The organism is Nonomuraea sp. NPDC005983, from assembly GCF_040614375.1.
Taxonomy (GTDB): domain Bacteria; phylum Actinomycetota; class Actinomycetes; order Streptosporangiales; family Streptosporangiaceae; genus Nonomuraea.
Genome location: NZ_JBEXUP010000072.1, coordinates 1 through 44,842, shown reverse-complemented (window position 1 = coordinate 44,842; position 44,842 = coordinate 1). Strand labels below are relative to the sequence as shown.

45 protein-coding genes are annotated in these 44,842 nt (G+C 71.5%); 21 read left to right on the top strand and 24 right to left on the bottom strand.

Annotation, left to right across the window (positions count from 1 at the left end; all coding sequences use genetic code 11):
* The first annotated feature begins 140 nt into the window (after window positions 1–140).
* Entirely contained in the window at window positions 141–437 is a 297-nt protein-coding gene (locus tag ABZ297_RS28010; RefSeq protein ID WP_355351696.1) for a chaperone modulator CbpM, read from the top strand.
* Window positions 438–447: 10 nt separating this feature from the next.
* Window positions 448–3,066 carry an ATP-dependent chaperone ClpB gene (gene clpB / locus ABZ297_RS28005; RefSeq protein WP_355351694.1) on the top strand — a complete coding sequence of 873 codons (2,619 nt, stop codon included), beginning with the start codon at window positions 448–450 and terminating at the stop codon, window positions 3,064–3,066.
* A gap of 130 nt (window positions 3,067–3,196) precedes the next feature.
* Here the strand turns inward: clpB and ABZ297_RS28000 are convergent, their stop codons facing one another.
* The 6 genes from ABZ297_RS28000 to ABZ297_RS27975 all read right to left on the bottom strand — a co-directional run bounded on the left by ABZ297_RS28000 (window position 3,197) and on the right by ABZ297_RS27975 (window position 8,646).
* Window positions 3,197–3,397, bottom strand: coding sequence for a ferredoxin (locus tag ABZ297_RS28000; protein ID WP_355351692.1), 201 nt, complete (start codon window positions 3,395–3,397; stop codon window positions 3,197–3,199).
* Between the two features lie 66 nt (window positions 3,398–3,463).
* The gene (locus ABZ297_RS27995; RefSeq protein WP_355351689.1) at window positions 3,464–4,114 is read right to left on the bottom strand and encodes a TetR family transcriptional regulator; all 651 of its coding nucleotides are present in this window, start codon (window positions 4,112–4,114) and stop codon (window positions 3,464–3,466) included.
* Window positions 4,115–4,116: 2 nt separating this feature from the next.
* Window positions 4,117–5,334, bottom strand: coding sequence for a cytochrome P450 (locus ABZ297_RS27990; protein ID WP_355351687.1), 1,218 nt, complete (start codon window positions 5,332–5,334; stop codon window positions 4,117–4,119).
* A gap of 316 nt (window positions 5,335–5,650) precedes the next feature.
* Window positions 5,651–6,976 carry an RNA polymerase sigma factor gene (locus ABZ297_RS27985; RefSeq protein WP_355351685.1) on the bottom strand — a complete coding sequence of 442 codons (1,326 nt, stop codon included), beginning with the start codon at window positions 6,974–6,976 and terminating at the stop codon, window positions 5,651–5,653.
* A 164-nt stretch (window positions 6,977–7,140) separates the two neighbouring features.
* The gene (locus tag ABZ297_RS27980; RefSeq protein ID WP_355351683.1) at window positions 7,141–7,452 is read right to left on the bottom strand and encodes a hypothetical protein; all 312 of its coding nucleotides are present in this window, start codon (window positions 7,450–7,452) and stop codon (window positions 7,141–7,143) included.
* Between the two features lie 45 nt (window positions 7,453–7,497).
* The gene (locus tag ABZ297_RS27975) at window positions 7,498–8,646 is read right to left on the bottom strand and encodes an AMP-binding protein (RefSeq protein ID WP_355351681.1); all 1,149 of its coding nucleotides are present in this window, start codon (window positions 8,644–8,646) and stop codon (window positions 7,498–7,500) included.
* A gap of 48 nt (window positions 8,647–8,694) precedes the next feature.
* Between ABZ297_RS27975 and ABZ297_RS27970 the strand changes: the two genes are divergently transcribed.
* The gene (locus ABZ297_RS27970; RefSeq protein WP_355351679.1) at window positions 8,695–9,621 is read left to right on the top strand and encodes an o-succinylbenzoate synthase; all 927 of its coding nucleotides are present in this window, start codon (window positions 8,695–8,697) and stop codon (window positions 9,619–9,621) included.
* On the top strand, window positions 9,618–11,282 hold the full coding sequence (menD, locus tag ABZ297_RS27965) for a 2-succinyl-5-enolpyruvyl-6-hydroxy-3-cyclohexene-1-carboxylic-acid synthase (RefSeq protein ID WP_355351677.1): 1,665 nt from the start codon (window positions 9,618–9,620) through the stop codon (window positions 11,280–11,282). The genes ABZ297_RS27970 and menD overlap by 4 nt, the downstream gene beginning before the upstream one ends.
* A gap of 4 nt (window positions 11,283–11,286) precedes the next feature.
* Here the strand turns inward: menD and ABZ297_RS27960 are convergent, their stop codons facing one another.
* Complete coding sequence (locus ABZ297_RS27960; RefSeq protein ID WP_355351675.1) at window positions 11,287–11,466, bottom strand: MFS transporter permease; 180 nt, start codon at window positions 11,464–11,466, stop codon at window positions 11,287–11,289.
* A 149-nt stretch (window positions 11,467–11,615) separates the two neighbouring features.
* Here ABZ297_RS27960 and ABZ297_RS27955 point away from each other — a divergent pair, with 149 nt between their 5' ends.
* A complete protein-coding gene (locus ABZ297_RS27955; protein ID WP_355351673.1) occupies window positions 11,616–12,419 on the top strand; it encodes an SDR family oxidoreductase in 804 nt (267 codons plus the stop codon).
* A 337-nt stretch (window positions 12,420–12,756) separates the two neighbouring features.
* Here the strand turns inward: ABZ297_RS27955 and ABZ297_RS27950 are convergent, their stop codons facing one another.
* Entirely contained in the window at window positions 12,757–12,894 is a 138-nt protein-coding gene (locus ABZ297_RS27950; protein ID WP_355351671.1) for a hypothetical protein, read from the bottom strand.
* Window positions 12,895–12,994: 100 nt separating this feature from the next.
* On the opposite strand from ABZ297_RS27950, the gene ABZ297_RS27945 reads away from it, so the two are divergent.
* Window positions 12,995–13,615 carry a DedA family protein gene (locus tag ABZ297_RS27945; protein ID WP_355351669.1) on the top strand — a complete coding sequence of 207 codons (621 nt, stop codon included), beginning with the start codon at window positions 12,995–12,997 and terminating at the stop codon, window positions 13,613–13,615.
* Here ABZ297_RS27945 and ABZ297_RS27940 read toward each other — a convergent pair.
* The gene (locus ABZ297_RS27940; RefSeq protein ID WP_355351667.1) at window positions 13,586–14,326 is read right to left on the bottom strand and encodes a GntR family transcriptional regulator; all 741 of its coding nucleotides are present in this window, start codon (window positions 14,324–14,326) and stop codon (window positions 13,586–13,588) included. The two genes, ABZ297_RS27945 and ABZ297_RS27940, sit on opposite strands and share 30 nt — an antisense overlap.
* A gap of 252 nt (window positions 14,327–14,578) precedes the next feature.
* Here ABZ297_RS27940 and ABZ297_RS27935 point away from each other — a divergent pair, with 252 nt between their 5' ends.
* On the top strand, window positions 14,579–15,361 hold the full coding sequence (locus ABZ297_RS27935; protein WP_355351665.1) for an inositol monophosphatase family protein: 783 nt from the start codon (window positions 14,579–14,581) through the stop codon (window positions 15,359–15,361).
* Window positions 15,362–15,447: 86 nt separating this feature from the next.
* Here the strand turns inward: ABZ297_RS27935 and ABZ297_RS27930 are convergent, their stop codons facing one another.
* Together ABZ297_RS27930 and ABZ297_RS27925 are read right to left on the bottom strand one after the other, a co-directional pair.
* The gene (locus ABZ297_RS27930) at window positions 15,448–16,137 is read right to left on the bottom strand and encodes an HAD family hydrolase (RefSeq protein WP_355351663.1); all 690 of its coding nucleotides are present in this window, start codon (window positions 16,135–16,137) and stop codon (window positions 15,448–15,450) included.
* A 200-nt stretch (window positions 16,138–16,337) separates the two neighbouring features.
* Entirely contained in the window at window positions 16,338–16,991 is a 654-nt protein-coding gene (locus ABZ297_RS27925; RefSeq protein ID WP_355351661.1) for a GntR family transcriptional regulator, read from the bottom strand.
* Between the two features lie 68 nt (window positions 16,992–17,059).
* Here ABZ297_RS27925 and ABZ297_RS27920 point away from each other — a divergent pair, with 68 nt between their 5' ends.
* Window positions 17,060–18,247, top strand: coding sequence for a CoA transferase (locus ABZ297_RS27920; protein ID WP_355351659.1), 1,188 nt, complete (start codon window positions 17,060–17,062; stop codon window positions 18,245–18,247).
* Window positions 18,244–19,080, top strand: a complete 837-nt coding sequence (locus ABZ297_RS27915; RefSeq protein ID WP_355351657.1) for a CoA ester lyase — start codon at window positions 18,244–18,246, stop codon at window positions 19,078–19,080. The genes ABZ297_RS27920 and ABZ297_RS27915 overlap by 4 nt, the downstream gene beginning before the upstream one ends.
* A gap of 18 nt (window positions 19,081–19,098) precedes the next feature.
* On the opposite strand, the gene ABZ297_RS27910 is transcribed toward ABZ297_RS27915, so the two are convergent.
* Complete coding sequence (locus ABZ297_RS27910; RefSeq protein ID WP_355351655.1) at window positions 19,099–19,731, bottom strand: TetR/AcrR family transcriptional regulator; 633 nt, start codon at window positions 19,729–19,731, stop codon at window positions 19,099–19,101.
* 133 nt (window positions 19,732–19,864) lie between these two features.
* Here ABZ297_RS27910 and ABZ297_RS27905 point away from each other — a divergent pair, with 133 nt between their 5' ends.
* Genes ABZ297_RS27905 through ABZ297_RS27895 form a run of 3 tightly spaced genes read left to right on the top strand, consistent with a single transcriptional unit; the run spans window position 19,865 to window position 22,666 of the window.
* The gene (locus ABZ297_RS27905; RefSeq protein ID WP_355351653.1) at window positions 19,865–20,848 is read left to right on the top strand and encodes a sugar ABC transporter substrate-binding protein; all 984 of its coding nucleotides are present in this window, start codon (window positions 19,865–19,867) and stop codon (window positions 20,846–20,848) included.
* A 31-nt stretch (window positions 20,849–20,879) separates the two neighbouring features.
* On the top strand, window positions 20,880–21,914 hold the full coding sequence (locus tag ABZ297_RS27900; RefSeq protein ID WP_355351651.1) for an ABC transporter permease: 1,035 nt from the start codon (window positions 20,880–20,882) through the stop codon (window positions 21,912–21,914).
* The gene (locus ABZ297_RS27895) at window positions 21,911–22,666 is read left to right on the top strand and encodes an ATP-binding cassette domain-containing protein (RefSeq protein ID WP_355351649.1); all 756 of its coding nucleotides are present in this window, start codon (window positions 21,911–21,913) and stop codon (window positions 22,664–22,666) included. The genes ABZ297_RS27900 and ABZ297_RS27895 overlap by 4 nt, the downstream gene beginning before the upstream one ends.
* Window positions 22,667–22,673: 7 nt before the next feature.
* Here ABZ297_RS27895 and ABZ297_RS27890 read toward each other — a convergent pair whose 3' ends face one another.
* Entirely contained in the window at window positions 22,674–23,252 is a 579-nt protein-coding gene (locus tag ABZ297_RS27890) for a TetR-like C-terminal domain-containing protein (protein ID WP_355351647.1), read from the bottom strand.
* A gap of 148 nt (window positions 23,253–23,400) precedes the next feature.
* On the opposite strand from ABZ297_RS27890, the gene ABZ297_RS27885 reads away from it, so the two are divergent.
* Complete coding sequence (locus ABZ297_RS27885; RefSeq protein WP_355351645.1) at window positions 23,401–23,835, top strand: MFS transporter; 435 nt, start codon at window positions 23,401–23,403, stop codon at window positions 23,833–23,835.
* Here the strand turns inward: ABZ297_RS27885 and ABZ297_RS27880 are convergent.
* Together ABZ297_RS27880 and ABZ297_RS27875 are read right to left on the bottom strand one after the other, a co-directional pair.
* Window positions 23,825–25,453: a hydantoinase B/oxoprolinase family protein gene (locus ABZ297_RS27880; protein WP_355351643.1), complete on the bottom strand. Its 1,629-nt coding sequence runs from the start codon at window positions 25,451–25,453 to the stop codon at window positions 23,825–23,827. The two genes, ABZ297_RS27885 and ABZ297_RS27880, sit on opposite strands and share 11 nt — an antisense overlap.
* Window positions 25,450–27,480 (bottom strand): hydantoinase/oxoprolinase family protein, encoded by a 2,031-nt coding sequence (locus tag ABZ297_RS27875; RefSeq protein ID WP_355351641.1) that lies wholly within the window; start codon window positions 27,478–27,480, stop codon window positions 25,450–25,452. The genes ABZ297_RS27880 and ABZ297_RS27875 overlap by 4 nt, the downstream gene beginning before the upstream one ends.
* A gap of 147 nt (window positions 27,481–27,627) precedes the next feature.
* Here ABZ297_RS27875 and ABZ297_RS27870 point away from each other — a divergent pair, with 147 nt between their 5' ends.
* Complete coding sequence (locus tag ABZ297_RS27870; protein ID WP_355351639.1) at window positions 27,628–28,257, top strand: YigZ family protein; 630 nt, start codon at window positions 27,628–27,630, stop codon at window positions 28,255–28,257.
* On the opposite strand, the gene ABZ297_RS27865 is transcribed toward ABZ297_RS27870, so the two are convergent.
* Window positions 28,258–29,487 (bottom strand): isochorismate synthase, encoded by a 1,230-nt coding sequence (locus ABZ297_RS27865; RefSeq protein WP_355351637.1) that lies wholly within the window; start codon window positions 29,485–29,487, stop codon window positions 28,258–28,260. It lies immediately after the preceding gene.
* 214 nt (window positions 29,488–29,701) lie between these two features.
* On the opposite strand from ABZ297_RS27865, the gene ABZ297_RS27860 reads away from it, so the two are divergent.
* On the top strand, window positions 29,702–30,535 hold the full coding sequence (locus ABZ297_RS27860; protein WP_355351635.1) for an SGNH/GDSL hydrolase family protein: 834 nt from the start codon (window positions 29,702–29,704) through the stop codon (window positions 30,533–30,535).
* Here the strand turns inward: ABZ297_RS27860 and ABZ297_RS27855 are convergent.
* The gene (locus ABZ297_RS27855; protein WP_355351633.1) at window positions 30,532–31,245 is read right to left on the bottom strand and encodes an HNH endonuclease family protein; all 714 of its coding nucleotides are present in this window, start codon (window positions 31,243–31,245) and stop codon (window positions 30,532–30,534) included. The two genes, ABZ297_RS27860 and ABZ297_RS27855, sit on opposite strands and share 4 nt — an antisense overlap.
* 208 nt (window positions 31,246–31,453) lie before the next feature.
* On the opposite strand from ABZ297_RS27855, the gene ABZ297_RS27850 reads away from it, so the two are divergent.
* Genes ABZ297_RS27850 through ABZ297_RS27840 form a run of 3 tightly spaced genes read left to right on the top strand, consistent with a single transcriptional unit; the run spans window position 31,454 to window position 33,265 of the window.
* Complete coding sequence (locus ABZ297_RS27850; protein WP_355351631.1) at window positions 31,454–31,918, top strand: CrcB family protein; 465 nt, start codon at window positions 31,454–31,456, stop codon at window positions 31,916–31,918.
* Window positions 31,915–32,286: a fluoride efflux transporter CrcB gene (gene crcB, locus ABZ297_RS27845; protein ID WP_355351629.1), complete on the top strand. Its 372-nt coding sequence runs from the start codon at window positions 31,915–31,917 to the stop codon at window positions 32,284–32,286. The genes ABZ297_RS27850 and crcB overlap by 4 nt, the downstream gene beginning before the upstream one ends.
* 58 nt (window positions 32,287–32,344) lie before the next feature.
* Complete coding sequence (locus ABZ297_RS27840) at window positions 32,345–33,265, top strand: trypsin-like peptidase domain-containing protein (protein WP_355351700.1); 921 nt, start codon at window positions 32,345–32,347, stop codon at window positions 33,263–33,265.
* On the opposite strand, the gene ABZ297_RS27835 is transcribed toward ABZ297_RS27840, so the two are convergent.
* The 3 genes from ABZ297_RS27835 to ABZ297_RS27825 form a co-directional block, all read right to left on the bottom strand.
* Entirely contained in the window at window positions 33,225–34,517 is a 1,293-nt protein-coding gene (locus tag ABZ297_RS27835) for a glycosyltransferase family 4 protein (protein WP_355351627.1), read from the bottom strand. The two genes, ABZ297_RS27840 and ABZ297_RS27835, sit on opposite strands and share 41 nt — an antisense overlap.
* A 481-nt stretch (window positions 34,518–34,998) precedes the next feature.
* Window positions 34,999–37,149, bottom strand: a complete 2,151-nt coding sequence (locus ABZ297_RS27830) for a translation factor GTPase family protein (RefSeq protein ID WP_355351625.1) — start codon at window positions 37,147–37,149, stop codon at window positions 34,999–35,001.
* 171 nt (window positions 37,150–37,320) lie between these two features.
* On the bottom strand, window positions 37,321–38,355 hold the full coding sequence (locus ABZ297_RS27825; RefSeq protein WP_355351623.1) for an Rv2578c family radical SAM protein: 1,035 nt from the start codon (window positions 38,353–38,355) through the stop codon (window positions 37,321–37,323).
* A gap of 133 nt (window positions 38,356–38,488) precedes the next feature.
* On the opposite strand from ABZ297_RS27825, the gene ABZ297_RS27820 reads away from it, so the two are divergent.
* The gene (locus ABZ297_RS27820; RefSeq protein WP_350805990.1) at window positions 38,489–38,764 is read left to right on the top strand and encodes a DUF3040 domain-containing protein; all 276 of its coding nucleotides are present in this window, start codon (window positions 38,489–38,491) and stop codon (window positions 38,762–38,764) included.
* Between the two features lie 175 nt (window positions 38,765–38,939).
* On the opposite strand, the gene ABZ297_RS27815 is transcribed toward ABZ297_RS27820, so the two are convergent.
* A complete protein-coding gene (locus ABZ297_RS27815) occupies window positions 38,940–39,257 on the bottom strand; it encodes a hypothetical protein (protein ID WP_355351620.1) in 318 nt (105 codons plus the stop codon).
* A 559-nt stretch (window positions 39,258–39,816) separates the two neighbouring features.
* Here ABZ297_RS27815 and ABZ297_RS27810 point away from each other — a divergent pair.
* Together ABZ297_RS27810 and ABZ297_RS27805 are read left to right on the top strand one after the other, a co-directional pair.
* A complete protein-coding gene (locus ABZ297_RS27810; protein WP_355351618.1) occupies window positions 39,817–40,458 on the top strand; it encodes a PadR family transcriptional regulator in 642 nt (213 codons plus the stop codon).
* 149 nt (window positions 40,459–40,607) lie between these two features.
* Complete coding sequence (locus tag ABZ297_RS27805) at window positions 40,608–41,531, top strand: alpha/beta hydrolase (RefSeq protein WP_355351617.1); 924 nt, start codon at window positions 40,608–40,610, stop codon at window positions 41,529–41,531.
* Window positions 41,532–41,645: 114 nt separating this feature from the next.
* Here ABZ297_RS27805 and ABZ297_RS27800 read toward each other — a convergent pair whose 3' ends face one another.
* The 3 genes from ABZ297_RS27800 to ABZ297_RS27790 form a co-directional block, all read right to left on the bottom strand.
* The gene (locus ABZ297_RS27800) at window positions 41,646–43,247 is read right to left on the bottom strand and encodes a penicillin-binding transpeptidase domain-containing protein (RefSeq protein ID WP_355351615.1); all 1,602 of its coding nucleotides are present in this window, start codon (window positions 43,245–43,247) and stop codon (window positions 41,646–41,648) included.
* A 47-nt stretch (window positions 43,248–43,294) separates the two neighbouring features.
* Window positions 43,295–43,954, bottom strand: a complete 660-nt coding sequence (locus ABZ297_RS27795) for a lysophospholipid acyltransferase family protein (protein ID WP_355351613.1) — start codon at window positions 43,952–43,954, stop codon at window positions 43,295–43,297.
* A 250-nt stretch (window positions 43,955–44,204) separates the two neighbouring features.
* The gene (locus ABZ297_RS27790) at window positions 44,205–44,756 is read right to left on the bottom strand and encodes a CoA pyrophosphatase (RefSeq protein ID WP_355351698.1); all 552 of its coding nucleotides are present in this window, start codon (window positions 44,754–44,756) and stop codon (window positions 44,205–44,207) included.
* Between the last annotated feature and the right edge of the window lie 86 nt (window positions 44,757–44,842).

The window sequence follows — 44,842 nt, the reverse complement described above, 5'->3', positions numbered from 1 at the left end:
GGCATGCCCAACCCGCGCGGCACCGCCGGCGACTTCCTGGCCGAGGTGCGGATCATGGTGCCGGCCCGGCTCACCGAAGCGGAGCGGCGCCTGTTCGAGCAGCTCGCCGCCGTGTCGCGCGTCGATCCGAGGGGGCGTTCATGACGACGTACGCACTCGTACGGCCGGCGCGGCTGGACCTGAACTCCTACGCGCGGGCCACCGGGCTGCATCCGGAGGTCGTCCGCCGGCTGGTGGCGCTCGGCCTGCTCGAACCGGCCAGGGACGCCAGGGGGGAGCTGTGCTTCCCTCCGTCGCAGGTGGCGGCGGCCGCCCGGATCCTGAGGCTGCGCGAAAGCCTGCCGATCAGCTACGCCGGGATCGGCCTGGTGACCGACCTGCTCGACCGGATCGAGGAGTTGGAGGCCATCCTGCGGAACCTGTCACGACGAGAGTAAGGGGACTGGAGTGGACCCGAACCGGATGACGCAGAAATCGCAGGAGGCCCTGCACGACGCCCAGACCAAGGCCCTGCGCCACGGGCACACCGAGGTCGACGGCGAGCACCTTCTGCTGGCCCTGCTCGAACAGTCGGAGGGGCTGGCACCCCGGCTGGTGGCGCAGGCGGGAGCCGACGGGAAACGCCTCCGCGCGGACCTGGAGGACGAGCTGTCGCGGCGTCCCAAGGTCAGCGGGCCGGGTGCCGGGCCCGGACAGGTCTTCATCACCCAGCGCCTGTCACGGCTGCTCGACGCCGCGGACCGGGAGGCGCGACGGCTCAAGGACGAGTACGTCTCGGTCGAGCACCTGCTGCTCGCCCTGATCGACCAGGGGACCGACACCGCCGCGGGACGGCTGCTGCACGGCGAGGGACTGACCAGGGACCGGTTCCTCCAGACGCTCACCTCCATCCGAGGCCACCAGCGGGTCACCTCGGCCATGCCCGAAGTGGCCTACGAGGCGCTGGAGAAGTACGGCCGCGACCTGGTCGCCGAGGCCCGCGCGGACAAACTGGACCCGGTGATCGGCCGCGACACGGAGATCCGCCGCGTGATCCAGATCCTTTCCCGCAAGACCAAGAACAACCCCGTGCTGATCGGCGACCCGGGCGTCGGCAAGACCGCCATCGTGGAAGGGCTCGCCCAGCGGATCACCCGCGGCGACGTCCCCGAGGGGCTGCGCGACAAGACCATCTTCAGCCTGGACATGGGCTCGCTCGTGGCGGGCGCCAAGTACCGCGGCGAGTTCGAGGAGCGCCTCAAGGCCGTGCTGAACGAGGTCAAGGCCGCGGAGGGGCGGATCCTGCTGTTCGTCGACGAGCTCCACACGGTCGTCGGAGCCGGGGCGACCGAGGGCGCCATGGACGCCGGAAACATGCTCAAGCCGATGCTCGCCCGCGGCGAGCTGCACATGATCGGCGCGACCACGGTCGAGGAGTACCGCCAGCACATCGAGAAGGACGCGGCTCTGGAGCGGAGGTTCCAGCCGGTCCTCATCGACGAGCCCTCCGTCGAGGACGCCGTGTCGATCCTGCGGGGGCTGCGCGAGCGGCTGGAGGTCTTCCACGGCGTGAAGATCCAGGACAGCGCCCTGGTCGCCGCCGTGAAACTGAGCCACCGCTACATCGCCGACCGGTTCCTGCCGGACAAGGCCATCGACCTGGTCGACGAGGCGTGCGCGATGATCCGCACCGAGATCGACTCCATGCCCGCCGAGCTGGACGAGCTGACCCGGCGCGTGATGCGGCTGGAGATCGAGGAGGCCGCGCTGGCCAAGGAGGAGGACCCCGCGAGCCAGGCCCGCCTCGGCGAGCTGCGCAGGGAGCTGGCCGACCTGCGGGCACAGGCCGACTCGATGCGGGCGCAGTGGGAGGCCGAGCGTGCGGCCCTGCGCAAGGTCCAGGCCCTGCGGCAGGAAATCGAGGCCGTGCGGCGGGAGGCGGAGCAGGCCGAACGCGACTACGACCTCAACCGGGCCGCCGAGCTCCGCCACGGCAAGCTGCCAGAACTTGACCGGCGGCTGCGTGCCGAGGAGGAGCGGCTGGGCACCCGGCAGAGCGGGCACCGGCTGCTGCGCGAGGTGGTCACCGAGGACGAGATCGCGTCCATCGTCTCGCGCTGGACCGGTATCCCCGTCGCCCGCCTGCAGGAAGCGGAGCGGGAGAAGCTGCTCCGGCTGGACGAGATCCTGCACGAGCGCGTCATCGGACAGGACGAGGCCGTGCGGCTCGTGGCCGACGCCGTGATCCGCGCCCGCTCCGGCGTCAAGGATCCCCGGCGCCCCATCGGGTCGTTCCTCTTCCTCGGACCGACCGGCGTGGGCAAGACCGAGCTCGCCAGGGCCCTCGCGGCCGCCCTGTTCGACACCGAGGACAACATGGTCCGCATCGACATGAGCGAGTACCAGGAACGCCACACGGTCAGCCGCCTGGTCGGCGCCCCTCCCGGCTACATCGGCTACGAGGAGGGCGGCCAGCTCACGGAGGCGGTGCGGCGCAAGCCGTACTCGGTGGTGCTGTTCGACGAGATCGAGAAGGCTCACGCGGACGTGTTCAACACGCTGCTGCAGGTCCTCGACGACGGGCGGCTGACCGACGCGCAGGGGCGCACCGTCGACTTCCGCAACACCGTGATCGTCATGACCTCGAACATCGGCTCGCAGTACCTGCTCGACGGTGTCACGGCCCACGGAGAGATCAAGCCGGAGGGACGCGCCCAGGTGATGGCGGAGCTGCGCCGGCACTTCAGGCCCGAGTTCCTCAACAGGGTCGACGACATCGTGCTGTTCAAGCCGCTGACCGAGGCCGAGATCGAGCAGATCGTCGACCTGATGTTCGCCGACATCAGGAAGCGGCTGGCCGACCGGCGGCTCACCCTGGAGGTCACCGAGGAGGCGCGCCAGCTCATCGCCACCGAGGGATACGACCCCATCTACGGGGCCCGGCCGCTGCGCCGTTTCATCGCCCGCGAGGTCGAGACGAGGATCGGGCGCGCCCTGCTCGCCGGCGACGTGCCGGAGGGCACGGTCATCACGGTCGACGCCAAGGAGGGCGAGCTGAACGTCACCTTCCACGAGCCCGGGAGCTGAGATGTCGTCATCAACGGTGAGCTGCCCGAACTGCGGGAAGAAGAACAGGGTCCCCGCCGCGTCCGGTGGCGTGCGGCTGGTCACCTGAAGGCCGGGTCGGCTCCGACCGCCAGTACGCCGGCGGGAGCGTTCACGCGTGCTCGCTGAGCTCGATCGCGGACGCAGGGCAGACACTGGCCGCCTCACGGACCGTCGCGTGCAGAGGCTCGGGCGGTTCCGCGTCGAGCAGGACCACGATCCCGTCCTCGTCGCGCTGGTCGAACACCTCCGGTGCGAGCAGCACGCACTGGCCGGCGCCGCAGCATTTGGCCTCGTCCACGCTGATTTTCATGATCGGTTCCTCTCTGCTTCAGATGGCCGCGCCGCGGCGATCCGTGGACGCGGTGCCGACGCCCGGTCACGGGTGGCGCGTGAAGGGGGCCAGCCACAGCGCGACGATCGCGTCGATCAGCCCGGTCGCGGCGTCGTGCCAGGTGGAGCGGGGGGTGGGAGTGCCTTCGGCGAGAGCGCGCTCGCGCTCGGCGCACATGTGCACGATCAGCTGACGCGCCATGTCGTCGCGCTCGGCGCGCACGTCGGCCGGGAGTTCGGGAAGGCAGCGGTTCAGCGCGTCGAGGATCTGCCGCAGGCTGGGCGAGGTGAGAGCCTCGTCGACCATGATGTCGCGGAGCGCGGGGTCGGTCATCACCTGGGCTCCGAACCGGGCGTACCAGGTGGGGCTGCCCAGGGCCGCCAGGTGCTCGGTGGTCGGGCGGACCAGGCAGGCCACCCAGTCGCGCACCTCGGCGGAGTCGCCGATCCCGGCCAGCATCCGCAGGCGTACCCCTTCGATCTGCTCGGCGTGCTTGCGCACGATCGCGCGCACCAGGTCCGCCTTCGTGCCGAAGTGGTAGCCGACCGCGGCGTTGTTGCCCTGCCCCGCGGCCTCGCTGACCTGACGGTTGGACACGGCGAACACCCCCTGCTCGGCGAAGAGCCGCTCCGCCGCCGTCAGGATCTGCTCGCGCGTGATGCTGACCCGCTCGGCGCGCACGGTCCTGGCGGCCATGGTCACCACCGCACCGGGACTTCGCGCAGCCCGCCGATGACGAGCCCCTCGACCCGGTGGAGGTCCTCCACCGCGACGGCGAGCTCCAGGGAGGGGAGCTTGCGCAGCAGCACCTCGAGCACGACCTGCAGCTCGGTGCGGGCCAGCGACTGACCCAGGCACGAGTGCGCCCCGGAGCCGAAGGCCAGATGAGGGTTCGGGCTGCGGCTCAGATCCATCTCGCCGGCGCCGTCGAAGGCGTCCTCGTCGCGGTTGGCGGCGGCCATGCTGCACACCACGGTCGTGCCGCGGGGGAGCAGGGTGCCGGCGATCTCGATCTCCTCGCCGATGTACCGCGGCATGCCGAACCCGGGGTTCGCGTCGAACCGCAGCGCCTCCTCCACCGCGGTGCGGACCAGCGACCGGTCCGCCAGGAGCTCCTCCCAGCGGCGCCGGTCGGCGAGCAGCATGCCCACCATCTTCCCGATCATGTTGGCCGTGGTCTCGTGCCCGGCGACCAGCAGACCCTGGCCGGTGGCCACCAGTGCCGCGTCGGGCAACCGCTCGCCGACGGAGTCGGTGGCCGTGATGAGCTCGCTGAGCAGGTCCTCGCCCGGTTCCTCCCGCTTGGCGGCGACGAGCGCGGTCATGTACTCGACGAACTCGGCCTGCGCCGCGTCGATCTCCGCCTGGCTGTAGCGCGTCAGGTTGAGCAGCGTGTCGGACCAGTGGGCGAACTTGTCCCGATGGGCGTCGGGGACCCCGAGCAGGTCGCAGATCACCCACACGGGCAGCGGGAAGCCGAGGCTCGCCTTGAGATCCGCCGGATGGCCGCTCTCCACCATGTCGTCGATGAGCTGCTCGGTCATCGCCTCGATCCCGGGCCGCAGCGCGGACATGCGCTTGGCCGTGAACCACCTGCTGACCATGCGCCGCCACCGCTGGTGCCCCTCGCCGGCCTGGGGGATCGCCGTCGAGAGCGAGGTGTTGAACACCCCGCCCGACTCGCTCGCCGAGATCCGGGCCGCGTCGCCCGCGTCCAGCTGCCGGGTGAACCGCGGGTCGGACAGCACCTGCTTGACATCCGCATAGCGGGTGAGCAGCGACGCCTCGTCGCCGCTGGGCAGCCGCACCCGCGCCACCGGACACTGCTGCCGCAGCCGCGCCCACTCGGCGGGCGGCTCCAGGGCGGCCTCGCTGGGAATCGGGTAGCTCAGCGTCTGCGCGTCGTCTTGGCTCACCAGGACCTCCTCCGAACCGGCTGTTGTGAGGTCAGTTAAGCCGGGGTGTCAACTTAAGTCAAGCGACTGATTTAATATTGCGCGCCGAGTCGCCCACGTCCGCAACCGCCAAGACGGAGGCTTCGCCATGCCTCATGTCCCCGCTGGATCCGCCGGCGCCGGCGCGGCCCCCGTCGCCCTCGGGTTCGCGGCCTTTCTGTCCCGCCGGGGCCAGGCTCCCGCCACGGCGGAACCGCACGCGGACATGACGACGCCCGCCAGGGCGCCCTCCGCCGGTTCGTGACCGGTCGGGCGGGGCCCGGGCGGGCGTCGCGGGTCAGCTGGCCCAGTCGAGCAGGGGACGGGTGTTGCTCGGGTGGCGCAGCTTGGAGAGCGACTCCTTCTCCAGCTGGCGGATGCGCTCCCGGGTCAGGCCGAGGTACTTGCCGATCTCGTCGAGCGTGTGCGGCTTGCCGTCCACCAGGCCGAACCGGAGAGCCATGATCTTCGACTCCCTCGGCGACAGGTTGTCGAGCACGCCGCGCAGCTGGTCGCCCAGCAGCTGGCGGTCGACGATCTCCGACGCCTCGGGGGAGTCGACGTCCTCGATGAGGTCGCCGATCGTGGTCTCGCCGTCCTCGCCGATCGTCGCGTTGAGCGAGATCGGCTGGCGGCTGGTGCGCAGCAGCTCCTCGATCTGGTCGGGCGTCTTGTCCAGCTCCACCGCCAGCTCCTCGGGCGTGGGCTCGCGTCCCAGGCGCTGGTGCATGTCACGCTCGACTCGCGACAGCTTGGACAGCAGCTCCAGCACGTGGACGGGAAGCCGGATCGTGCGGGCCGAGTCGGCGAAGCCGCGCTGGATGGCCTGCCTGATCCACCACATCGCGTAGGTGGAGAACTTGAAGCCCTTGGTGTAGTCGAACTTCTCGACCGCCCTGATCAGGCCGAGGTTGCCCTCCTGGACCACGTCCAGCAGGGACATGCCGCGGTCGGTGTACTTCTTGGCGACCGAGACGACCAGCCGCAGGTTGGCCTCCAGCATGTGGTCCTTGGCCTGCCTGCCGTCCTCGACGACGAGCTGCAGGTCCTCGCGGGCGGCGGGGGACAGGCCGGTGTCGGTCTCGATCTTGTACTCGGCGTACAGGCCGGCCTCGATCCGCCGGGCGAGCTCGACCTCCTGCGCCGCGGTGAGCAGCGTGCGGCGGCCGATGGACTTGAGGTAGGTGTGCACCGAGTCGCCCATGACGGACTGGTTGTCGTCCAGGTCGAGCGGCTCGTTGTCGAGCTCGGCCTCGTCGGAGTCCGCGGCGAGTTCGGCGAGCGCGGGCTCGTCCTCGCTCACGGCCTCGGGGCTCGTGGACCCGGGCTCGCCCGTTTTGGCGGTCGAGGCGGTCTTGCGGGTACTCTGGCGCTTGGTGGTGGTCTTCTTGGCGGCCGTTCTCTTCGCGGGCGTCGTCTTGCTCAGCACGGGCTCGTTCTCCGTGGCCAGGCTGACACCGGCCTCCGAGAGTTCACGCAGGATCGTCCGGCCGTCGGCGGGGCTGATGCCGGCGTCGGCGAACGCGTCACGCAGCTCCGCGAGAGAGAGGTGACCGAGGGTTCGCCCTCGTTCAAGCAGCTGGTCGAGGGTCGCGGGTGGGGTAGCCACGGCGGTTCGGGGCATGAGGACACCTCCTCCATGACGGAGTCGAATCGATCAGGCAGGTTGTGGTGGAGCGGCTACGGCCGCACGGCTCACCTGTACCAATAACGTCATTCGCCGCTATTTGTTCCCGGGGGCCGAAAAAGGGGCGGAAGGCCATAAAGGCGACCGCCCCCGGGGACGTTCTATTCCGCTATGTGGAATTCGCCGGGGTTCCCCTCGGGCATCGGCATGGGCTGGGCGTCCTGGAGGCGCTTGTCCGTCCAGTAGTCGAGGACCTTCTCCGGGTCGGGGTTGACCTCGTGCGACACCACGATCCCGTCGGTGCTGCCGGGCGTGGGGGTCTCCGACGGCTTCGCCTTCTCCACCACAGCCCTGGTCTCCTCGCCGACCCGTGCGAGCCTGCCCGACGTCGCCGCCGCCGCGACCGAGGCGCCGCCGACGAGGATCACGCCCACGACCGCCGCGGACGCCCACGTCTTGCGGGTCTGGTTCATGAAGGCTCCCTCCTTCTCTCCCTGATTCGACGCATTCGCGACCAATCAGGTTCCTGCTCGGAGCCGGGCCAGATCGGTCTTGCCGTTCGGCAGCAGCGGAAGCCGGGACTCCAGGCGTAGCTCGCGCGGTGCCGCGTGGGCGGGCAACCGGTCGCTGGAGTACGCGCGGAGCTGCTGCAGAGTCGGCGGCCTGGCCGGGTCGGCGGGCACCACGACGGCCACGACGACCTCGCCCCACTCGGGATCGGGCCTGCCCACCACCGCCACCTCGGAAACCTCGGGGTGCGCGCCGAGCACCGAGGCCACCGCCGCCGTCACCACCTTCTCGCCGCCGGTGTTGATGACGTCGTCGGCCCTGCCCAGCACGCGCAGCCGCCCTCCGGTCAGCTCGCCGAGGTCGGAGGTGACGAACCAGCCGCCGTCGCACGGCGGGTGGTCGCCGTGCCGGTAGCCGGAGAACAGCACGGGGCCCGCGATCCGGATCAGGCCGTCGTCGCCGATCTTCACGTCCACGCCGTCCAGGGGCCGGCCGTCGTACACGCAGCCGCCGCTCGTCTCGCTCATGCCGTACGTGGTGACCACCCGCGCGCCGAGCGCCTGTGCCTCGGCGAGCAGGCCGGGACGGGGAGCGGCCCCGCCGAGCACGATCGACCGGAAGACGGACAGGTCGGCGTTGAGCTCGACGAGCCGGTGCAGCTGGGTCGGCACCATCGAGACGTGGTGGTCGACCCCGGCGCGGAGCACGGCCTCGGGGTCGAAGCGTTCGTGGATGACCGGTTCGGTCTCGCACAGCAAGGAGCGGACCAGCACCTGCAGGCCGGACACGTGGGACGGCGGCAGGCAGCACAGCCAGCGGTCGCCCTTGCTCGCCTCCAGCCGCCGCAGCGAGGCCGCCGCCGACGTCCGCAGGGCCGTGGCCGACAGCATCACGCCCTTGGGCGCGCCCGTGCTGCCGCTGGTGGCGATCACGACGGCGACGTCCGCGGGCACGCCCGTGCCGCCGTCCTGGCGCACGCCCTCGACGTGTGTGGGACGCAGCGCCGCGAGCACCTGGCCGGAGTGGCCGGGGGAGAGCGGCAACACGGCGGGACCGTCGCCGGACAGCGCGTCACGGACGGCCGCGAAGAGCTCCGCCCCCGGCGGACGCACCACGGCGTCCAACGGGCGGTCCGGATGCGACTGGTTCCTCCACATGCTCGTAAGGTTAGTGGCGATAGATCGGACAGTGGCGCAGGGAGGGTCGTGACGCGTTCTCCTGTGGTCTTCCGGATCCCGATGCGAACGCGGTTCCGGGGGCAGACCGTCAGGGAAGGGGTGCTGCTGCACGGCCCGGCGGGATGGGGCGAGTTCTCCCCGTTCCCCGAGTACGGCCCGCGCGAGTGCGCGCGCTGGCTGGCCTGCGCGCGCGAGGCCGCCTTCGACGGCTGGCCCGAGCCCGTTCGCGACAGCGTGCCGGTCAACGCGACCGTCCCGGCCGTCGGCCCGGAGCAGGCCCACGAGCTGGTGCGGCGGTCCGGATGCGGCACCGCCAAGGTGAAGGTCGCCGAGCCGGGCCGGCCGTTCGCCGAAGATCTGGCCAGGGTGGAGGCCGTCCGCGACGCGCTGGGGCCGTCGGGCAGGCTGCGGGTCGACGCCAACGGCGCGTGGGACGTCGGCGAGGCCGTGCGCAGGCTCAGGCAGCTCGACCGGTTCGACCTGGAGTACGCCGAGCAGCCGTGCGCCACGCTCGACGAGTTGGCGGCCGTGCGGCGGGCGTGCGACGTCCCGATCGCCGCCGACGAGTCGATCAGGAGGGCCGAGGACCCGCTGAAGGTCAGGGCGGCCGAGGCGGCCGACATCGCGGTGGTCAAGGCGCAGCCGCTCGGCGGGGTGCGCGAGGCGCTGCGGGTGGTCGAGGCGTGCGGGCTGCCGGCCGTGGTGTCGAGCGCGGTGGAGACGTCCGTGGGGCTGGCGGCGGGGGTCGCGCTGGCCGCGGCGCTGCCGTCGTTGCCGTACGCGTGCGGGCTGGGCACGATGTCCCTGTTGTCGGGTGACGTGGTGGCGGACTCGCTGGTGCCGGTGGACGGCAGGCTGCCGGTGCGACGTCCCTCGGTCGATTTTCAGCATTTGTCAGAATTCGAGATCGAATCCCCCTTGTGGCTTCGCCGGATGCAGGAGGCGTCACTGTGAATCCCGCTACGGCGCTGGCCACGGTACTGGTCGACGAGCTGGTGCGCTGCGGGCTCACCGACGTGGTGATCTCGCCCGGCTCCCGCTCGGCCCCGCTGGCGCTGGCGGTGCACGCCGAGTCGCGGGTGCGGATGCACGTCCGCATCGACGAGCGCTCGGCGTCCTACCTGGCGGTGGGGCTGGCCAAGCGCTCCGAGCGGCCGGTCGCGCTGATCTGCTCGTCGGGCACGGCCACCGCCAACTTCCACCCGGCCGTCGTCGAGGCGAGCGAGTCGGGCGTGCCGCTGCTCGTCCTGACCGCCGACCGCCCGCCCGAGCTGCGCGGCACCGGCGCGAACCAGACGATCGACCAGATGGCCATCTACGGCTCGGCCGCGCGCTGGTTCGCCGAGGTGGGGGTGCCGGAGGACCGTCCCGGGCAGGTGGCGTACTGGCGTTCGCTGGCCTGCCGGGCCTACCAGCGGGCCGCGGGGCTCGACGGCCCCGGCCCGGTGCACCTCAACCTGGCCTTCAGGGAGCCGCTCATCCCCGACGGCGACACCTCGTGGTGCGAGTCGCTCGACGGCGACGCCAACGGGCCGTGGGTGCGCACCAGGGTCGCGCCGCCGCCCATCGCCCTGCACATCCCGCCGACCCGGCGAGGCGTGCTGGTGGTCGGCGACGGCGCGTCCAACGTCCGCCGGTACATCGCGGCGGCCGGGATGGCGGGCTGGCCCGTGCTGTCGGAGCCGAACGGCGGCGGCCGGTACGGCGACCACGCCATCTCGACCTACCACTATCTGCTGGGCACGCCCGAGTTCGCCGACGCCTACCGTCCCGACGTGGTGGTGACGCTGGGACGTCCAGGGCTGTCGCGTCCCCTGCTGTCGTGGCTCAGGCGGGCCGAGGAGCACATCGTGGTCTCCACCGACCTGGCGCGCTGGCCCGACCCGACCCGCTCGGCCACCCAGGTGGCGCAGGCCGTGGAGATCCCGGTGGCGTCCGGCGACGACAGCTGGCTGCACGCCTGGCGGCAGGCCGACCAGGCGGCCAGGGCCGCGCTGGACGCGGTGCTCGACGCGTCGGGCACCAGCGAGCCGCGGCTGGCCCGCGACCTGGTGGACGCGCTGCCCAACGGGGCGCTGCTGTTCTGCGGGTCCTCGATGCCGATCCGCGACCTGGACCAGGCGATGCGGCCCCGGCGGGGCATCCGGCTGCTGGCCAACCGGGGCGCGTCCGGCATCGACGGGCTGGTCTCGACCGCGATGGGGGCCGCCCTGGCGCACAACGGGCCGTCGTACGCGCTGCTCGGCGACCTGTCGTTCCTGCACGACCAGAACGGGCTCATCCTCGGGCCCCGCGAGCCCCGTCCGGACCTGTGCCTGGTGGTGGTCAACAACGACGGCGGCGGGATCTTCTCGCTCCTTCCGCAGGCCGGGCTGCGCGACCCGTTCGAGCGCGTGTTCGGCACCCCGCACGGCGTGGACCTCGGGTACGCGGTGGCGGCCACCGGCACCCCCTACGCGCTGGTCGAGGACCTGAGCGACCTGCCCAAGTCGATGCGCGGCGAGGGGCCGCGGGTGGTCGAGGTGCGCACGGACCGCGAGGCCAACGTGGCGGTGCACGCCAGGCTGCGCGACGCCGCCCACACGGCCATCAGGGCGTTCGCCGCCGAGGCCTGACCTCTCACAGCGCGGGCCGCCGGAGCGGGAAGGCGTGACGGCGGGCCGCGGCGACGATGACCAGCGCGGCGACGGCCAGGGGGAGCGTGGCCCAGGGCAGGGCGGTGGCCCCGGCGCTGTCCAGGACGAGGCCGCCGGTCAGCGACCCGGCGGCGATCCCGGCGTTGAAGACGGTGGTCTGCATGCGAACGGGGTGAGGTCTGGTGTCGCCGGACTCGGGACGGTCCGGTGGCATTCACCCGAAGCCGCTGGGCAGTCGGTAACCACCTGCCTGCGGCACGCATCGGCCGGGCGGCCAATGCTCGTGCGGACGATCCGCGAAGGGGTGAGGCGATGAACATCGATCTGTCCAACCGGCGGGCCCTGGTCTCCGGGTCCAGCCAGGGAATCGGCCTGGCCATCGCCACGGAGCTCGCGCGTTCCGGCGCCTCCGTCGTCGTGAACGGGCGCAGCGCGGACAAGACGCGGCTCGCGGTCGCCTCCATCGCCGACCAGCTACCGAACATGGACGCGACCGCCGTGACCGCCGTGACCGCCGACCTGGCGACCGCCGACGGTGCGGAGGCGCTCCACGACCTGGTGCCCGACCTGGACATCCTCGTCAACAACCTGGGCATCTTCGGGGTCAGGCCGGTGCTGGAGATCGACGACGACGAGTGGCGCCGCTACTTCGAGGTGAACGTCCTGTCGGCCGTCCGGCTGACCCGCATCTACCTGGCCGGCATGGTCGAACGAGGCTGGGGCAGGGTCCTCAACATCGCCAGCGACTCGGCGGTGGTCACCCCGGTCGAGATGGTGCACTACGGGGTGACGAAGACGGCGCTGCTGGCCACCACCCGCGGCTTCGCCAAGGCCGCCGCCGGAAGCGGCGTCACCGTCAACTCGGTCATCGTCGGCCCCACCCACACCCCGGGCGTCGAGACCTTCGTCGCCGATCTCGTCGGCGACGACCTGCCCTGGGACCAGGCCGAGCGGAAGTTCATGCGCGAGCATCGCCCGAACTCGCTCATCCGGCGGCTGATCGAGCCGGCCGAGATCGGCCACGTCGTCGTCTACCTCTGCTCCGAGTTCGCCTCGGTCACCACCGGTGCCGCGATCCGCGCCGACGGAGGGTATGTCGACTCGATCCTGCCGTGAGCGGCGGGTTCCGATCGCGCGTGCGCATCGATCGTCGCCGGTGTCACGCCCCGCCTCGATCACTCTCGGCGCTTGGTCGACTACTTTGTGTCATGGGCTGAAGAGATGTCAGTCCCCGACGAAAAGGATCTCTCGTGCGCACTTCATCGCTGCTCGCCGCCGCCGTCGTCCTGGGTTTCGCCGGTCTCGGGACGGCTCCCGCGTCGGCCGACAACCATCGGGACTCGGCATCGGCGTCCCGTCGGGATTCGGCGTCGGCCTCCCGTCAGGAGGCGTCCTCGGCGTCCCGTCGGGATTCGGCGTCGGCGTCCCGTCAGGAGGCGTCCTCGGCGTCCCGTCAGGAGTCGTCTTCGCCGTCCCGCCAGACACGCGCGTGGCATGAGACGCGCATCGCCCGCAACTCCCGCTCGGGCTCCCAGTACTTGGTCGAGGTGAACGGCGACCGCTTCACGAAGGTCAGGCGGTCGAAGGTCAAGGATCGCTTCCCGGATCGCGGCCGGTAGTCGCGCGCGGGCGGTGGACGCCGCCGTTGAGGGGCGGCGCCCAGGGTCGAGTGGCGCGGCTAAGGTAACCAGGTGCACATCGATGAGTGGCTGCAGACGATCCCGCCCGGGTGGCTCTGCGCGCTGGTGAGCCTGGTGATCGGGCTGGAGAGCCTCGGCATTCCGCTGCCGGGCGAGATCGTCCTGGTCAGCGCCGCCCTGCTGTCCGCCAGGGGGGTCGTGAGCCCCGTCTGGGTGGGGGTGTGCGCGTCCCTGGGGGCGATCGTGGGCGACTCCATCGGGTACACGATCGGCCGCAAGGGCGGCAGGCCGCTGTTCGAGCGGGTCGGGCGGCGCTTTCCCAAGCATTTCGGGCCCCGGCACGTTGCCAGGGCCGAGCACTACTTCGAGCGGTTCGGGGTCTGGGCGGTCTTCGTGGGCCGTTTCGTGGCGCTGCTGCGGATTCTCGCCGGGCCGCTCGCCGGGGCGCTGCGGATGCCGTACTGGCGCTTCCTGATCGCCAACGTGCTCGGCGGCATCGTCTGGGCCTGCGGCACCACCGCGGTGATCTTCTATCTCGGCATCGTCGCCGAGAAGTGGCTGAAGGGGTTCTCCTGGGTGGGCCTGGTGGTGGCGGTGCTGTTCGGCATCGGCACCACCTGGTACCTGAAGCGGCGTGCCGCCTCAGCGCTCGATGAGAGTGACCTCCAGTGAGTAGTGGGAGGCCCGGTAGACGTGTGAGCCGTGCTCGACGGCCCTGCCCTGGTCGTCGTACGTGGTACGGATCATGGTGAGGAGGGGCGCGCCGCGGCGTTCGTCCAGGAGCCTGGCCTCGGCCTGGGTGGCCGCGCGGGCGCCGATGCGCTGGTTGGCCACCCGCATCCGGACTCCCGACGCGCGCAGCAACTCGTACAGGCCGCGGGTCTCCAGGTCGGTGGCGGTCAGCGCGGCCAGGTTGAGCGGCAGCCAGTTGTGCAGGACGGCCAGCGGCTCCCCGGCGGCGAAGCGCAGGCGCTCCAGGTACAGGACGTCGCTGCCCGCCTCGACGCCGAGGATCGCGGCGATGTCCTCCTCGACGAGCCGCGGCTCCAGCGCCAGCACCTGGGTGGCCGGTTCCTGGCCCGACCGGCGCAGGTCGTCGTAGAGGCTGGTCAGCTCCACCGACCGCTTGACCTGGCCGTGCACCACCTGGGTGCCGACCCCGCGCTTGCGGACCAGCAGGCCCTTGTCGACCAGGTACTGGATGGCCTGGCGGATGGTGGGCCTCGACAGGCCGAGCTTGTCGGCGAGCAGGATCTCGTTGTCGAGCCTGGAGCCCGGGGGCAGGTCTCCTCGCCGGATCGCTTCGGCGATCTGCTCGGCCACCTGGAAGTAGAGGGGGACGGGGCTGGATCGGTCCAGGTCGATCGCCAGGTTCGCGGTCATGCCGATCAGGTTAACCGAGGTCAGAATGTCCTGACAAATAGCTCATGTTAGCCAGCAGGTCGTGACAGCCGTTCATCCGAAGGTGAGAATGTTCGGACATAGTACGAGACGCCGCTGAGGATCGTCGCCCACGCCCGTGGGGTACGCGCGGGAGTGGGCATGACGGTTTTGATGGCGTCGAAGGTGCGCGGACGTGATCCCTTCCCCGGGGTGCGGCGGCGCCCTCGCACCGATGAGCTCGCTGGAGGAGACATGGACGCGACGCAACTGCTCGAGACCGCCTGCGAGGCGGCCAGGGCGGCGGGCCCGCGACTGCGCAAGGCGTTCCGCTCCCGGCCGCAGGTGGCGACCAAGCGCGACTTCCACGACCCGGTCACCGAGCACGACAAGGCCGCCGAGGACACCATCCGGAACGTGATCAACATGCGCCGGCCCGGCAGTGTGATCGTCGGGGAGGAGGGCGGCGTCACCGGTGAGGGCGACCTGACGTGGTACGTCGACCCGATCGACGGCACCGCCAACTTCGCCGCCGGCCTGCCGTTCTTCTGCGTCTCCATCGCCGTCGCGGTACGCGGGGAACTGGTGGCGGGAGTGGTCTACGACCCGGTGCGCGACGACGAGTTCTCCGCCACGACCGCGGGCGCCTGGTGCAACGGCACCCCCATCCGCAGCGCCGGCGCCACCACCGACCGCGAGGCGATGCTGCTGTCCAGCTACCCCACCCCGCGCGACCTGGTCGAGGAGGGGGATGAGGCCCTGGCCCGGTACGGCCGGCTCCTGGACTCCTTCGCCGCCGTCCGCAGACTGGGCAGCGCCGCGCTCAAGCTCGCGCACGTCGCCGCCGGCTGGGCCGACGTCGCGTACGGCACCCGGGCCAACCCGTGGGACGTCGCGGCCGGCGCCCTCCTGGTGCGGCAGGCGGGCGGCGTCTATCTGGGCGACCCGCTCGTCCCCAGCGACTATCTGGCCCACGTCGGCGGCTTCGACCTGGAGAACTCGGCGATCGCGGAGTTGGCCCGGCGCTCCGCCGGATGACACCGGCCGCGATGCGCGCCCGGCCGCGACGGGCGTTCGCCGTGACGGGGGCGCGGTCTTGACGGGCGTTCGGCCGCTGGGCCCGCTCAGATGGACGTGACGAGGCCCGGCAGCTCCGCCAGCGAGGAGATCCTGGGGAATCCGGCGGGCGGCTGACCGATGCCGTGCCTGTCGAGCCAGACCGAGCGCATGCCGGCCGCCGCCGGGCCCAGGACGTCCTTGGCCAGGTCGTCGCCCACCAGCAGCACCTCCTCCGGCGGCAGGCCGAGCGCGGCGGCGGCGCGGGTGTAGCTGCCGGCCGACGGCTTGAAGTGGCCGTCCAGCACCTCGCCCGTCAGCACGGGCCCGACCTGGCCGTCGAGCCCGATCGCCCGCACCTTGGCCTCCTGCATGGCCTGGGAGCCGTTCGTCAGCACGCCCAGCCGGTACGCCGCGGACGCGGCCACCGCTCCCGCGGCGTCAGGGTAGGCGCTCCAGCCGTGACGGTAGCGCTCGGCGAAGTCGGCGAACGCCGAGTCCACGTCGGCGGGGACGGCGAGCTCCAGCTCCGCGCAGAACGCCCGGACCCGGCGGCGGCGCTGCTCCTGCCACGAGCACTCGCCCGCGTGCCAGGCCGCCAGGTGCGGCTCCTCCAGCGCCTCCCACAGCGCCCCCGCCTCGGCCAGGCGGGGATGGCCGGGGGAGCGGGCCGACACCCACGCGGTGATCCCGGCGTCCGCCGCCGAGCGGTGGTCCATCAAGGTGCCGTCCAGGTCGAACAGAATGCCGCGAATCACAACCACGCGCCTCCCGTGAAGCTCGCCGGACCACTCGCCGGACCATCGGACGTCGAACCGCGCCTCGCGGCCGGCCTCCCACCCAGCGAACCACACCTCGCGACGGGCCCGCGAACCGTGACGGGGCCTGCCGACCTGTCGAGGGGAGACCCGCGACCCGAGGGCCGCAGCACGACGCCTCGCGGCCGGTCCGGCGCCGGTCAGGGTCTTCTGCGGTACTCGCCGGCCTGCCGGACGTGGTCGATCATGACGCGCTCCGCGGTGTCGCCGTCGGCCTCGTCCAGCGCCTTCAGGATGCGCGCGTGCGCGTCGAGCTGCCTGCGGACCTGCTCCTCGTCCAGCCAGAGGGAGGCGAGGGGCGGCACGGGGAAGCTGTTGCGCACGGCCCTGGCGTGCTGGCCCAGGAAGGCGGGGCCGCCGATGTCGACGACCCGCAGGTGGAAGGCCTGGCTCTGGGCGCCGAGCCGGTCGAGCCTGCCCTGCTCGGCGTCCTCGACCATCGAGGCGTGCAGCTCGCGCAGCTGGTCCAGCTCGGCGGGGGTGGCGCGGGACGCGGCCAGGCGCGCGCCCAGGCCCTCGACGACGGCGCGCAGGCCGTAGAACTCCTCCAGCGCGTCGTCGCCCAGGTCGATCACGGTCGCGCCGTGGTGGGCCTCATAGCTGATCAGCCGGTCCTTCTCCAGCCTGCGCAGCGCCTCGCGCACCGGCGTGACGGACACGCCGAGCCGCTTGGCCACGGCCGCGGCCCGCAGCGCCGTGCCGCCGGGGATGCGCGCGCTGCGGATCTCGTCGAGCAGCACGGTGTAGACGTAGTCGGCCTTGCTCATCGGCGGACGCGGCTCGCTGATCGACATATCCCTCAGTGTCCCCGCAATCTGGGCAAAGGTTGACCTATGACTTATTTCTTATAAGTTACATACTCATGACGAGCCTCGCAGACCTGCGGGTCATCGACGCCGCGACCCTGTTCGCCGGGCCATCCGCCGCGATGATGCTCGGCGACTTCGGCGCCGACGTGATCAAAATCGAGCACCCCCGGCGTGGCGACCCCTCGCGCGGGCACGGCGCCTCGGTCGACGGCGTGGGACTGTGGTGGAAGACCCTGTCACGCAACAAGCGCGCCGCCGCGATCGACCTGTCCCGCGCCGAAGGGCAGCGGATCCTGCGCAGCCTGGCCGAGCGCTCGGACGTGCTGATCGAGAACTTCCGCCCCGGCACGCTGGAACGCTGGGACCTCGCGCCCGAGGACCTGCTGGAGCTCAACCCGCGCCTGATCGTGGCACGGATGACCGGCTTCGGGCAGTTCGGCCCGATGGCCAGCCGTCCGGGGTTCGGCACGCTGGCCGAGGCCATGAGCGGGTTCGCGTCGATGACCGGCCAGCCGGACGGCCCGCCCACGCTGCCGCCGCTCGCCCTGGCCGACGGCATCGCCGGGCTCGCCATGTCCTACGCGATCATGGTGGCACTGCACGACCGCGAGCGGACGGGACGCGGCCAGGTCATCGACATGGCCATCATCGAGCCGATCCTCGGCCTGCTCGGGCCGCAGATGACCGCCTACAAGGCCCTCGGCGTGGTCGCGCAGCGCACCGGCAACCGGTCGAGCAGCAACGCGCCGCGCAACACCTACCGCACCCGCGACGGCCGCTGGCTGGCCATCTCCACCAGCGCCCAGCCCATCGCCGAACGCGTCGTCACCCTGGTCGGCCGCCCCGACCTGGTCGAGCAGCCGTGGTTCGGCAGCGGCCGCGGCCGCGTCCAGCACGTGGACGAGCTGGACGAGGCCGTCGCCTCCTGGATCGCCGAGCGCGACGCCGACGAGGTCATCGCCCGCTTCGAGGAGGCGCAGGCCGCCGTCGCCCCCATCTACGACGTCACCGACATCGCCAAGGACCCGCAGTACGCGGCGCTGGACACCTTCATCGAGGTGCCCGACGAGGAACTGGGCGCGGTCACCATGCAGAACGTGATGTTCCGCCTGTCGGACACGCCGGGCGAGGTGCGCTGGCCGGGCCGCCGCCTCGGCCACGACACCGACGAGGTTCTCGGCGAGCTCGACTACGCGCCGGAGGAGATCGCCGGGCTGCGCGAGGACGGAGTGATCGCGTGACGATCCCCGTCACCTGGCTCTACGTCCCCGGCGACCGCCCTGAACGGTTCGCCAAGGCGGCCGCCTCCGGCGCGGACGTGGTCATCATCGACCTGGAGGACGCGGTCGTGCCCGCCCGCAAGGACGAGGCCAGGGCCAACGCCGTCGCCTACCTGCGCGGCCGGGACGCCACCGGCGAGGTGGAGGTGCACGTCCGGCTCAACGACCTGGCGACCCGGCGCGGCCTGGACGACCTCGCCGCGCTGGGCGGCGTGCCGGGGCTGGACGCGGTCCGGCTGCCCAAGGTCGAGTCGGCCGCGAGCCTGGACGTGCTGGAGGGCTTCCCCGTCCCGGCGTACGCGCTGCTGGAGTCGGCGGCGGGGATCGTCGCCGCGCCCGCCATCGCCGCGCACCCCCGCGTCGCCGGGCTGGCGCTGGGTGAGCAGGACCTCGCCGCCGAGCTGTCCATCACCGCCGGGAGCGCCATGGACCACCTCAGGCTCCAGGTCGTGCTCGCCGCCGCCGCCGCGGGCCTGCCGCCCGTGCCGATGTCCGTCTACCCCGACATCCGGGACGAGGACGGGCTGATCGCCTCCTGCGTGGCCGGTCGTGCGCTCGGACTCTTCGGCAGGACCGCGATCCATCCCCGCCAGCTTCCCGCCATCAGGCGGGCGTTCACCCCCACCGAAGAGGAGACGGCCAGAGCCGTCGAGATCGTCCAGGCGGCCGAGCGCGCGGAGCAGGCAGGGCTGGGCGCCATCGCCCTGCCCGACGGCCGCTTCGTGGACGCCCCGGTCGTCGCCAGGGCCCGCCGCACCGCGGCCCTCGCCGAGCGGCTCGCCTCGCGGGACTGATCCCGCGCATCCCGGGGGCTAGGGAGTCCAGCGGGCCTGGAGCTCCCTGTCCTCCGGAGGCGGGCCCGGCAGGGGGCGGTGGCCCTGCGGCACGCGCAGCGCGTCGAGCACCAGCGCGAGGTAGCGGTGACGCAGCTGCGTGGTGCGCTCCTCGTCGCCCAGCTTGATCGAGGCGAGCTGCTCGAACAGCAGCGCGATGTCGGCGACCGTGACGTCCGGCCGCAGCACGCCCGCCTCGACGGCCCGCGCGTGCGCCTGGACGGCCAGGTCCGAGGATCTGGCGGCGTCCCGGTACAGCTCCTCGGTGGGCTGGAACGTCCCCGCCAGCCTGATCGTGAGCGAGTTGGTGTCGGCGTCGACGATCCCGCGCATGTATCCGGCGAACGCCTCCCAGGGGTCTCCCTGGTCGTCCATGGCCTTCTCCGTGACCGCGATGTAGAGCTTGAGCCCGTCGCCGCAGAGCTTCTGCAACAGCGCTTCCTTGCTGGGGTAGCGCCTGTAGAGCGCGCTGATCCCGACGCCCGCGCGCTCGGCCACGGCCGCGATCGGCGCGCCGGGGTCGGCGGTGAAGACCGCCCGCGCCGCCGAGAGGATCAGCTCGTCGTTCCTCGCGGCCTGCGCCTTGCGGCCACTCAGGGGTGCAGTAGTCATGCCACCAGCATATGGGAACGAACGATTCCGTTCTACTGTTCGGCAAGATCTTCCCGTATTAGTCCGCATGTCTATACAAAGAGATGACGTTGAGGTAGAACCAGGGCGAGCCCGTCGGCCTTGGAGGTGCCCGATGAGACGTACCCCGATCGTGCTCGCCCTGCTGGGCGCGCTGACCTTGAGCGGCTGCTCCTCTTCAGGAAGCCCTGGCGCCCAGAGCGCGCCCGCGGCGGAGAACTCGCCGCCGGCCGCGGCCGGCGGCGGCACCTTCTCCGTGATCACCCACGGCGCGCCTGGCGACTCCTTCTGGGACGTGGTCAAGAACGGCGCCGAGGCGGCCGGCAAGAAGTACGGCGTCACGGTCACCTACCAGGGCGACGGCGACCCGGGCAAGCAGTCGCAGCTCATCGACCAGGCGGTGTCGCAGAAGGTCGACGGCATCGTGGTCTCCATGGCCAACCCGGACGCGCTGAAGGAGGCCATCGGCAAGGCCGTCGCCGCCAAGATCCCGGTGGTGACGATCAACTCGGGCGCCGACTCGTCCAAGGCGTTCGGCGCGATCACCCACGTCGGCCAGTCGGAGGACGTGGCGGGACGCGGCGCGGGCGAGCAGCTCAAGGCCGCGGGCGTCGGCAAGCTGCTGTGCGTCATCCACGAAGCCGGGAACGTCGGCCTCGACCAGCGGTGCAAGGGCGCCGAGCAGACGCTCGGCGGCACCGTGGAACGGCTGCAGGTGGACGTCAGCAACCTGGCCGACGTGACCTCCAAGGTCGCCGCCAAGCTCCAGTCCGACAAGCAGCTCAACGGCGTCCTCGCGCTCAACCCGGCCGTCGCGATCGCCGCCAGGGACGCGATCAAGGACGCGGGCTCCCAGGCCAAGCTGGCCACCTTCGACCTGTCGGGCGACGTCGTCTCGGCGATCAAGGACGGGGACGTCCTGTTCGCCGTGGACCAGCAGCAGTACCTGCAGGGCTGGCTGCCGATCACGTTCCTGTACCTGTACAAGAACAACCTCAACACCGTCGGCGGCGGCCTGCCCGTCAACACCGGCCCCGGCTTCGTCACCAAGGACAACGCCGACCAGGTGGCCAAGCTGGCCGAGGCGGGCACCCGATGACGAGGGCGCGACTCCGCCCGGGACGGCGGTCGTGACCGCCACCGCGGCCGACGAGCGGGTCGCCGGAGTCGGCCCGCTGCGGCGGCTGCTGATCAGGCCCGAACTGGGCGCCGTGGTCGGGCTGGTCGTGGTCTTCGCGTTCTTCGCGAGCCAGTCGGCGGTGTTCAGATCGCCTGACGGCATCGCCAACTGGCTGGACCCGGCCGCCACGCTCGGCATCATGGCGGTCGCGATCGCGCTGCTGATGATCGGCGGCGAGTTCGACCTGTCGGCGGGCGTGCTGACCGGCACGACCGGGCTGATCCTGGTCACTCTGGCCACCCGGTACGGGGTCAACGTGTGGCTCGCGATGCTGGCCGGCCTGGTCGTGGCCCTGGCCATCGGGTACGCCAACGGCCTGATCGTGACCAGGACGAAGCTGCCCAGTTTCATCGTCACCCTGGGCACGTTCCTCATGCTGCAGGGCGTCAACCTCGGCGTCACCAAGGCGCTGACCGGCACCGTCCAGGTCAGCGGGCTGCGCAGGGCGTCCGGGTTCGAGAGCGCCCGCGTGCTCTTCGCGGGGACGATCGAGATCGGCGGCACGTCGTTCCGGGTGGCGATCCTGTGGTGGATCCTGGTCACCGCCGTGGCCACCTGGGTGCTGATGCGCTCGCGGCCGGGCAACTGGATCTTCGCGGTCGGCGGCGACGAGCAGGCCGCCCGCGCCGTGGGCGTCCCCGCCGCCCGGACGAAGATCGCACTGTTCATGACGACGGCGTTCGCGGCCTGGCTGGTCGGCTCGATCCTGGCGCTGCGGTACACGTCCGTGCAGGCCAACATCGGCATCGGGCAGGAGTTCATCTACATCATCGCCGCCGTCATCGGCGGCTGCCTGCTCACCGGCGGATACGGCTCGGCGATCGGCGCCAGCATCGGCGCGGTGATCTTCGGCATGGCCGACAAGGGCATCGTCTTCCTGGGCTGGGACGCCGACTGGTTCAAGTTCTTCCTGGGCGCCATGCTGCTGCTCGCGACGCTGGCCAACCGCCTGGTCCGGCGGTACGCCGAGGAGGTGAAGCGTTGATCATCGAAACGCGCGGCATCGGCAAGACGTTCGGCTCGGTACTGGCCCTGCGGGACGTGTCGATGGGCGTCGAGCAGGGCAGCGTCACCTGCGTCCTGGGCGACAACGGCGCGGGCAAGTCGACCCTCATCAAGATCCTCTCGGGGGTCCACCAGCACGACGCCGGGTCCTTCCTGGTCAACGGCGCCGAGGTCCGCTTCGGCAGCCCCCGTGAGGCGCTCGACCGCGGCATCGCCACCGTCTACCAGGACCTGGCGATGATCCCGCTGATGTCGGTCTGGCGGAACTTCTTCCTCGGCTCCGAACCCCGCAAGGGCCTGGCCTTCGACGTGGCCACGGCCCGCCGGGTCGCCAGGGAGGAACTGCGGGCGATGGGCATCGACATCCGCGACGTCGACCAGCCGGTCGGCACGCTGTCAGGCGGCGAGCGGCAGTCGGTGGCGATCGCCAGAGCCGTCTACTTCGGCGCCCGCGTGCTCATCCTGGACGAGCCCACCTCGGCCCTGGGCGTCAAGCAGGCCGGGGTGGTGCTCCGCTACCTTGCCAGGGCCCGCGACCAGGGGCTCGGCGTGGTGTTCATCACCCACAACCCGCACCACGCCTACCCCGTCGGCGACCGGTTCGTGCTCCTCAACCGCGGGACGAGCCTCGGCGAGTACGCCAAGGCCGACATCACCAGGGAGCAGCTGACCAGCCTGATGGCAGGGGGAGCGGAGCTGGAGGAGCTGGCGCACGAGCTGGAAAGGGAGTGAGCGCCGCTCAACGGCGCGGGAGGGCGAGCGGCAGCACCACGTGGTCCACGATCCTCCTGGCCAGCTCGCCGTCCACCGGCTCGCCGCTGACCAGCGCGCGGAAGAACAGCGTCGCGGGGCCGAGCTGCCAGAGCAACTCGGTGTCCGCGGCTGTGGCCAGCTCGCCCCGGTCCCAGGCCCGCTGGAAGATCTCCAGGGTGGCCCGGCGGCGGGCCGCGAGGTAGTGCCTCTCCATCGCGGCGGCCAGCTCCGGGTGGTGCCGCGCCACGCCGACGAGCCTGGCGATGACGTCGCCGAGCCGGGCCAGCTCGCCCAGCAGCACGTCCATCAGCGCGAGCAGGTCCGTGCGCAGGCTGCCGGTGTCGGGCGGGTCGGGGGCGGGGGTGGCGGCGTTGGCGAACGCGGCCATCACCAGCTCGGCCTTGGACGGCCAGCGCCGGTAGACGGTCTGCCTGCCGACCCGGACCCGCGCCACGACCGCCTCGACGGTCAACCGGTCGTATCCGGTCTCGCGCAGCACGTCCAGCACCGTGTTGAGCAGCTCGGCCTCGCGCGCGGGCCCTCCTCGCAGGGGCGTCACGGACATGACTTCCAGAGTAGAGCTCACCCCTGCCGATCTGTCAGGGCCACAGTCATGTAGGTGCCGTCTTCGCCACCCGTGACGAGGAGCGTCCCCGCGCCTCGCGAAGGATCGGGCACGTCCGTGAGAACGCGCTCTGACCTGGCCTTATCCTGTGGGCTCAGGGCACGCCGCACAGCGCCGGGCAGGTGGGCAGGGCGGTGCGCACAACGGAGCGGAACGGGGGCGGCCATATCGTGCGGCAATACTTCGCGCCCCCCTCCGAGGAGCCCCCCATGACCGCCAGCGACGTCAGGACCCTGCCCATCGGGGCCGCCCGGCGGTCTACCTGTCGATCGGCTGGCCGATCGGCATGCTCGCCGCGATCGGCGCCTCGGTGACGCTGGGCGGCCTGGCCTGGCACGTGGTGGTCATCGCCAGCGCCGCGGCCGGCCTGTGGGCGTTCGCGATCAAGGCGTGGGTGCCCGAGTCGCCGTACTGGCTGGCCGCCCGCGGCCGTCAGGACGAGGCCAGCGCCGTCCTGCGCGACCTGGAGGACGCGCCCACCCGCCTGGCCCTGCACCTCGCCTGCCACGTGGTCAGCGAGTGATCATGCCCTGGGCCAGGTCTTCGGCGACGGCCCCGGCCGAGCGCAGGTCGGCGGGGCCGTAGCCGCCGCCTCCGCCCGACTCGCAGCGCAGCACGTCCCCCGCCTTGACCGGAAGGGCGTTGACCTTCAGCATCTCGCGCTCGTCCGCCGTGCCCGGGTTGAGGGTGACGCGCGGGGGCGCGCCCGCGTCGCCGCCCGCCAGGCCCCAGGCGGGGGTGAACGAGCGTTCGAACCACAGCGACAGCGAGGTGTCGCCGCAGAACTCGTACTCGCGCACGACGCCGTTGCCGCCCCTCCATCGGCCCGCGCCGCCGGTGTCCGGGCGGATCTCGTACCGGGTGACGCGCACGGGGAACAGCGTCTCCAGCACCTCGATCGGCATGTCCCGCAGCGAGCCGTTGACGTTGTTGATCAGGCAGGACTCGCCGTCGCCGCCGTCCCAGGCGCCCCACCCGCCGACGGTGGCCTCCTGGGAGACGTACAGCTTGCCGGTGCGCGGGTCGGTGCCGGTGAACTGGACGATGAGGGAGTCGCCGTAGGAGGCGGCGGCGGCCTTGTCCGGCAGGACGGGGGCCAGCGCCTTGACCACGAGGTCGATCAGCAGCCCGAGATGCGAGTAGTAGTACTGGCAGGCGGCCGGGGACCGGGCGGCGAGCATGGAGCCGGGCCGCGTCTCGACCGACAGCGGCCGGAAGGAGCCCCCGTTCAGCGGCACGTCCCCGGAGACGAGCAGCTTGTAGCCGACCCGGACGGCGGCGACCGCCTGGGCGGCGCCGCAGTTGACCGGGCCCGTCGCCTGGTCGGCGCAGTCGGTGAGGTCCACGTGCACGGACTCGCCCGAGACCGTGACGGTCACGTTGACCGGCAGCGGGGTGCCGAGGTCGATGCCGTCGTTGTCCAGGTGGCCGCCGGCCCGGTAGACGCCGTCGGGGATGGCGGCGATGGCGGCGCGCTCCATCCGCTCGGTCTGGGCGAAGATCTCGTCGCGGGCGGCCATGACGGTGTCCAGGCCCCAGCGGGAGACGATCTCGTGCAGCCGCCGCTGGCCTGTCATGGCGCAGCTCACCTGGGCGCGCATGTCGCCGAGGGTGGCGTGCGGGAAGCGGACATTGCGGGCGATCACCTCGTGCGCGTCACGGCAGGGCCGGCCGCCCGCGTAGACCTTGACCGGGCCGAGCCGCAGCCCCTCCTGGAAGATGGACGTGGAGTCCATGGACCCGCCCGGGTCCTTGGAGCCGACGTCCAGCCAGTGGGCACGGGAGGCGGCGAACCCGGCGAGCTGGCCGTCGACGAAGATGGGGCCGTAGACGGTGACGTCGTTGAGGTGGGTGCCGCCGATGTAGGAGTCGTTGAGCACCCACACGTCGCCTTCCTGCCACACCTCCCGCCCGTACATGCGCTCGGTCTCGCGGGTGCAGACCTCCAGGTTGCCGAGGAAGATCGGCAGCCCCGACGACTGGCCGAGGACGTTGTGGTCACGGTCGAGCAGGGCGACCGCGCAGTCCTTGGCCTCGTAGATGACGGGGGTGTAGGAGCTGCGGATGAGGGTGGTGTTCATGTCCTCCGCCGCCTGCAGGAGCGCGCAGCGGATGATCTCCGTGGTGACGGGGTCGATCACTGGGGGTTGTCCACCTTAATGATGAGGAATCCGTTGTCGTCGACGCCGGCGAGGCAGCCGGGAGGGATGACGGTGGTCGCGGTCTCCTCGACCACGATCGCCGGCCCGGAGAACTCGCCGTCCAGGGCGGTGCGGCGCAGCACGGGGGTGGTGTGCACCACGCCGTCGAAGATCACGTCCCGCACGGCGGACGCCTCGTGGCCGGGCGCCTCCAGGACGGTGCCGGCGGTGCGGGGGAAGCTGCCGAACCCGGTGCTGCGGAGCATGACGAACTCCACCGGGGCCTCGGGCGTGGCGTGCCCGTAACGGCTGGTGTGGGCCTCGGCGTAGCGGGCGGCGACCTCGGTGCGGAACTCGGGCTCGGCGGGCTCGTCGGCGTCGCGCAGCGCGATGGTCAGCGTGTAGTCCTGGCCCTCGTAGCGCATGTTCACGAAGTGCTCGACGCGGCGCCTGTCCTGCGGCACCCCCTGGCCGGTGAGCGCGTCCAGGGCCTCCTGCTCCAGGGTGGCGAGGCGGGCGGCCATGTCGGCGCCGTCGAGCGCGTCCTGGGGCCGGAAGTAGGGGTGGGTCAGGTCACGCCGGACCTCCGCCTCGAGCATGCCCCAGGCGGAGAACGCGCCGGGGTGGCGCGGGACGACGACCTCGGAGACGCCCAGTTCGCGGGCGATGAACACGGCGTGCATGGCGCCGGCGCCGCCGAAGGCGACCAGCGCGAAGTCGCGGGGCTCCACGCCGCGCTCGACGGTGAGGGTGCGGATGGCCTGCGCCATCTTGGCGTTGGCCACGTCGCAGATGCCCTCGGCGAGGGTGAGCGGGTCGAGGTCGAGCTCCTCGGCCAGGGTGGCGACGGCGGTGCCGGCGGCCTCGACGTCCAGGGTCATGAGGCCGCCGGCGAACCACGCCGGGTCCACGCGGCCCAGCACTACGTTGGCGTCGGTGACGGTGGCCTGGGTGCCGCCCCTGCCGTAGCAGGCCGGGCCAGGGACGGCGCCGGCGGATCGCGGGCCGACGCGCAGCGCGCCCGCCTCGGCGTAGGCGATGGAGCCGCCGCCCGCGCCGATGGTGTGCAGGTTGACGACGGGCATCAGGACGGGGAAGCCCTCGATGCGGGCCTCGGCGCTGACGTCGGGGCGGCCGTCGACGACGAGCGACACATCGAAGCTGGTGCCGCCCATGTCGACGCAGATCGCGTTGTCGCGGCCGAGCAGCCGGGACACGGCCACGCCGCCCATGGTGCCGCCGACCGGCCCGGAAAGGAGCGTCTGCAGGGGCCGCCGCATCGCGTACGAGGCGTTGACCAGGCCGCCGGACGACTGCATGACGTGCACGGGCACGGGCAGGCCGCGCTCGGCGAAGCGCTGCTCGATCCTGGCCAGGTAACGGCGCACGACCGGGCCCGTGTAGGCCTCCAGGACGGCGGAGGAGGTGCGCTCGTACTCGCGCCACTCGCGGGCCACCTCGTGCGAGAGCACCACCAGGACGTCGTCGCCGAGCTCCTCGCGCAGGATCTCGCCCGCCCGGACCTCGTGGGACGGGTCGGCGTAGGAGAACAGCAGGCAGACGGCCACCGCGTCGAAGCCCTCGTCGCGGGCCCGCCGGGCGGCCCGGCGCACGGCGTCTTCGTTTAGCGGGGTCAGCTCCCGGCCGTGCCAGTCGAGGCGGCCGGCGACCTCCATGACGTCCTGGCGGGGGATGAGCGGGACGGGCTTGCGGTAGCGCAGGTCGAACATGCGGTCGCGGTTGCCGCGGGCGATCTGGTACACGTCCCTGCCGCCCTCGCCGGCCAGCAGCAGCACCCGGGCGCCCGTGCGTTCGAGCAGCGCGTTGAGGCCCTGCGTGGTGCCGTGGACGAAGAAGGAGATGTCCGCCGGGTCCGCCACGACCCTGGCCAGGGCGGCGAAGACGCCTTCCGCGAGGTCTCCCGGCGTGGTGGGGGCCTTCGAGGCCACGACGGCGCCCGTTGCCTCGTCGTAGGAGACGACGTCGGTGAACGTACCGCCGATGTCCATGGCGACGCGATAAGTCATGCGTCGAACGGTATGTCGGCGAGGGCGCGGGCGCATGTGCAGGATGCACAGGCGGGCGGCCCGCGACAGTGCGTCGTGCTCTCTCCGGACGGGACGGCGCCCGATCCCGCTGTTTGATCTACATTGTAAAGGCGCTAGCCTGGAGCCGTGCCCGCGTCCTACCTGACCCTCGACACCGTCACCGAACACGAGACCGAGGCCCGCCGCTCCCGCTTCCTCTGCGCCGTCGCCCCGGCGGCCACGGTGCAGGAGGCGGCGACGTTCATCGCCGAGCGCCGCCGCCTGCACGCGGGCGCCACCCACAACTGCACCGCGTACGTCATCGGCACCGATGCTGAGCAGGCGCAGAAGGGCGACGACGACGGCGAGCCCGGCGGCACGGCGGGCACGCCGATGGTCCAGGCGCTGGTGGGGCGGGGCTTCAGCGACGTCGTGGCCGTGGTGACCCGGTACTTCGGTGGCATCCTGCTGGGCGCGGGCGGCCTGGTGCGCGCCTACGGCTCCGCGGTGACGGAGACGCTCGACCGGGCCCGGCCCGTCCGCATGGTGCCGGCGCGGCTCATGCGGGTCGCGGTGGCCCACGACCAGGCCGGGCGCGTGGAGAACGACCTCAGGGCGTCGCGCTACCCGGTCCAGGACGTGACCTACGGCTCTGACGTGGTGTTCGCCATGGCCGTGGGCGACGACGAGGTGGCCGGCTTCACCGACTGGGTGGCGACGCTGACCGCCGGCCGGGCCCGCGTCGAGGCCGGCAGGCAGATCCACGTCGTCGGCTGATCACCCTTCGAGCGCGTACTGCATGACACGGAACTTGGCCTGCGCCTCGGCGAGCTCGGAGGCCGGGTCGGAGTCGCCCATGATGCCGCCGCCCGCGAACAGCCGCGCCCGGCGCCCCTGGATGATCCCGGACCGCAGCGCGATGCCCCACTCGCCGTCGCCGTGCGCGTCGATCCAGCCGACCGGCCCGGCGTAACCTGCCCGGTCCATCCCCTCCAGCTCGCGGATGACGTTGATGGCGGTGCGGGTCGGGGTGCCGCCGACGGCGGCGGTCGGGTGCATCGCGGCGACCACGTCCAGGACGGACGCGCCGTCGGCCAGCCGGCCGTGGACGTGGCTGGCCAGGTGCTGGACGTTGGGCAGGACGAGCAGCTCCGGCTCGTCGGGCGTGGTGAGGGAGGAGCACAGCGGCGCGAGCGCCTGCCTGACGGAGGCGATGGCGCACTCGTGCTCGTGGCGGTCCTTGGTGGAGGCGAACAGCGCGGCGCCGCGGGAGAAGTCGTCGGCGGGGCCGGTGCCGCGCGGCGTGGTGCCTGCCAGCACGAGAGACTCGATCTCCTGGCCGGTGCGGCGGATGAGCAGCTCGGGCGTGGCCCCGACGAGCCCCGCGACGGAGAAGGTGTAGCAGTCCGGGTAGCGGTGCGCCAGGCGGGTGAGCAGGAGCCGCACGTCGATGGGGCGCTCGGCGACGGCGAGCAGGTCGCGGGCCAGGACGACCTTCTCCAGCTCGCCGTCGCGGATGCGCCGGGCGGCCTGCGCGACGACTCGCTCCCAGGCGGGCGCGCTGAGACTGCCGTCGCCGTAGCGGATGCGCCCGGGATCGGTGACGGGGGTGATGCTCTCCAGGTGGGTGTCGCCGATGGTGGTCAGCCACGCCTGCCCGCCGCGCCGGGCGAGCACGGCCTGGGGGACGACGAGGACGGAGCCGGGGGCGTCCTCGTCGAAGGTGAAGCTGCCGAAGGCGACGGGGCCCGAGCCGGGGGTGCGGACGGTATCGGTGATGTGGGCGTCGCCGAAGACGGAGCCGAGCCACTCGCGGGCCCACGCGAACCTGCCGGGCCCGGGCGGGACGGCCACCCGGGCGGCCTCACCCCAGCCGACCAGCCCCTCGCCGTGCCGGGTCCAGGCGTAGGGGGCGGTTCGTGGCAGGGATGCCAGCAGGTCACCGGGGTCGCCGATGGGGGTGGTACGAACCGGTAGCGGGCGGGTTGTTCCGAGCGCGACACTCACCCGAGACACTCTATGCCGGAACTGAACACGTTCGACTGGGGCCCCCGTGAATGGCGGGTAACCGCCATGGGGCGGCAATGGGCGGAGCTTTTGCTGAAATGGGTGGACGCTGCCCGGGAGGGCCTGTCAAGCGGTGATATGAAGTCGGTTCTGAGATGGCAGGGGTGGCCTGAAGGTCATGGTGGGCGGATGATCCACTCCCTACCTTGGCCCCATGATCCCTCGCCTGGCGCCCCTGTTCGCCGCTGCCGTCATCCTATCCGCCTCCGGTACGGCGGATGCCGTCACCGCCCAGCCAGTGCCCCAGGTGATGGCGGCGCTGGGCGACTCGGTGTCCGCCGGGTTCAACGCGTGCGGCTTCTACGTGTCGTGCACCTCCCGGTCCTGGGCGGCCGGTGACAACCAGCGGGTCAACAGCCACTACCTGCGGCTGCTGTCGCACGACACGTCGGTCAAGGGGCACAACCTCAACTTCGCGGTGCCGGGTTCGACCAGCGCGGACCTGCTGGGCCAGGTGAAGCGGGCGGTCGCGGCGAAGGCCGGCTACGTGACGATTCTCCTCGGGGCGCAGGACGCGTGCGTGCGCGCCGAGAAGGACATGACGCCGGTGGACGTGTACCGGCGGCGGTTCGACCAGGCGCTGGGCACGCTGCGCGCGGAGCTGCCGGACGTGCGGGTGTTCGTGGCCAGCATCCCGGACCTGCGGCGGCTCTGGCAGGTGGGCAAGGGCAACCCGCTGGCGCGGACGTTCTGGACGGCGGGCAGGATCTGCCAGACCATGCTGGCCAACCCGGCCTCGACGAAGCGGGCCGACGTGCAGCGGCGGGCCAGGGTGCGGCAGCGGGTGATGGACTACAACGAGGAGGCGGCGGCGTCGTGCGCGGCGCTGGGGGAGATGTGCCGCAGTGACGGGGGCGCGGTGTTCTCCTTCCCGTTCACCATGGACCACCTCAGCAAGTGGGACTACTTCCACCCGAACGCGCTCGGCCAGCAGATGCTGGCCGAGCAGACGTTCGCGCACGGCTTCGAGTGGCTCGACATGCGTTAGCGGCACTGGGCGAGCATGGTGGCCTTGTCGGCCCTGGTGACGGGGACGCCGTACTTGAGGGCGACCTGGGCGAAGCGGGTGACGTAGGCGCAGCGGACGGAGCGCTGGGGCGGCAGCCATCCGGCGGGGCCCGAGCCGTCCTTCGCCTCGTTGGCGTCGCCGTCCACGGGCAGCAGGTTGAGCGGGTCGTTGGCGAAGTCGAGGCGCTTGGACATCGGCCAGTGCCTGGCGCCCATCCGCCAGCCATAGGAGAGCGGGATGACGTGGTCGACCTGGACGGCGTCCGCGCGCGTCTTGCGCCAGTCGATCGTCCTGCCGGTGTAGGGGTCGGCCAGGCGCATGGAGACGACCTCGCAGCGCGACCCCGAGCGGTACCGGACGTCCTGGCCGTCGCGGGCGAGCAGGTCGTCTCGGGTGCGGCAGCCGTTGCGCGCGTAGGGGACCCCGGTGGCGGTGTCGGCCCAGTTGTCGCCGTACCGGGTGCGCTGGTAGCCGGTCTTGGGGCCCTGGCCCTTGACGGTGAGGCGGTTGACGAGGGCGCGCGCGGCGGCCCTGTCCTGGTCGGTGGTGATGGGGGCGAGCCCCGGGCGGGTGCCGGTGGCGTTGCCGAGGGGGCTGGCCGCGGTGGCGGGTGTGGACTTGCCGCTGCTGAAGAGGGATACGACGAGTACGGCTCCGGCCAGGATGGCGACGGCGTCCTTTGTGCTCAAGCATGCCTCCGCCGTGTTTCATGGGCACTTGGTGGGACAGTTCCCGCTCTGGTGTGGTTCGACACTGTGGTTGACACGACGGCTTGGGCAAGGTGGCGGGTTCGGTAGGGTGGCGTTCTGCGGCGGTGGGGCCCGCCGTCCTCCACGGTGAGGGAACCGCGCAGGTCGCCAACGGTCCCTGGTCCTTTCGGTTGTGGGGAGTCGTCACGTGCCGGAACGTCCTGTCGACCCTGATGTCGATCTCCATTTCGCCGATCAGCGTGCGGAGCTGCACTGGCCGGTCCTCGCGGTGATCTCCGCCGGCGGCGTGCTGGGAGCGCTGGCGCGCTTCACGGTGCAGGCGCTGCTGCCGGTGGCGCCCGCCGGGTTTCCGTGGCCGACGTTCCTGGTGAACGTGTCCGGATGCCTGCTGATCGGGGTGCTCATGGTGGTGATCACCGAGGTGCGCCGGGCGCACCGGCTGGTGCGCCCGTTCCTGGGAGTGGGCGTGCTGGGCGGGTTCACCACGTTCTCCACCTACGTGGTGGACATCCAGCGGGTCATCGGCCTGGGGGCGCCGGTCATCGGGCTGGTGTACCTGGTGGCGACCATGGCGGCGGCGCTCGTGGCGGTGGTCGCGGGGATGCGGCTGGCCCGTCTGGCGGCGGGCCGTCCGGTGCGGGCGGCCCGATGACCGCGCCGACGACCGTGCTGCTGGTGGCGCTGGGCGCGGCGCTGGGCGCGCCGCTGCGGTATCTGGCCGATCGGCTGGTGCAGGCCCGCCACGACACGGTGTTCCCGTGGGGGACTCTCACGGTGAACGTGTGGGGTTCGGCTCTGCTGGGCTTCCTGGCGGCGCTGCCCGCGGCCGATGGCTGGACGGCGCTGGCCGGCACGGGCTTCTGCGGGGCGCTGACCACGTACTCGACCTTGGGGTACGAGACGGTGCGGCTGGTGGAGGAGCGGGCGCGCTTCCACGCGGTGGCCAACGCGGCGGCCAGCGTCGTGGCGGGCCTGGGCGCCGCGTACGTCGGCGCCGCGCTGGCGCAGGCGCTGGTGTGAGTGCGTTCGGGGCGCTACGGAGTTACCGTGTAATCCTGTAAGCAAAGGAGTGCGCGTGATGGCGGATCCCCTCGACGCCTACTCGAGCGTCGTCTCGTCCGTGGCTGCCGAGCTGCTGCCGAAGGTGGCCAGCGTGCGGACGGATCGTGGCAGCGGTTCCGCGGTGGTGTTCACGGCCGACGGGTTCCTCCTGACGAACGCCCACGTGGTGGGGTCGGCGCGGTCGGGGACCGTCGCGTTCGCCGACGGGACGTCGGGCGAGTTCCTGGTAGTGGGCCGCGACCCGCTGTCGGACCTGGCGGTGATCCGATCGCTCGGGCCCGCGCCGCTGCCCGCCGAGCTGGGCGACAGCGACGAGCTGGTGGTCGGCCAGCTCGTGATCGCGGTGGGCAACCCTCTCGGGCTGGCCGGGTCGGTGACCGCCGGGGTCGTCTCCGGGCTCGGCAGGTCGCTGCCCGCGCGCAGCGGCTCCGCCGTCCGCCTGATCGAGGACGTCATCCAGACCGACGCCGCCCTCAGTCCCGGCAACTCGGGCGGCGCGCTGGCCGACGCGCACGCCCACGTGGTCGGGATCAACACCGCCGTGGCCGGCGTCGGGGTGGGGCTGGCCGTGCCGATCAACACCACGACCCGCTCCATCATCGGCGCGCTGATCAAGGACGGCCGGGTGCGGCGGGCGTTCCTGGGGCTGGTGACCTCGCCCGCGCCGCTGGCCGAGGCGCTGCGCCTGCGCACCGGGCAGGACAACGCGCTGCGGGTGGTGGAGGTGGTGCCCGCCTCGCCCGCCGACCGGGCGGGCCTGCGGGCGGGCGACCTGGTGCTGAGCGCGGGACGCACCCCTGTGGGCGACGCGCAGAGCCTGCAGCGGCTGATGTTCGCCGACGCGATCGGCCAGCCGCTGCCGATCACGGTCTACCGCAACGGCGCCCTGGTGGACGTCATTGCTGAGCCGGTGGAGCTGACGGGGTCGGAGGTTTGACGTAGGTGCCGTTGCGGCGGGCGAGCAGCTCGTCGAGCAGCGCGTCCCACTGGGCGCCGACGGCGTCCACGTCGTAGGTGCGGGCGGTCTCCAGGGCTCCGGCGGCCAGCTTGCGGCGCAGCTCCTCGTCCTCGATGACCCGCATGATGGACGCGGCGAGGTTGGCGTTGGTGCGCGGCTTGACCAGGATCCCGTCGACCTCGTCCGTGATCATTTCCTTGGGGCCGTGCGGGCTGTTGAAGCTGACGATGCACAGCCCCTTGGCCATGGCCTCCAGGATCGTCATCGGGAAGCCCTCGTGCCGGGAGCTGAGCACGAACACGGACGCCTTCTCCAGCTCGGCGCCGACGTCGGAGGTGGGGCCGGGCAGCTCGACCTTGCCCTCGAGCCCGGCCTCGGCGATCTGGGCGCGCAGGTTGTCCTCCTGCGGCCCGGCGCCGAAGATGCGCAGCGTCCAGTCGGGGTGGGCGGCGGCGACGGTCTCCCAGGCGGTGATGAGGCGGTGGAAACCCTTGAGCCGGGTGATACGGCCCACGGCGATGACGATCTTCGAGTCGAGCTTGGCCAGGTCACCGGTCATGGGCGGCACCGCGTTGGGGATGCGGGCCAGCTTCTTGGGCTTCTTCGGCAGGGTGTTGCGGTAGTCGCGCAGGTCCGCCTTGGTGAGCGTGACCAGGGCGTCGAAGCGGCGGTAGCGCCACTTGATGAGCTCCTGCATCGACTCGGCCTGGGTGCGCAGGGCCACGTGCTCCTGGCCGACGGTGATCACGCTCGGTAGCGCTAACTGGGCCGTGGCCAGGTTGAGTCCGGGCCGGGTGGCCATGAGCACACCGGTGTCGAGGGAGCGGATGTAGCGGGCCAGCTTGAGGTCGGTCCACAGGTTGAAGCGGTGGTAGGCGCTCTCGTCCGGGGGGATGAGGCGGCTGGGCATCTTCGACAGCATCGCGCGCAGCGGGTCGGGGCTGGGGTGGAGCCGGTCGTCCAGGAAGCGGAACTTGACCCGCGGGTCGATCGGGAAGAACGGCTCCTCGGCCTCCTTCAGGATGCTGACGATCTCGACGTCGTGCTCCCTGGCCAGGTAGCTGGCGAGGTTGAACACCGTCCTGATCGTGCCGCCCATGCCGTAGGCGTGCAGCAGCAGGATCCTGATCTGATGGGTGGAGGGCGGCGGCGCCTTGCGCACCCGGCGCCGGTTGTATCCCCTGTACAGCCGGCCGACGGCCGCCTTGCCCTTCCGTGCCAGTGCGCGCACTGAGAGGTCCCCTTTGTTGAGTGAGTCACCATACGCATGGCCGGTGGTGAGACCTCCTCACCACCGGCAATTGTCTCGCTTCGGCGGAGTGCCCCGTACATCCCCGTGACGCTATCCCCGCCTTTGATCCTTAGACGCCATAAAACCCCTCAAGGTTGCATGGGGCGTCCGAGTGCGGGGGAGACGCGTGGTGACCAGCGGCTGGACCTGCCGGACAGCCGGGACCGACGGCCCCGGCTGTCCGGCCGGGTCACCGGATCAGGTCTCGTCTGGCTTCCTGGTTTCCTTCTTGGTCTCCTTGACCTGCCGGCTGGTCTTGATCGACTGCTTCTTCGCCTTGCCGGTCTTGGCGGACGGTTTCTTCTTCATCTCTGCCATGGTCTTTCCCCCTGTCAGATGCGGTGCCCCCCTTGAGTACACCAGTGCCGTTAATACCCATTCGACACAGAAACCCGACATATCACTTATGGCGCGCAGCGGTTCACCTGTGACGCGCAGGACGGACGGGACGGTCGCCCGACGGCTGCGACCACCACACGCCCTCGCCGTGCGACAGCCCCGGCAACTCCCGTTCGAACGCGTGCACCGTCCTCGCCGGGATGTCGCCGTTCACCGACCACCCCTCGTCCCGCTGCACGCACCCCGCGACGTCGGCGCCCAGCACCGCCAGCCTCGCCGTGACCGCGCTCAGCGCAGGCGGCGGGATCTCCACCTCGAACCGGTGACACGGCTCATAGACCCGGGTCCCGGCCAGACGCAGCGCCCGCGCCAGCACGACCGGCGCGCGGGCCCGGAAGTCGCCCGCCGTGCTCACCGGGCTGGCATACCCGGTACGGACGAGCGTGACCAGGCAGTCGGTGACCGGCCAGCCGTGCGGCCCCCGGCGCAGCGCGTCGCGGACGCTGTCCTCGATCGCCCGGTGGAAGGCCAGAGGCAGCGACCCCAGATCCACCCCCAGCCGGTATCCGACGCCCGACCCGACCGGCCCGGGCTCCACCCGCAGCCCGACCGTCGCCCACAGCTCGTTGCGGCCATGGCGCTGGATCTCCTCCACCGCCTCCGCCGTGCCCACCGGACGCTCCAGGTAGACGGGCCTGCTCGGCTCGAACACCGCGTCCACGCCGAGCCCTGCGAGGGTTTCGGCGATGACCTCCTTCTGCACCTCCCCGTACAGCAGCACGGACGTCTCGCCGCCGTCCAGCGTGCGGGTCGCGATCAGCGGGTCCTGCTCGGCCAGCCCGGCCAGCGTCGCGTGCAGCCGCGCCTGCTGCTCCGGGACGCGCGCCCTGACGACCGTCTCCAGACTCGGGGGCGCGAAGTACGGCTGCCGGCCGGGCTCGGGCGGACGTCCCAGGCAGTCGCCCACGCGCACCTCGGGCACGCCCCACACCAGCGCGATGTCCCCGGGGCCCGCCACGGGCCCCTCCGTCCCGTGCGCACACAGCCCGCTCACCCGCAGCCCGCTCACCCGCCCGCCGTACTCCTCCACGCCCCCGCCGGGCAACCGCCGGTAGAGCGTGACGCGCTGGCGGGCCCGCAACGTCCCCGACCGCATCCGGACGTAGGCCAGCTTCTCCCCGGCACCCCCACGCTCGATCGCGAACACCACCCCCTCAATTTGCCCACCGACCCCGCCAAGCCCCGCCACCCCGGCCGGTTCGGCTCGTTCCGCCGCTCCGGTACGCCCGGGACTCTCGGCACGCCCGCCGGCCTCTGCGCGCACAGTCGGCTCTTTGCGGACGGCGTGCTCGGCGTGCTCGGCGGGCTCAGCGGGCTCAGCGGGCTCAGTGTGGACGGCGGGCTCGGTGCGCTCCGCGGGTTCAGTGTGGACGGCGGGTAGCAAGGCGAAGGCGTCGACCAGATCGCCGACCCCCTCACCGGTCATCGCCGAGCCGAACAGCACCGGATGCAGCACGCCATCAGCACACTGCCGCTCCAGCGCCGCTCGTACCCGCGCCCTCCCGGGCTCCCGCCCCTCGACGAGCACCTCCAACAGCCCGTCGTCGTGCTCCGCCAGCACCTCTGCCAGCCCACCAGCCCCTTCGATCAGCGGCTCCAGCAGCACATCCAGCGGGCGCCGGGAGTGTCCGCCAACGGACGGCCAGTTCGTACCACCTGGCAGGGGCGTCGTGCGGGCGTCGCGCGTGCCGATCCGCTGGACGGTGTTCAGCGCCGGGCTGTACGGGGAGAGCCACCGCCGGATCGCGGCCAGTACCTCCCGCTCCCGAGCCCCCGCCCGGTCGATCTTGTTGACGAAGATCAGCGTAGGCAGCCGCAGCCGCCGCAGCGTCTTCATCAGGACCCGGGTGTGCGGCTGAACCCCCTCGACCGCCGACAGCACCAGCACGGCGCCGTCGAGGACGCCGAGCGCCCGCTCGACCTCGGCGACGAAGTCCGCGTGCCCCGGCGTGTCGATGAGGTTGATCCGAAGGTTTTCCACGGTGAAGGAGGCGACGGCGGTACGGATGGTGATGCCACGGCGGCGCTCGATGTCGCCGCTGTCGGTCTGGGTGCTGCCCTCGTCGACGCTGCCGAGCCGGTCGATGGCGCCGGCCTGGAACAGCAGCCGCTCAGTGAGGCTGGTCTTGCCCGCGTCTACGTGCGCGAGGATGCCGATGTTCAGGATGTGCATGCGTGCGTGAGCCTTCGAGAACTCTCGTGCGAATGGGGCGCTGGGAGATGTCGTGGCCCCGCCGCATCACAAGCTCCTGAAGGTCGACTGCACGTGCCCGCCCATCGTGCCACCGCCCCGGAGACGACGGCCAGCGATTTTCGCGGCACTCACCCGTCGGGAAGTGTCGCGCTAGAGGAGTCTGAGCTGTTGCGGCGCGGCCTCGGACTCGGGCTCCGGGCGTGGCGGGACACGGCGCGCCATGGCGGGGGTGGCCCGGCCGACGCCGTGTCGTGCCGCCAGCTCTCTGACCTGGCCGGCGACGCGCTGCTGATACGCCTTGGGCGCGTACGAGCCCCTGCCGTACAGCTCCAGGTAGCGCGGCACCAGCCGCGGATGCTCACGAGACAGCCACGCCATCCACCACTCGCGTGCTCCGGGACGCAGGTGCAGCATGATGGGGACGACGTGGGTCGCGCCCGCCTGGGCGATCTCCCTGACCGTCTGCTCCAGCTGGGCGGGGGAGTCGGTGAGATAGGGGAGGATGGGCGCCATCAGCACGCCGCAGGCGACGCCGTTGTCGTTGAGCGTCGCGCACGCCTCCAGGCGGCGGCGCGGGTCGGGGGCGCCCGGCTCGACGGAGCGCCAGACACCGGAGTCGACGAACCCGACCGACATGTTGGCGCTGACGTCGGTCACGTCCGCGGCCTCGGTCAGCAGATCGAGGTCGCGCAGGATGAGTGTGCCCTTCGTCAGCACCGAGAACGGATTGGCCGCATCGCGCAGCGCGGCCAGGATGCCGCGCATGAGCCGGTAGCGGCCCTCGGCCCGCTGGTAGGGGTCGACGTTGGTGCCCATGGCCACGTGGTCGCCCCGCCAGCGCGGCGCGGCCAGTTCCTTCCTGGCCAGTTCGGCGGCGTTGACCTTCACCACCACCTTCGAGTCGAAGTCGGCCCCCGAGTCGAGGTCGAGGTACTCGTGTGTCTTCCTGGCGAAGCAGTAGACGCAGCGATGACCGCAGCCCCGGTAGGGATTGATCGTGTATTCGAACGGGACCCGGCTGGCGCCCGGAACCCGGTTGATGATCGAGCGGGCCTGGATCTCGTAGAAGGTCATCCCCCGGAACTCGGGGGTGTCGAAGGTGCGGGTGACCGCGCCGCAGGCGAACAGCGGCACGGCCGGATCGCCTGGGCCGGGATCGGCCAGACGGAGGTTGTCCCAGCGCATGCCATGATTAGAACAAGCATTCGAGGTTGATCGCAAATGGAAAGAGGTTGCAATTACCTGGCCAGGCGGGGGCTAATGATCTTCAGGGTTGGGCAGAAACCTCGAACAGAGCTTGCGTTCCGGAGGTGCACCTATGGCCTGGTCGCAGGACGAGGAGCGAATGCTGGCTCAGATTGAGCAGCACCTCGTCGATGACGATCCGCGACTGGTCGCGCGTCTTGAGTCGTTCAACGAGCGGGTGCGCCGCAGTGAGGCGAGAGCCCACCGGGAGCGTCCCGTCCGGCGTCGCCCGCGTCGTTCGACTGTGATCATCGCGATCAGTTGGCTGCTCATCGCGACGTTGATCGCCTCTCTCCTGATTTTGGTACTCCGCCACGAGGCGGCCGCCCTCGCCCTCGCCGCCTTCTGACATCCCCGCCTGGCCGCTCACTCGTCACGCCCCGGCGGCCCTTCCCTCCTTCCCTCGGGCCTTCCGTCTTCTGGCCGATGATCCCGGGCCCGGCAAACTGTCTCGGCGTGTCGAATACGCGGGCAACCCCGCGAGGCGGTGGCCTCGCGGAGTTGCGGTGCACACGCGTTTTCGCTCAGTGGCCGCCGCGCTCACCGGTACGGTGGTGGTCGTTCTCGTGGTGTTCGCCGTAGCGGTATTCGCCGTACCGGTGGTCGCCATAGCGGCCTCCGCCGCCCCGGCAGTACTCGCGGTTCCAGTGTCCGCTCCGGTAGCAGTAGTAGCAGCCCCGCCTCCACTCGCACCTTCTGGCCGTCCTGGCGGGCGTGAGCGTGATCTGCTTGGCGGACGCACATCGGCTCGCGTCGGCGGCCTGTGCGGGCGTGCTGATGGATCCGGTGACGAGGAGCGTGGACGCCGCCAGCGCGGCGGTGAGCAGCAGACGCTTGAGCATCAGAGATCACTCCCTGAGATCATGCCCCGGGCGGGCCGGGGGTGGATGGCGAGCGTCGGATTTCGAAATCCCGGGATACGCCGATTTTCGGCGCTGAACATCACTCAGACTAATCGCGCCCCCTGACGGAATCTCCCGGCGAGAAGCAAAGCCTCATTTCCGGCACATCACTACATATCGGTAATTATCCGGACGTGCGGGGGAATCGCGGCATTCCGTGCTGACGGCTCGCCGTGCGCGTTCGACCTGCGTCTCAACACCGTTTCGAGAGGTTCGGGCTGTGCTTCCCCCGGCCTCTCAATGACGGGCCAGAAGTACGGCAAATGGCGGAAAAGTGGGTCGATGCCATTGTTTTCCGATGTTGGGAGTGCGGCGAGATGAATATCGGCGCAACGTGTCGGATCAGTGACGTTGGGCGTCGTCCCGAAACCGGCGAGCGCTCAGCGCGGGGTTGCGTGATCACGTGGTGGCTGGAGCTGTGCCGCGATTCCAGCCGTCTTGACGCCTATTACTCGCAGACGTATGCTCGCGTACGAGTAATCGTAGGCGAGGTGGTCTGATGATGAAACGGCGCAAGGTCGGCAACCTGCTGGCGCTCGCGATCCTGTCGGCGCTGGTGCAGCGCCCGATGCACCCCTACGAGATGGCCTCGGTCCTGCGCGCACGCGACAAGGACCAGGACATGAAGATCAAATGGGGTTCCCTCTACACCGTCGTGCGGAACATGGACAAGCACGGCCTGATCGAGGCCGTCGAGAGCGCCCGGCAGGGCGGCCGTCCCGAGCGGACCGTCTACCGCGTCACCGACGCGGGCCGCGAAGAGCTCGCCGACTGGACGAGGGACCTGCTGTCGACCCCGGAGCGGGAGCCGTCATCGTTCGAGGCGGGCCTGTCGGTGATGGCCGGCCTCGGCCCTGATGAGGTGGTGCGGCTGCTCCGGCGGCGGGTCGACCGGCTGCGTGAGCGGCTCGCGGCCGACCGCGAGAGGCTGGCGCGCGAACGCGCGCAACTTCCGCGGCTGTTCGTCATCGAGTCGGAGTACGCCCTGGCCGTCGGCGAGGCGGAGGCCGCCTGGACTCAGGAACTGGTCGACGAGCTGACCAGCGGGCGCTTCCCCGACCTCGAACAGTGGCGCGCCTACCACCGCACCGGCGACATGTCGCCCGAGCTGGCGGACCTGGCGGAAAGGGGCGGCGACTGACGAAACCAGGGCCCCGGCGATGGTGCTGGAACACCGCCGCCGGAGCCCTCGACCTCGAACCGATCACCCGGTGAGGGGGCCCGGCCACGAGTTGGCAACCGTAAGGATAGCCGGGCTCCCCGACCAAGACCCACAAGGGGAGTACGTCCATGCGCACCAAGACCAGCGCCAAGACCAGCACTGTGACCAGCACCAAGGCCAGCACCAAGATCAGCACCAAGATCAGCACTGTGACCAGCGCTGTCACCTCCCGCGACGGCACCGTCATCAGCTACCGCACGCTCGGGCGCGGCCCCGGCGTCGTCGTGCTGCACGGCATGATGCAGGCCGGCCACAGCCAGCTCGAACTGGCCCAGGCTCTGTCCGGAAGCTTCACCTGCCACCTGCCCGACCGGCGCGGGCGCGGCCGTAGCGGCCCTTACGGCGACTACAGCGTCGAGCGGGAGGTCGAGGACCTCGACGCGCTGCTCACCGCCACCGGCGCGGAGCGCGTCATCGGTGTCAGCGCCGGCGCGATCATCACTCTGCGCACCGCGCTCGTCCAGCCGGCCCTGCGCAAGGCGGTCATCTTCGACCCGCCGTTGGACCTCGACGGCTCCCTCTCCAGCGGCTGGCTGCCGCGCTTCGACCGCGAGATCGCCGAGGGCAGGACCGCCGCCGCGCTGGTGACCGCCATGCTGGCGATCAAAATGGGGCCGCCCGTCTTCAACATCATGCCCCGAGGGCTACTGGAGTTCGTCACCGGACGGATGCTGGCCGCCCAGGACCGCGGCGGCGCCGGTGACGAGCCGACGTTCCGCGCGCTGGCCCCCACGGTGCACTACGACGCCCAGGTGGTCGCCGAGACGGCCCGATCCCTCGACGACTACCGCGACGTCCGTGCCGAGGTGCTGCTGCTCGGCGGCGCCAAGAGCCCCGCCTACATGAAAGCGGCGCTGGACGCCCTGGAACGGGTTCTGCCGCACGCGACCCGCACGCGTCTGCCCGGCCTCGGCCACAACGCCACCAGCAACGCCGACTTCCGCGGCGCCCCGGCCAAGGTGGCGGAGGCGGTGCGCTCGTTCCTGGCCTGAGGAGCCCGGGGCGACGGTGGCGCCGGCCCCTACGGGGAGGCGGCGGCCAGTCCGCTTGAGGTTGTCCAGGAGGGCGGCGGCCATGGCAGGCCCTCCTGGAAGGCGGCCGCCCTGCTAGAGACGCTTCAGGAAGGTGGCGGCGACGGGGGCGGCCACCTTGCCGCCGGTGCCGCCGCCCTCCACCACCACGGCGAAGGCCACATCCCCCTTGAACCCCATGAACCAGGCGTGCGTGTCGAGTTTGTCGCCGGTGCCGAACTCGGCCGTGCCCGTCTTGCCCATCGTGCCGGACGGCAGCCCGGCCCCCCGGGCGGTCCCCTTGGTCACCACCGCCGCCATCATGGAGTGCAGCTTGGACGTGACCCCGCTGGGCAGCGCCTGCTCGGTGGCCTTCTGCTTCAGCTCGGGCACCAGCGTGGGCGGACGCCAGGTGCCGTCGGCGATCGCGGCGGCGACCGAGGCGATCGACAGCGGGCTGGCGGTGATCCGGGCCTGCCCGAACGCCTCGGCGGCCAGCTCGGCGTCGGACTGGGCCCTGGGGAAGCTGGCCTTGGTGGCGGGCAGGCCGATGTTGAGCGGCTGGTTGAAGCCGACCTCCTCGGCCGTCTTCAGCAGCTTGTCGGCGCCCAGCCGCTGTTCGGCCAGCGGCGCGAAGGTGGTGTTGCACGAGTGGGCGAAGGAGTCCAGGAACGACAGCGAGCCGAACTCCTCCTCCTCGGAGTTACGGATCTTCAGCCCGCCCACGTTGGCGTACTTGGGGCAGTTCACCTTGTCCTGCGGTGACAGCCCGGCCTCCAGCAGCCCGATCGCGGTCACGGCCTTGAAGGTCGAGCCGGGCGGGTAGCGACCGTCCAGTGCCCGGTTGAAGCCGCCCTGGTTGTTGACCACGGCGAGGATCTCGCCGGTGCTCGGCTTGATCGCCACCATCGAGGTGGGCTTCTTCATGTCCTTGACGGCGGCGACCGCGGCGGCCTGGGCGCGCGGGTCGAGCGTGGTCTTGACGCCCTCGCCGTCGGCGCCGTCGATCTTCTCCAGCGTCTTGCCGCCGAGCTGGATCTCGGTCGTGGGAGTGCCCGCCAGCTGCTTCTGGAAGGTCTCCTGCAGCCCGCCCCTGCCGATGGCCTGCCCGACCTTGTAGGAGGCGCCGAGCTTGGCGACGTCCTTCTTGGTGGCCTTGTCGAGGTAGCCGACGAGCTGCTGCACCGACCCGCCGACGGTGCCGTCGTCGATGCGCCCTCCGTGGGCGTCGGTGATCGAGGCGCGCTGCGGCCAGCTCGTCTTGAGCGCGAAGGTGGCGCCCGAGGTCATGGACGGGTGCAGCGCCGCGGGAGTCCAGTCGACCTTCCAGGTGCGGTCGGTCACCTTGAGGTCGAGTTTGCCCTGGTAGCTCCACTCGCCGACGTTCTTCAGCTTCAGCGTCGCCGTGTAGGGGACGCTGGCCCGGTCGTCGCGCTCGGCGACCTGGCCGAGCTTGACCGCCATGGACTCGACCGCGAGCCCGGCTCTCATCTGGTCATAGGCGGCCAGCGACTGCGGCGCGGCCAGCTCCGCGGTCATGCCCGCCTTGTTGCCCGACTGCCAGGCGGCGGCGAAGCGCTGGGCGCTCTCGCCCGGCGTGCCGCGCGTGCGCAGCAGGTAGTACGCGCCGCCGCCGGCGGCACCCACCGCCAGCACGGTGACGGTGGATACGATCGCGATGGTCCGGCCACGTGCCACTGCTCAGCCCCCTGGTCGTCGGCAGGTACCGCAGCATAGTCGGCAAATTAGGACATACCGCTAGAGGTTTTGAAACTCGCGGCATAGGCGGGGACGTACTCCTGCCCCGACAGCTTCTGGATACCGGCCATGATCTCGTCCGTCACCCTGCGGCGGTCGCGCGCGTTGCGGTGGTCGCCCTCGAACCGCAGCGGCGCGCCGATCGCGATGCCGATCCGCGCCGGACGGGGCACCTTGGCCCCGACGGGAAGCACCTTCTCGGTGCCGCTGAGCGCCACCGGCAGCACCGGAGCGCCGGTCTTCAAGGCCAGCCAGGCAACGCCGATCTTGCCCCGGTAGAGGCGGCCGTCGGGGGAGCGGGTGCCCTCGGGGTGGATGCCGAACAGCTCGCCCTGCTCCAGCAGGTCGGCCGCCGAGTCGAGCATCGTCTGCGCGGCGTGCGCGCTGTCACGGTCGATGGGCAGGCTGCCACCGAGGCGCATGAACCAGCCGGAGACCGGGTTGCCGGAGAAGTACTCGTTCTTGGCGACGAAGGTGACGTGCCGCGGCAGCAGCGCGGGCAGCAGGAACGAGTCGAGCACCGACAGATGGTTCGCCGCCAGGATCGCGGGCCCCTTCCTCGGCACGTTCACCGCCCCGGTGATGTGCGGGCGGCACATCACCTGCGCGAGCGGCGACGCGGCGAACTTGACCACTTCGTACAGCAACGGCTCTCCTGGACTGATCGTCGATCGGCCACCCCACCATAAAGCAGGCGCCCCGCCGGGTGGACGGGGCGCCTGAAAAGCATTAAGGCCGATGTGGCGGTCGCCTCCTCGGCGAGGTGCACAACACGGCTCCAGCCGAACGGTATTCCGTGAAGGCGGTAATTTGCGGCCCGGGGGACACAGACCACATCGGCCTTTCGACTCTAACGGACATCGGGCCGGTCGTATTCCATCAGCCCCCAAGATTCGGTCACGTTCTGGTCCAGCCGGGCTGGGCCACGTCGAGGACCCGCAGCTCACGCCCCCGGAGGGCCACTTCGGCGAACTGCCACAAAATCGCCCCCGTGGGCGCGTGGACCACGATCGACGGGCCCAGCGGCATCTGCAGCAGCCCGTTGCGCCAGCGCGGCACCCCGGGCGCCAGGAAGCGCTCCAGCGGCACCGCGTGCACCGAGGCCACCTCGCGCGGGTCGCCCACCGGCTGCTGCCGGCCGCCGAAGGCCACCACAGGCGTGATGACGAAGCCGGAGTCGGTCACGAAGTCGTCCAGGAGGCCCACCACGTCCACCCCTGTGACCGCGACCTCCTCGGCCAGCTCCCGCAGCGCCGCTTCCAGCGGCCGCTCCCCGTCGTCGAGCCGCCCGCCGGGCAGCGCCCACTGCCCCGCGTTCCGCCCGCGCGGCGCCCGCTGGATCAGGACGGTGTACGGGCGGCGCTCGGAGTCCTCAAGGACGCACACCGTGACCGCCGCCCGGCGGATCCCCTCGGCCGCGGCCGCCGCACGGCGGTCGAAGGCGGCCAGGTTCGCGCTGATCAGCTCGCGCAGCTCGTTGATCGGGGAGTCGGAGCACGCGGTCCACCATTTCCACGGCCGCGTCCTGGACGCGT

Bases quoted from the DNA above. Each gene is read 5' to 3' on its own strand.
- ABZ297_RS28010 (WP_355351696.1), top strand. From the start codon at position 141: ATGACGACGTACGCACTCGTACGGCCGGCGCGGCTGGACCTGAACTCC.
- ABZ297_RS28000 (WP_355351692.1), bottom strand. From the start codon at position 3,397: ATGAAAATCAGCGTGGACGAGGCCAAATGCTGCGGCGCCGGCCAGTGC.
- ABZ297_RS27995 (WP_355351689.1), bottom strand. From the start codon at position 4,114: ATGGCCGCCAGGACCGTGCGCGCCGAGCGGGTCAGCATCACGCGCGAG.
- ABZ297_RS27985 (WP_355351685.1), bottom strand. From the start codon at position 6,976: ATGCCCCGAACCGCCGTGGCTACCCCACCCGCGACCCTCGACCAGCTG.
- ABZ297_RS27980 (WP_355351683.1), bottom strand. From the start codon at position 7,452: ATGAACCAGACCCGCAAGACGTGGGCGTCCGCGGCGGTCGTGGGCGTG.
- ABZ297_RS27975 (WP_355351681.1), bottom strand. From the start codon at position 8,646: ATGTGGAGGAACCAGTCGCATCCGGACCGCCCGTTGGACGCCGTGGTG.
- ABZ297_RS27960 (WP_355351675.1), bottom strand. From the start codon at position 11,466: ATGCAGACCACCGTCTTCAACGCCGGGATCGCCGCCGGGTCGCTGACC.
- ABZ297_RS27955 (WP_355351673.1), top strand. From the start codon at position 11,616: ATGAACATCGATCTGTCCAACCGGCGGGCCCTGGTCTCCGGGTCCAGC.
- ABZ297_RS27940 (WP_355351667.1), bottom strand. From the start codon at position 14,326: ATGACCGCGAACCTGGCGATCGACCTGGACCGATCCAGCCCCGTCCCC.
- ABZ297_RS27935 (WP_355351665.1), top strand. From the start codon at position 14,579: ATGGACGCGACGCAACTGCTCGAGACCGCCTGCGAGGCGGCCAGGGCG.
- ABZ297_RS27925 (WP_355351661.1), bottom strand. From the start codon at position 16,991: ATGTCGATCAGCGAGCCGCGTCCGCCGATGAGCAAGGCCGACTACGTC.
- ABZ297_RS27920 (WP_355351659.1), top strand. From the start codon at position 17,060: ATGACGAGCCTCGCAGACCTGCGGGTCATCGACGCCGCGACCCTGTTC.
- ABZ297_RS27910 (WP_355351655.1), bottom strand. From the start codon at position 19,731: ATGACTACTGCACCCCTGAGTGGCCGCAAGGCGCAGGCCGCGAGGAAC.
- ABZ297_RS27905 (WP_355351653.1), top strand. From the start codon at position 19,865: ATGAGACGTACCCCGATCGTGCTCGCCCTGCTGGGCGCGCTGACCTTG.
- ABZ297_RS27890 (WP_355351647.1), bottom strand. From the start codon at position 23,252: ATGTCCGTGACGCCCCTGCGAGGAGGGCCCGCGCGCGAGGCCGAGCTG.
- ABZ297_RS27875 (WP_355351641.1), bottom strand. From the start codon at position 27,480: ATGACTTATCGCGTCGCCATGGACATCGGCGGTACGTTCACCGACGTC.
- ABZ297_RS27860 (WP_355351635.1), top strand. From the start codon at position 29,702: ATGATCCCTCGCCTGGCGCCCCTGTTCGCCGCTGCCGTCATCCTATCC.
- crcB (WP_355351629.1), top strand. From the start codon at position 31,915: ATGACCGCGCCGACGACCGTGCTGCTGGTGGCGCTGGGCGCGGCGCTG.
- ABZ297_RS27840 (WP_355351700.1), top strand. From the start codon at position 32,345: ATGGCGGATCCCCTCGACGCCTACTCGAGCGTCGTCTCGTCCGTGGCT.
- ABZ297_RS27830 (WP_355351625.1), bottom strand. From the start codon at position 37,149: ATGCACATCCTGAACATCGGCATCCTCGCGCACGTAGACGCGGGCAAG.
- ABZ297_RS27825 (WP_355351623.1), bottom strand. From the start codon at position 38,355: ATGCGCTGGGACAACCTCCGTCTGGCCGATCCCGGCCCAGGCGATCCG.
- ABZ297_RS27820 (WP_350805990.1), top strand. From the start codon at position 38,489: ATGGCCTGGTCGCAGGACGAGGAGCGAATGCTGGCTCAGATTGAGCAG.
- ABZ297_RS27815 (WP_355351620.1), bottom strand. From the start codon at position 39,257: ATGCTCAAGCGTCTGCTGCTCACCGCCGCGCTGGCGGCGTCCACGCTC.
- ABZ297_RS27810 (WP_355351618.1), top strand. From the start codon at position 39,817: ATGATGAAACGGCGCAAGGTCGGCAACCTGCTGGCGCTCGCGATCCTG.
- ABZ297_RS27805 (WP_355351617.1), top strand. From the start codon at position 40,608: ATGCGCACCAAGACCAGCGCCAAGACCAGCACTGTGACCAGCACCAAG.